The organism is Butyricicoccus sp. OF27-2pH9A (assembly GCF_027693185.1).
Lineage (GTDB): Bacteria > Bacillota > Clostridia > Oscillospirales > Butyricicoccaceae > Agathobaculum > Agathobaculum butyriciproducens.
This window is the reverse complement of record NZ_JAQEXK010000010.1, coordinates 57672-106928: the sequence shown is the minus strand read 5'-3', so window position 1 is coordinate 106928 and position 49257 is coordinate 57672. Positions and strand designations below refer to the sequence as shown.

General features: G+C 49.3%; 38 protein-coding genes, 1 tRNA gene and 4 pseudogenes (1 of these 43 cut by a window edge). 22 read left to right on the top strand and 21 right to left on the bottom strand.

All coding sequences use genetic code 11. The annotated features are described in order from the left end of the window. Positions 1-428: 428 nt before the first annotated feature. Both PG722_RS09170 and PG722_RS09165 read left to right on the top strand, forming a co-directional pair. Positions 429-3044, top strand: coding sequence for an S-layer homology domain-containing protein (locus tag PG722_RS09170; protein WP_270580342.1), 2616 nt, complete (start codon positions 429-431; stop codon positions 3042-3044). Positions 3045-3224: 180 nt separating this feature from the next. Next, on the top strand, positions 3225-3935 hold the full coding sequence (locus PG722_RS09165) for a hypothetical protein (RefSeq protein WP_270580341.1): 711 nt from the start codon (positions 3225-3227) through the stop codon (positions 3933-3935). Positions 3936-4009: 74 nt separating this feature from the next. Here PG722_RS09165 and PG722_RS09160 read toward each other — a convergent pair whose 3' ends face one another. Continuing rightward, positions 4010-6622, bottom strand: a complete 2613-nt coding sequence (locus tag PG722_RS09160; RefSeq protein ID WP_270580340.1) for an S-layer homology domain-containing protein — start codon at positions 6620-6622, stop codon at positions 4010-4012. Positions 6623-7226: 604 nt separating this feature from the next. On the opposite strand from PG722_RS09160, the gene PG722_RS09155 reads away from it, so the two are divergent. Further along, entirely contained in the window at positions 7227-8279 is a 1053-nt protein-coding gene (locus PG722_RS09155) for an IS110 family transposase (protein ID WP_270580339.1), read from the top strand. A gap of 46 nt (positions 8280-8325) precedes the next feature. On the opposite strand, the gene PG722_RS09150 is transcribed toward PG722_RS09155, so the two are convergent. From PG722_RS09150 to PG722_RS09140, 3 genes are all read right to left on the bottom strand, one after another. Beyond that, positions 8326-9564 carry an IS256 family transposase gene (locus PG722_RS09150; RefSeq protein ID WP_270580344.1) on the bottom strand — a complete coding sequence of 413 codons (1239 nt, stop codon included), beginning with the start codon at positions 9562-9564 and terminating at the stop codon, positions 8326-8328. 404 nt (positions 9565-9968) lie between these two features. Next, complete coding sequence (locus PG722_RS09145; protein ID WP_270580338.1) at positions 9969-12542, bottom strand: DNA gyrase C-terminal beta-propeller domain-containing protein; 2574 nt, start codon at positions 12540-12542, stop codon at positions 9969-9971. Positions 12543-12707: 165 nt separating this feature from the next. Continuing rightward, complete coding sequence (locus PG722_RS09140) at positions 12708-13877, bottom strand: hypothetical protein (protein WP_270580337.1); 1170 nt, start codon at positions 13875-13877, stop codon at positions 12708-12710. 756 nt (positions 13878-14633) lie between these two features. On the opposite strand from PG722_RS09140, the gene PG722_RS09135 reads away from it, so the two are divergent. Beyond that, positions 14634-14840 (top strand): helix-turn-helix domain-containing protein, encoded by a 207-nt coding sequence (locus PG722_RS09135; RefSeq protein ID WP_270576714.1) that lies wholly within the window; start codon positions 14634-14636, stop codon positions 14838-14840. Between the two features lie 126 nt (positions 14841-14966). Here PG722_RS09135 and PG722_RS09130 read toward each other — a convergent pair whose 3' ends face one another. Both PG722_RS09130 and PG722_RS09125 read right to left on the bottom strand, forming a co-directional pair. After that, positions 14967-15335 carry a hypothetical protein gene (locus PG722_RS09130; protein ID WP_147357790.1) on the bottom strand — a complete coding sequence of 123 codons (369 nt, stop codon included), beginning with the start codon at positions 15333-15335 and terminating at the stop codon, positions 14967-14969. 37 nt (positions 15336-15372) lie between these two features. Next, a complete protein-coding gene (locus tag PG722_RS09125) occupies positions 15373-16353 on the bottom strand; it encodes an RES family NAD+ phosphorylase (RefSeq protein ID WP_270576717.1) in 981 nt (326 codons plus the stop codon). Here PG722_RS09125 and PG722_RS14205 point away from each other — a divergent pair. The 9 genes and pseudogenes from PG722_RS14205 to mobQ form a co-directional block, all read left to right on the top strand. Next, a pseudogene (locus PG722_RS14205) lies at positions 16316-17038 on the top strand (DNA topoisomerase); the annotation flags it as partial. The gene PG722_RS09125 and the pseudogene PG722_RS14205 sit on opposite strands and share 38 nt — an antisense overlap. Positions 17039-17063: 25 nt before the next feature. Beyond that, on the top strand, positions 17064-17681 hold the full coding sequence (locus PG722_RS14200; protein ID WP_442867840.1) for a DNA topoisomerase: 618 nt from the start codon (positions 17064-17066) through the stop codon (positions 17679-17681). Positions 17682-17895: 214 nt separating this feature from the next. Then, entirely contained in the window at positions 17896-19770 is a 1875-nt protein-coding gene (locus PG722_RS09115; RefSeq protein ID WP_270580336.1) for a recombinase family protein, read from the top strand. Next, positions 19767-20093, top strand: coding sequence for a TnpV protein (locus PG722_RS09110; RefSeq protein WP_058118390.1), 327 nt, complete (start codon positions 19767-19769; stop codon positions 20091-20093). Before PG722_RS09115 ends, PG722_RS09110 begins: the two co-directional genes overlap by 4 nt. Positions 20094-20263: 170 nt before the next feature. After that, the gene (locus PG722_RS09105; protein ID WP_270580335.1) at positions 20264-20578 is read left to right on the top strand and encodes a hypothetical protein; all 315 of its coding nucleotides are present in this window, start codon (positions 20264-20266) and stop codon (positions 20576-20578) included. Between the two features lie 84 nt (positions 20579-20662). Beyond that, positions 20663-21223, top strand: a complete 561-nt coding sequence (locus tag PG722_RS09100; RefSeq protein ID WP_270580334.1) for an RNA polymerase sigma factor — start codon at positions 20663-20665, stop codon at positions 21221-21223. Beyond that, on the top strand, positions 21220-22050 hold the full coding sequence (locus PG722_RS09095; protein WP_270580333.1) for a hypothetical protein: 831 nt from the start codon (positions 21220-21222) through the stop codon (positions 22048-22050). Before PG722_RS09100 ends, PG722_RS09095 begins: the two co-directional genes overlap by 4 nt. A gap of 152 nt (positions 22051-22202) precedes the next feature. Further along, the gene (locus PG722_RS09090) at positions 22203-22508 is read left to right on the top strand and encodes a DUF3847 domain-containing protein (RefSeq protein ID WP_270580332.1); all 306 of its coding nucleotides are present in this window, start codon (positions 22203-22205) and stop codon (positions 22506-22508) included. A gap of 234 nt (positions 22509-22742) precedes the next feature. Next, positions 22743-24257: a MobQ family relaxase gene (mobQ, locus tag PG722_RS09085; RefSeq protein ID WP_270580331.1), complete on the top strand. Its 1515-nt coding sequence runs from the start codon at positions 22743-22745 to the stop codon at positions 24255-24257. A gap of 77 nt (positions 24258-24334) precedes the next feature. On the opposite strand, the gene PG722_RS09080 is transcribed toward mobQ, so the two are convergent. Then, entirely contained in the window at positions 24335-24754 is a 420-nt protein-coding gene (locus PG722_RS09080; RefSeq protein WP_099571277.1) for a nuclear transport factor 2 family protein, read from the bottom strand. A gap of 89 nt (positions 24755-24843) precedes the next feature. Here PG722_RS09080 and PG722_RS09075 point away from each other — a divergent pair, with 89 nt between their 5' ends. From PG722_RS09075 to PG722_RS09050, 6 genes and pseudogenes are all read left to right on the top strand, one after another. Continuing rightward, the gene (locus PG722_RS09075; protein ID WP_270580330.1) at positions 24844-26721 is read left to right on the top strand and encodes an AAA family ATPase; all 1878 of its coding nucleotides are present in this window, start codon (positions 24844-24846) and stop codon (positions 26719-26721) included. Between the two features lie 122 nt (positions 26722-26843). Then, positions 26844-27044, top strand: a complete 201-nt coding sequence (locus tag PG722_RS09070) for a transposon-encoded TnpW family protein (RefSeq protein ID WP_022473970.1) — start codon at positions 26844-26846, stop codon at positions 27042-27044. 10 nt (positions 27045-27054) lie between these two features. Then, positions 27055-27723 (top strand): annotated as a pseudogene (locus PG722_RS09065) (DNA topoisomerase); the annotation flags it as partial. A gap of 84 nt (positions 27724-27807) precedes the next feature. Beyond that, positions 27808-28146 (top strand): hypothetical protein, encoded by a 339-nt coding sequence (locus tag PG722_RS09060; RefSeq protein WP_119189546.1) that lies wholly within the window; start codon positions 27808-27810, stop codon positions 28144-28146. Between the two features lie 9 nt (positions 28147-28155). Beyond that, the gene (locus PG722_RS09055) at positions 28156-28860 is read left to right on the top strand and encodes a hypothetical protein (RefSeq protein WP_270580329.1); all 705 of its coding nucleotides are present in this window, start codon (positions 28156-28158) and stop codon (positions 28858-28860) included. Further along, positions 28764-30597 (top strand): annotated as a pseudogene (locus tag PG722_RS09050) (antirestriction protein ArdA). The gene PG722_RS09055 and the pseudogene PG722_RS09050 overlap by 97 nt, the downstream one beginning before the upstream one ends. Before the next feature lie 349 nt (positions 30598-30946). Here PG722_RS09050 and PG722_RS09045 read toward each other — a convergent pair. The 12 genes and pseudogenes from PG722_RS09045 to PG722_RS08980 form a co-directional block, all read right to left on the bottom strand. Then, complete coding sequence (locus PG722_RS09045; RefSeq protein WP_119189547.1) at positions 30947-31876, bottom strand: hypothetical protein; 930 nt, start codon at positions 31874-31876, stop codon at positions 30947-30949. Beyond that, positions 31873-33915 (bottom strand): ORC-CDC6 family AAA ATPase, encoded by a 2043-nt coding sequence (locus PG722_RS09040; RefSeq protein WP_270580328.1) that lies wholly within the window; start codon positions 33913-33915, stop codon positions 31873-31875. Before PG722_RS09040 ends, PG722_RS09045 begins: the two co-directional genes overlap by 4 nt. Continuing rightward, positions 33875-34786, bottom strand: coding sequence for a phosphoribosyltransferase-like protein (locus PG722_RS09035; RefSeq protein WP_270576599.1), 912 nt, complete (start codon positions 34784-34786; stop codon positions 33875-33877). The genes PG722_RS09040 and PG722_RS09035 overlap by 41 nt, the downstream gene beginning before the upstream one ends. 1 nt (position 34787) lies before the next feature. Next, positions 34788-35693, bottom strand: coding sequence for a DNA-methyltransferase (locus tag PG722_RS09030; protein WP_119189549.1), 906 nt, complete (start codon positions 35691-35693; stop codon positions 34788-34790). 362 nt (positions 35694-36055) lie between these two features. After that, positions 36056-37185, bottom strand: a pseudogene (locus PG722_RS09020) (relaxase/mobilization nuclease domain-containing protein). 33 nt (positions 37186-37218) lie between these two features. Next, positions 37219-37362, bottom strand: a complete 144-nt coding sequence (locus tag PG722_RS09015) for a hypothetical protein (protein WP_270580327.1) — start codon at positions 37360-37362, stop codon at positions 37219-37221. After that, on the bottom strand, positions 37323-37652 hold the full coding sequence (locus PG722_RS09010; protein WP_270580326.1) for a plasmid mobilization protein: 330 nt from the start codon (positions 37650-37652) through the stop codon (positions 37323-37325). The genes PG722_RS09015 and PG722_RS09010 overlap by 40 nt, the downstream gene beginning before the upstream one ends. Positions 37653-38538: 886 nt before the next feature. After that, positions 38539-38614, bottom strand: a tRNA-Met gene (locus PG722_RS09000). Positions 38615-38713: 99 nt separating this feature from the next. Beyond that, complete coding sequence (locus PG722_RS08995) at positions 38714-40240, bottom strand: sensor histidine kinase (protein WP_270580325.1); 1527 nt, start codon at positions 40238-40240, stop codon at positions 38714-38716. Beyond that, positions 40237-40917: a response regulator transcription factor gene (locus PG722_RS08990; protein ID WP_110435724.1), complete on the bottom strand. Its 681-nt coding sequence runs from the start codon at positions 40915-40917 to the stop codon at positions 40237-40239. The genes PG722_RS08995 and PG722_RS08990 overlap by 4 nt, the downstream gene beginning before the upstream one ends. Positions 40918-41145: 228 nt before the next feature. Continuing rightward, positions 41146-44838 (bottom strand): M56 family metallopeptidase, encoded by a 3693-nt coding sequence (locus PG722_RS08985; protein ID WP_270580324.1) that lies wholly within the window; start codon positions 44836-44838, stop codon positions 41146-41148. A 12-nt stretch (positions 44839-44850) separates the two neighbouring features. Then, complete coding sequence (locus tag PG722_RS08980; RefSeq protein ID WP_119189553.1) at positions 44851-45222, bottom strand: BlaI/MecI/CopY family transcriptional regulator; 372 nt, start codon at positions 45220-45222, stop codon at positions 44851-44853. 1020 nt (positions 45223-46242) lie between these two features. On the opposite strand from PG722_RS08980, the gene PG722_RS08975 reads away from it, so the two are divergent. From PG722_RS08975 to PG722_RS08965, 3 genes are read left to right on the top strand one after another with little or no spacing between them, the layout of a single operon-like run. Continuing rightward, positions 46243-46680 carry a hypothetical protein gene (locus PG722_RS08975; protein WP_270580323.1) on the top strand — a complete coding sequence of 146 codons (438 nt, stop codon included), beginning with the start codon at positions 46243-46245 and terminating at the stop codon, positions 46678-46680. Between the two features lie 6 nt (positions 46681-46686). After that, a complete protein-coding gene (locus PG722_RS08970; RefSeq protein WP_119189554.1) occupies positions 46687-47160 on the top strand; it encodes a ribonuclease domain-containing protein in 474 nt (157 codons plus the stop codon). 34 nt (positions 47161-47194) lie between these two features. Next, complete coding sequence (locus PG722_RS08965) at positions 47195-47461, top strand: barstar family protein (RefSeq protein ID WP_270580322.1); 267 nt, start codon at positions 47195-47197, stop codon at positions 47459-47461. 322 nt (positions 47462-47783) lie between these two features. Here PG722_RS08965 and PG722_RS08960 read toward each other — a convergent pair whose 3' ends face one another. Both PG722_RS08960 and PG722_RS08955 read right to left on the bottom strand, forming a co-directional pair. Further along, complete coding sequence (locus tag PG722_RS08960) at positions 47784-48632, bottom strand: MetQ/NlpA family ABC transporter substrate-binding protein (protein ID WP_270580321.1); 849 nt, start codon at positions 48630-48632, stop codon at positions 47784-47786. A gap of 69 nt (positions 48633-48701) precedes the next feature. Next, positions 48702-49257 carry the 3' portion of a methionine ABC transporter permease gene (locus PG722_RS08955; protein WP_270580320.1) on the bottom strand. Its footprint extends 98 nt past the window's final position, so 556 of the gene's 654 nt are visible here — the last part of the coding sequence; its start codon lies beyond the right edge, outside the window; its stop codon occupies positions 48702-48704.

Sequence of the window (49257 nt, the reverse complement as noted above, 5' to 3'; positions counted from 1 at the left end):
AGCAAACGCCAGTACCAGTGCAAGAACCTTTTTGAAGTTGCAAGGAAAATCTCAAAATACGCACTTGGATTAGAAATTTATAGGATATCAGATGTTTTATGAACTTTTTTAATATTTTGTATGCTTTAAGAGAAGATACAATAAATGGATATTTGCACTCTAAACACAGACAGACGGATGATATAATTCGTAAAATTTATAATCTGATTTTTGTTCAATCTGCTAAAATTAAATTTAGAAACAGATGTCCTAAAAGCACTCGTAGCATCCATATAATGGTACTTGAAAGAAAATATATAAAGCCTAAAATAGTTCAACAAATCCACGAATATATTCCAAATCCACGAGCTATACCATAGTTTCGAGATTTTTGCGCGAATCTCAAAAAGGTTCTTGCACTGGTACTGGCGTTTGCTTGCGCATTCACCATGTTTGCTGGTGCAGCGTTCACGGATCAGGCCGACATTAAGGTCGATTCTGAAGTCGTGGACACTCTGGTATCGCTGGGCGTAATCGAAGGTTTCGAAAACGGCTCCTTCCAGCCGAACGGTACTGTAACCCGTGCTCAGATGGCAAAGATGATTTACGTTCTGCGCACCGGTAACTCTGACGCTTCTGCGTACAACAACGACAAGACCACTTTCACCGACATCAATGGTCACTGGGCTGCTGGCTACATCAAGTACTGCCAGTCTCTGAACATTATTGCTGGTAAGAGCAACACCAAGTTCTGCCCGAACGACAAGGTAACTACTCAGGAAGCTGCTAAGATGCTGCTGGTAACCCTGGGTTATGATGCTAAGAAGGCTGGCCTTGTAGGTGCTGGCTGGGCTTCCAAGACCAATGCACTGGCTGACGAGAACGGCCTGCTGGAGGACGTTAACACTTCCTTCACTGGTGCTTGCCCGCGTCAGTATGCTGCACAGCTGATCTACAACACCATTTTCGCTCCGACCGTTGTTCTGCGTGACGACGTTTACACTAACGAGAATTACGCTGGTCACGACAACAAGACTGTTGGCGAGAAGTACATGGGTCTGAAGACCACTGTTGGTACTCTGGACACCGTTTCCAAGGAGTCCGGCAAGGATACCTACAAGCTGACCATCGGTGAGACCGATAACACTGATGATGATAGCACCAAGCCGCTGGTAACTTCCTTTACCAAGGTTAAGAAGGACTACAACAACCTGCTCGATCAGGAAGTTAAGGTTCTGTACAAGGCTAAGGACGATGTTTACGGCGTATTCGCTACCGAGGATTCCGACGTTCTGACCGGCATTCTGGGCGACTTCGAGAAGTCCGATGCTAAGCTGAAGTTCAACGGTTCCAAATACTCTGTTGGTAAGACCAGCGATGACGATACCAACCTTGTTAAGGTTGATGGCTCTAAGACTAGCGATACCAACGCTAACAATATTGTTGCATACGTTGATGCTGCTAAGGGCCTGTCCAAGGTTTACTCTGCTTCTACCCGCAGCAAGGACAACAAGATTGTTCAGCTGAATGTGAAGACTGTAACCATCGCACAGGTTACTTATGTTGGCAAGGATTACATCAACGCAACCAAGAAGGCTGGTCCGAACTTTGACAAGATCGACACCGATTCTTCTAACTATCCGTCCGACCTGAAGAAGGACGATTACATTGCAATCTACAACGCAGACAACTTCTCCGATGACAAGCAGGTTGTTGAGAAGCTGGATGTTGTTGAAGGCAAGGTAACCTCTACCAAGAATGCAATCACTGCTGACGATTACAGCATTATGGTTGACGGCAACTGGTACGAGATGGCTATGGCTGCAACCATGAAGGCTGCTCCGAGCCAGACTCAGGTTGACTATGTAGGCAACGAAAAGGTTGAACTGAAGGACGAGGTAGCAGTAGTTGTAAAGAACGGCTATGTTGTTTATGTTGATGACAACGACGCTGGTTCTAAGGACGTTGCTCTGCTGGTTAAGGCTGTTCAGAAGACCTCTGCTAACGATGATGACATCGAAGGCCGCCTGATCTTTGCTGACGGCTCTGACAAGACCGTTACCATCAAGGACACCAAGATGTTCGCTAATGTTGGTGGCGAGACTCTGCCGTACAACACTCCGGTTCTGGTTTCCTACAAGAAGTCCGGCGAGAAGTACGAGCTGACTAAGGTTTCCGGCGTAATCAGCGGTTACGATGATTACAAGACTGATGCTAAGCGTGTAAAGAGCGACAAGCTCCAGAAGCAGAGTGGCTCTAATTGGGTTGCTGCTGACATCACTTACATCAACAACGATGCAACGGTATTTGTTCGTTACACCAGTGGTAGCGATACCAAGTACTCTGTTATCACCGGTTCTGCTCTGAAGAACTGGAGCGACAGCAAGGTATTTACCTCCGCGCAGGTTCTGTCCAAGAAGTCCAATGGTATGCAGTATGCTAAGACTATGTACGTTGACCTTGGCTCTTCCAGCATGAGCGGTGGCAAGGACATGACTTACGGCTATGTTCTGGAAAGCTCTCGTTCTGTAACTGAGAATGATACCGATTACACCACCACCAAGGTTTGGAACGGTACTGAGGAGATCACCCTGAAGGTTGAGGACGGCGACGCTCTGGCTGAGGGCGATGTTGTAGAGTACTCTGCTAACTCCGATGGCACCCATGACATCAACAAGACCTACAAGCTGGATTACGCTGGCACTGCAGGCGATAATGACACCTACGCTCTGACCCGCGGTGTTGTAACTGGTTTCGATTACAATGCTACCGACATTGAGGGCACTCTGGTTGGCTTTACCGCTGCTAAGAGCACCACTGCTGGTTACACTGATGATTATGTTGCAACTCAGACTGCATTCACTCTGAACATCAGCAACGATGATCACGATTCCGTAGTTCTGTTCGTAGACACGGACAATGCTCGCGGCACTGCTAACGGCGAGTTCCAGAAGGCTGCTGAAAACAATGCTGCTCAGAAGCTGGCTAACGTTGCTTACTACGCAGACGCTAACAGCAATGTTAAGATCATCATCGTTGACACCCAGAACATTTACGCTAAGTAAGTTTCTGACTGTCGCGGTTATGTGACTGCAAAATCGAAAACCCCCGAGGATCTCCTCGGGGGTTTTCCCTTTCTTCGAAAAAATTCGCAAAAATCCAAAAGTTTTTCTTGCAATTTCGGAAAAATCGGCTATTCTATACCTCAAACAAACGGCGAGACGCCGGACAGGAGGTATTTCACTATGGGATTTGAATCGTATCGGCAGGGCGCGTTCACGAAACGGTTGGCGGATCTGCCCGACCAGCCGAACATGCAGGCGGCGGAGCTGAAAACGTACTTCGACTCGTCGCCGGAGGAGCTGCGGCAGGCGCTGAACCGGCTGTGCGACGCGCTGGGCGAGTTCTCAGCGGCGGCCAAACTGGGCTACACCGCGAGTGCGGGCGTGCCGGCGCAGACCGTTCAGGACGCGATCGAAAACGTGCAGAAGCAGGTGCGCGACGCGTCCGTGGGCAAGCTGCCGAGCGGCTGCGTGGACGGCGACAAGCTGGCGCAGGACGTGCGCAACCGCCTGACCGCGATTGAGCACGCCGCCGAGTCCGAAACCAACGCGCGCACCGAGGCGGACAGCGCCATGCAAACCGACATGAACACCGTCAAAACCACGCTTACGGTTAAAACTGCGTGCAATTTCGGCACATATACCGGCGATGGAACCGAAAAACGTACCATCACGCTTGGGTATCATCCCAAGGCCGTGCTCGTGTTCCGCGACGGCTGCTACACCGGCTACAGCAGCGCCATTTACGGCGGTCTGGCGGCGGAGAACGTGCCGCTTATGTACGGCGATAGCATCGGCCTTGGCGTCACCGACGACGGCTTTCAGGAGCTCAATAGCCGCAACTGTGCCCTCAATTTGAGCGGGTATAAGTATTCGTTTGCGGTTTTTGCGTGAAAATGGGAAAAGGAAAACCCCCGAGGAATTTTCCTCGGGGGTTTTGATTTTGCTGTGAAAGTAATTTTGAGAAATTACTTAGAAAGCAGGTGACCTACGTTGCTTGCACCGTAAGTTACGTTCAGTTCGCTATTGTCAGCGTCGAATACGATAGCAACAACATCGCCATCAGTATTCAGAACAACGTATGCGTTCGGAACGTAGTAAGTGGTACCAGCGTCAACGAACTCGTTAGCCTTGGTTACGGTGTCCTTAGAGCCTTCCATACCCTCGGTCTTATCGTCGTTAACTGCGATGAATACGCAATCGTCATCCAGATCAGCAGACTTCTTAGCATTGGTCTTATCGCGGTAAGCAACAGTGCCATTGTCGAAGCCGGTAATAGCAGCGACATTGATGTTAGCTACATCGTTCAGAGATGCAACAGTATCCTTGTATGCACCAACAACCTTTACGTTGTCAATGTACTTGCCATCTACGGAGTACTCAATTACAGAACCAGCAGAAATGTTGCGGCTGGAAACGTCCTCTACCAGAGTTACGTTCTCAGAACCGGTCCATACATCGTATGCAGCCTTCTTCTCGCCGTCAACGTCGGTCTGGTAAGAATCAGAGGTCAGGTAAGCATACAGCTTGTCGTTGGATGCACCCGGGACCTTGGAACCAGCGCCGGCGTTAACCAGAGTAGCAAACTTAACATAAGCGATACCGTTGGAATCCTTAGTCAGCATCTGAGTGCCAGAAGTGAATGCCGGAGTAGCAACGTCGCTCCAGTTCTTAACCTGCTTGCCCGTCAGAGTCTTAGTTTCGCCCTGAACCTGTACGAATACAACTGCATCGTCAGCAATAGCATACTTAGCAATTTTCTGCTTGAAGTACAAGCTATTATTGGTGTTCTTGCTGTCGGTGTCCGCAACCAGAGAGGTCTGCCAATCCAGACCAACCTTGTTAGAGGTACCTACTGCCTTTACGTCGTAGGTGCCGTCAGACAGCTTGGAGTAGGTGTACATAGCAGAAGCGGTCAGAGCAGTCTTAGCTGCATGATCATCATCGCCATCATCCGTAATCTTCTTGCCGTCAATCTTGGAAACCTTTACTTCCTCGTCCTTGCCGTCCTGGAAGAACATACGAACCTTCAGGGTGCCGGTAGACTCGCCCAGAGTCTTATCCAGCTTGTTTACGTCTGCACTCTGATCGATTGCAGAAATGTAAGCAATGTTGGAAGCGGAAGCTGCGGTCTCGTCAGCGTCAACAACTACGTTGCCAACGATTACGAAATCATAAGTGTTGCCGGTGGTAACAGAGATAACATTGCCCTCTGCCTTAGCCAGCTTATACCAGTTGTTGTTGGTCTTAACCTCGTTGGAACGGGTAGAATCAGCCTTAGCGGAAACTACGTCCAGCTTGGAGATCAGATCGTTGTCGGAAGCGCGGTTAGCGTCGTCAACTACGGTTACGAAGTCATCCTTCTTGATGCCGTCGTAAACGTCAGCGTCCTCAAACTTAATGGTAGCGTTTGCTTCGCTAGCGGTCAGGTAGTCCAGAGTTACAGAAGTCTTGGAAACAGCGGTAACCTTAGCAACCTTAGCCGGGGTAACTACAGCAGCGTCAACCTTGCCGTTGCCGTCGTTGTCAATCAGCTTGATGGTGGTAGCTGCGGTGGTCGGGGTGATGGTGCCCTTTGCAGCAGCGGTAGCCAGCTGAGTAAAGGTCTGCGTTGCAGAGGTAGCCTGTGCAGTGTAAACCTTGTTAGTGGTCAGCGGGGTAGTGCCGTCAACCTTATAGGAAGTACCATTCAGCTTGATCTTGTCGGAGCCGTCCAGCTCGAAATCGCCCAGCAGGCCGGTAGCGATTACCTTGGAATCCTCATCAGCGTATACACCGTAAACGGTATCGTCGTTGGTGTTTACCTTGCGCAGAACCTTGACATTCTGACCGAGCAGCTCGGAAACGTCAACCGGAACCTTGTTGTAGGTGGTGTTAGCACCAGAAGTCTGCTTGGAAGTGGTGATGGTGTAGTAATCCTTGCCATCAACCAGGCTGCAGGAAAGCAGCATATTAGCGGATTCCTTAACAAGATCCATGTACTTCTCGCCAACGGTGTCGTTCTTGCCGTTACCGGTGAAGCTCAGGTTGGTGTACTCGCCATCACGCAGAACAACAGTGTTAGCGAAGATGGTGTTGTAGATCAGCTGTGCAGCGTACTGACGCGGGCAAGCTGCGGTAAAGGAAGTGTTAACGTCCTTCAGCAGACCGTTCTCGTCAGCCAGTGCGTTGGTCTTGGATGCCCAAGACGGACCAGTCAGACCAGCCTTCTCAGCGTTGTAGCCGAGGGTTACCAGCAGCATCTTTGCAGCTTCCTGTGCGGTTACAGAAGCATTCGGAGCAAAGATGGTGGAAGACTTACCAGCGATAATGCCCAGGGACTGGCAGTACTTGATGTAGCCAGCAGCCCAGTGGCCGTTGATATCGGTGAAGGAAGTCTTGTCGTTGTTGTAAGCCGAAGCATCGGACTTACCGGTACGCAGAACGTAGATCATCTTCGCCATCTGCGCACGAGTTACAGTGCCGTTCGGCTGGAAAGAGCCGTCTTCGAAACCGTCAACGACGCCCAGCGCAACCAGCATGTCCACAGCATCAGTAGCCTTAATGTCGGCCTGATCCGTGAACGCTGCACCAGCAAACATGGTGAATGCGCAAGCAAACGCCAGTACCAGTGCAAGAACCTTTTTGAGATTCGCGCAAAAATCTCAAAACTATGGTATAACTCGTGAATTTGGAATATATTCGTGGATTTGTTGAACTATTTTAGGCTTTATATATTCCCTCCCGAGTACCATTATATGGATACCGCGAGTGTGTGAAAAAAACTCTGTAAATAAGATTCTTCTATGATAATTAAGGGCGATGAGCTTATGGATTAGGCTTGTTGCTCTTGTCTTATATATAATAGCTACATGCAGACATGTCAAGAACAGGCGGTTTCCTGCCTGTCTTCTTGACCGGTCTTCCAATTATTCAGGTAAACGTCCTGTTACAATATATTTGCCTCGGAAAAGTGGCAGCCAGCTACGAGCCGAGACATCTCGTTGCTTAAGCTGTTAGAATAGGAAGGTAATGGTCTGACCCTTTCTTCCAAGGGCTTCGTGCCCGTTGTTAAGTCAGCCATCCTCCTGTTCGCAGCGTTCGATTTGTGCAGGTAGAACCGCGTGTTCGTGTCACCAAACAGATAGAATCGGCAACAGGTAAAGATGGCTCTGTCCATTGCAAATTTTTTCAGGAGTGATGAACATGAACGCAGCAGGCATTGACGTTTCCAGCAGCAAGAGTACCGTGGCCGTACTTTGTCCTTTTGGCGAGGTGGTAAAACTGCCATTCGATGTGCGCCACAGCGCCGAGGAACTGGCCTCTCTGGCAGAACAGCTTAAATCCATTGAGGGCGAAACACGAGTAGTTATGGAGCACACCGGACGTTACTATGAGAGCATCGCCAAGGTTCTCCATGAAGCCGGACTTTACGTTTCGGCAGTCAATCCTTTGCTCATCAAGGAGTACGGCAACAACTCTCTCCGCAAGGTCAAGACAGACAAGGTGGATGCGATGAAGATCGCCAAATACGCTCTTGACAATTGGAGTGAATTGCGTGATTATACTCCTATGGATACGATTCGATACGATTTGAAAACTATGAACCGTCAGTTTCAGCTGGCAATCAAGCAGAAAACCGCTACCGCAAACAACCTTATCGCACTTCAGGAACAGTCTTTTCCCGGTATCCGCAAGCTGTTTGACAGTCCTGTACGCAGTGACGGCACCCAGAAGTGGGTGGATTTTACACATGATTTCTGGCATACCGATTGCGTTCGCAGCGGCAGTCTGAACGCTTTTACCGAGCGTTACCGCAAGTGGTGCAAGCGAAACCGTTACCAGTTCAGCACAGAGAAAGCTGCCGAGGTATACGCTCTGGCAAAGTCCGCCGTTGTGCTGGTGCAGAAAACATCTGTCACGAAAACGCTCGTTCAAGAAGCTGCAAACCAGTTCACAGCAATCTCTCGCAGTGCTGAAACGTATCGCAGCGAGATGAACAAGCTGGCATCTCAGCTGCCCGAATACTCTATCGTCATGGAAATGTACGGTGTGGGTGAATCCCTCGGGGCTCAGCTCATGGCGGAGATCGGGGATGTGCGCCGCTTTGAGCGCAAACAGTCGCTGGTTGCCTTTGCAGGCATTGACCCTGCGCCGAGCGAATGGCTCTATCCCGAATTCTGTGTAAACTCCGCATTGGATGTAAAACAGAGTAAAATATTCACAAGGCGGCATTGTAATTCGAGACCGCCTTTGTAACAAGATAACGCCGATTATGGCGAAAGCATGTAGTTGCGCCAATCGCTCAGTCTGGCATCCGATCCTCAAAATAGACTGCCTGCTGAGCATGGATCATACTCCAGTCCTGACGGCGGCCGGTCCACTTTTGGGTAATATCCATCATTGCCAGATACAGCATTTTGAACAGACTCTCATCAGTCGGAAACACGGATTTCGCTTTTGTTACCTTGCGAAGCTGGCGGTTAAAACCTTCAATTGCATTGGTCGTATAAATCAGTCTGCGAAGCTCCTGCGGAAATTTGAAATAAGTGCTGAGATTTGCCCAGTTTGCCCACCAGGACTGCGAAATAGTGGGATATTTCTTATCCCAGTGCTCCGAAAAGGTATTCAGCGCCATCAATGCCGCATCCTCATCAACCGCAGCGTAAACCGCCTTCAGATCAGCCATAAGCGCTTTCAAATCCTTGTAAGATACATATTTGCTAGAATTTCTAATCTGATGAATAATACAGTTTTGAATCTCAGTCTTAGGAAAAACTGCCTCAATTGCCGTAGAAAAGCCACACAGATTGTCCGTACAGGCGATAAAAATATCTTCAATCCCACGGTTGCGCAGACTGTTCAGTACAGTTGCCCAGTATTTTGCGCTCTCGTTTTCACCAACCCACATGCCGAGAACATCTTTGTGCCCGTCCAGATCAATGCCAATCGCGATATAGACAGCCTTCTTCACGATGTGTCCCTCGCTGCGCACATGATAGTGGATCGCATCCAGAAATACTACCGCGTAGACCGCCTCCAGCGGCCGCTGCTGCCATTCCTTTGCGACAGGCAGAATCTTATCCGTAATGCGGCTTACCGTCGTATCAGAGACATCTACGCCGTAAATATTCTGGATATGTGCTTCGATATCGCCGGTTGTCATGCCCTTGGCATACATCGACAGAATCTTCTCCTCGATATCCTGACTGATACTGGTTTGATTCTTTTTCAGCAGCTGCGGCTCAAATTCACCCTTGCGATCCCGCGGAACTGCTACTTCTACATCGCCGAAACTGGTGCGAAGTGTCTTACTGCTGTGGCCATTGCGGCTGTTTTCGGTATTTTTGTTGCAATAATCGTACCTGCTGTACCCCAATTCATCATCCAGTTCAGTTTCCAGACCGTCTTCCATGAATTCGGCAATTGTTTCTTTGAACGGATTTTGGATGTCATCCATGCTGGTGATGTTGCTCATATCCAGCAGCTCTCGGATTTTTGATCTTCGTGCATTCTCTTCCGGTGTTCGTTTCTTTACTGGCATTTTGCTTTCCTCCACGGTTATATCTCTATTTTACACCTTCGCAGAGGTTTACACAAAATTTGGGATGGCGTCTGAAAAGCGCATGGAATTTCACCTAAAATGACTTAAGTTACACTTGGAAATTTCTTTTCTGCATAAATCGCAGCGATTCTGCCACCTCACCGGAGCACCTTGCCACTAAAAACTCAGCCAACGCAAGCACTGGCTGAGCATATATCAATTTCCCCAATACTTGGTCGCGCCCCACATTCGTGCGATGTTTTTCACAACATACAAAACGCAATAATAGTCCGTGAATTTCAGTCTTCGCCGCTATCTTTCTGCTCAGAGGTCCTCTAACTACATTCATACAAGCCTAAAGGCGCAGCTTTTGAGATATCTGCTCAAAAGCTGCGCCTTCCCCATTATTTAACTTTCGCACATACCGCTCTTATAATCTGACCACGCTTCATGCCCTCAATGCCTTTTGCACCGCGTCCCTTCTCTCTCAGCACACTAACGTCACGACACTGCGCATATCCGGAGTCTGACAGCAGTAACACTGCCTGATCTGTATACAACACCTCCGCCAAGCGATCCGAACCTTCCACATACACCAGGCAAACGCCTTCTCCGACATGTCCTTGCGCTCTGAGCTGCGCCTTTTCTTCACTGTCCGCACGCAGCACAAGCAGCTTCCTCTGTTGAGAAACAGCTGTTAAACTACGCTTTGGCTGATAAACCAAACAGCAGCATAATCTATCGTCTGTACCTGTTTTCATACGCATACCTTTGGTCAGTCCACCGCCAATGTCTACGCGCTTGTACAAATCCGAAACATGCGTACGTAGTGCCTGTCCCTTTTCGCTAATCAGCAGAATATCATCAGTAGCCTTACAGAAGCAAGCTGCTGCCAGAGGTGCCCCGCCTATACGTACGACCTGCCGCTGGCCCTGCCATGCACACAGTTTGTCTGCTGGTAAGCGTACTATATCGCCATTTTTCGCTCCACAAATCAGCGAATCTGCATCCTTTTCACATGGAATCATGATACCGCCCGCTGCCAACGCTCTGCGACATTCTTCCCACGCATCTGCCTGTAAAAATTCTTCTGCACTGACCTCGGCTAGCAAATACCATGCCGTTCCCTCTCTACTAACTACAATTTTATCTGCAGATTGGGAAAACGGCCATATCGTTTCAATTCTGTCTATTGTCTTATCCGCAAAAATCTTCTCATCACGGCGTGCCCTCTTTGTCCCGTTATAAACGAATTCCTTTTTCGGCACTTCTTTTAAGACACCGCCTGGCAAAACTGCAATCAATGTATCTTCGCAAACCGCCATCTTCACTTCTTCCGAAGAATCTGCAATCGGATCTCCATCCCCATTGGTGATTTGAGGCTTCCAATTGATCTGCAGATCGTCAATGGTCATCAATTCGCTCAGAGGATCATCACACTGCGCGATCATAACTGGCTTATCCGCCAGCTTTCCAGCTCTTACATTCTCTTCGGCCTCTGTCACAACCTGAGTCACTGCATTCACCATACTAAGCCCGCTCGGTTTTTGATACGGCAATGCGGTTGTCTTTCTTGCATCCTTCTTCATTAACCGGATATCGCCCTCAAGCTGAATCTGCATTGTGTCATATGGTTCCAGCGTGTCAATATAAAGATCAAACTCCTCGTCCTCTTGTGCGACCAAACGAGTCGATCCTCCGCATACTGCCGATTGACCCTTTTCAAGCGTAGTCTGCTCCATATCTGTCGCACCGCAAATGTATCGGTATAACGGGCGCTGCATTAAAATATGCAGCAGTTCACGCTGACCGTCTGCATTGGCATAGTCAAATGCTTTTACATTAGGATCTTCGATTTTGTGACCCATCAGCACAGAAATTGCAGCCCGAGAAGCATCAGTCGCAATCAGCTCCGTTGCAGCTTGATGCCGTAAAATGTAGGCTACTACTGTATTCTCGTACTCCACCCCTGCCTCTTTATCAATGGCCATCATTGCCTCGGCTTCAAAGAAAAAACCTTCTTCGACACCCACATCAATGCAAATATCCTTAAAAACGCGGTTCATTTCCTTTGCTGTACACCGTGTCAGCAGATTCGTACCTTGGCAAGCAAGCGGCATTTTGTCTATATCCAAGTCCGTATAGCCGTTTTCCTCCATGTACTCCTGCACCATACGCTTACGCTCTTCCAGCAGATCATAAAACTGCGGCAAAAGCGGCAAAAGTCTGTAACCGCTTGCGGTTTTACTGCCAGCTTTAACGGTTCTTGAGCTTTGCTCTTCTACTTCCCGTCGCTCTATGGAGTACAAATCATCTGCCATCTTACGGACATTTCCAAAGGACAAACCCGCAGCTTCTGATGTACGGCAGCCCAGCAAAAGCATGACCAGCAAAGCAATGCACTCTCCCTGCGTCGATGCCCGCTTGATCAACTCGTTATAAATTTTAATTTCTGCTTCAATCGTCAGCGATTTGGGCCGCCACTTGCAAAGTTCAGCTGCTTCGCGTACTGCCAACAACTGCTCCACAGTCAGCTGATTCAGGTCTGCCGGAATCACAAACGGCGCCAAGTCTCTGAACCGCATCGAGGAAAGTCCCGCTCGACATGCCTGCTCCACAAAGCTCACGAAAATACTCCGCGCTCTTTGATCCTGTGCATCACTGCCTTCAAAAATGTCAATTTTAGACGACCAAATCTGCTCCGCCGTTTCTTCTGTCAGCGAAGCATACTCAATGTTATTATAAATCTCAGCAATGTAATGGTAGAAAACACTATCATATGCCCTGCATGTGCTGTCAGCCCATTTGCGCGCATTCTGTATAGCCAAAATTACCCGCTCGTAAGCACCCCAAACGGTTAGTTTGCCATTTTTCGTTTTTTCGTTATATATTTTGCCCTTGCGTCTGCTGCGGCATGGCTTAGTTCGCTTTGTATTATAACTACCGGTTTCTTTTCGCTGAGTTGTGAAAAATGCCATTTATTTCACTCCCTATTCCGCTGCTTTATATTTATATAATAACATTTTAGCAAATAAATGTCATTATTGGTTAACTCAAATTTCATTATGCAACATAAGGACCTATTGCAAGATACAATAGGTCCTTATCTACAGGCATTAAAAAAGAGCCTTTCGGCTCACACATTACCATTTTTCAATTTTAATGCCATGTTCAGTTTGAATTTTGACACTTGCCCCACGTTTCACCCGCAGATGCAGGTGCATGGCCACTTTCCATCTATCCCCCTTTCCCGCTAACAAATTATGGAATCTTGTAAGCTGTGCACATAGCGTTATCAGCGCAACCCTAGAATTGTAGTCCGCATACCACTCTTCGTACGTCTGACCTGCCTTACACCCCAATATCTTCTGTACTTGACCATCTGGCATACCGCATACAGCCCGGCAGTAATACTCAAAACTTGTACGAATTACGTCAGTTCGTGATATTTTCGCATATTCCGGTACTACTTTTTGCAGCAGCTCTTTTTCAAAAGCGCGCAGTTTCAACACATCCCATCGACGTCGATTTTCGTCTACAATCAGCGGAGCATCCACCTTTGCACCCGCTTCCAACCGCGACTTCAAAAGCACACTTAGTGCTGCTTGTGCTAAAGGGGTACACGGTATGCGCCGCAGCTTTCCGCTTTCACGCTCATATGGCTTCCACTCCGCAACTTTACCTCGCTTTTGTACGGATTTTGCACCAATTTCGATATATATCACATCTTTATATCGCATCAAATCGCCAATATTTAGTCCACACAGCTCTCCTGTCTTTACACCCGTGGTCAGATGAAGCAGCACGGCTGCATACCGTATATCTGTCTTCATCCCCTCTATACATAAGTCAGTTAGCAGTCGCATCTCCTCAAAGGTAAGGATGCGCTGACGCATATTTCGATCCGCTTTTTCTACCTCGCTGCGCACCGTTACAAGCAACTTTTTTACCATATTTTCTTTTAAAAGTCTTTGTTCAACGGCTTCATCATACAGCCGATTCAGAGCACGCTTTAGTATGTCACCTTTCTCTTGGTTCGCGGCCACGGCTTTTACTGCGCGGAAAGTTACAGCTTCCATCTTTTCCTGTAGCTCAGGCAATGGCGGAAGCATTTTTACTGCCTGCCGCACCAACTCTCGATGCGCTTCATCACTCTTTCCGTATACGCGCTCCATGCTTTCTTCCGGCAGCACCAGAAGCAACAGCGTCGGTGTCGCTTTCTGCAGTCGACCAGCTCGTAACCACTCAAGCACCTGTCCACGATTCTTCCATATAATGTTTTCTGCAGCTTTTATGACAGCCTCAGCCTTCATACTCTTTGCCGTAACCAGTTTACTTACGCCTTCCCCATGCAGTATACTCCCATCTGGCTGCCTCATACTGATATAGCATCTAGCCTGCCCTTTAGTCGTCATCCCCATTTCTGTCACACGGAAAGGTACTCCATGCACCTTCACATTAGGCGAATTTTTGCATTTTCTCCCCACTATTCTCACTCTTTTCGTGTATATACTCTCGAAAAATGGTATAAAAAATGACCAATAAGAAATTTACTTATTGGTCTTTCTCTTAACTTTTTTGATATACAAAAAGCTCCACTATCGCATCTTTTTGCGACAGCAGAGCCACTTTACCCACTTTTCGATAGTACTATTATACACCCGAAAGATTCTCTTGACAATCACCGTTTGATTCCAAGTTGTTCTACCTTTGTTCCACTTTGTTCTACTCCTGTTCTGCCTTTGCATATATCCAAAAACGAGCCTGAAAAACGATTAACTCCGAACCGCTTTGCAGCAAAACAATCCCGGAGCACAGACTCAACAAGCTGTGCTCCGGGAGTACGGCGTACCATTTCGTAAATTGTTCATATCATATCTTCCCGTGTTGTTTCTTCGCAAATTGTGCTGCCTGGAGGCAGGTCAATTTGCACAAAATCCCCTGAAATATGCTGCCTTACAACGGCTTTTCAAATGTCGTATTAGCAAGGTATTAGCAGGAACCCCTTGTGACAGAGGGCTTCCAGGGGCCATTTCAAAATGCTATTAGCACAGATGGAGGATAATCTTATGAGCACCAACACACCTAACGAAAAAGGAACGCCCCAAAGCAGAACATACACCGTGAATGACATCGCAGCCATTCTCGGTATCGGTCGCGCTACGGCCTATAGGCTCGCCAACTCCGGAGCGTTCAAGACGATCCGCATCGGTAACATGATCCGCATCTCCAGAAAGTCCTTTGAGGATTGGCTGAAGATGGAGGAAATCGAGTAAGAATAGCACTAGCACTAAAGAGGACCATGGTAGTTAAACCTATGGCCCTCTTTGCCTTTAAGGTGGGAGTTGTCCAAATCATAAATTGCAAGAATTTTATTTTCCAGCAAACTCGACTATAGCTAATCAAGAAAAATACAATTTATGCGTATTGGGAGCAGGAAGCTTTGTACGAACTCCGTCAAATGAATACTGTCCTAAATGCTGCCCATTTTTATCGAACACTTCAAATCCACCACTTTCAAAATCAAGCGACAAGTATGTTGGTGTTCTTGCGAATTTGCTATATATCGTTCTCAAACTCTTTTGCTTTTTTGAATTGAGCATACTCAAATGATTATTTTTACTGTATCCGTTACGAAAAGCTACCTCATCTCCAATTTTAGAGATGAGGGCTTTTCTGTCTTCAATATGCCGCCTTTTTAAAAAGTCGACATTCAGTAAGGAACAATAATGCTTATTAGGAAACAACTCATCAGAGGCTTGATTTATCATGATCGAGGCTATTTGACCACTACAATCTATCTCAGGATTAGAAATGGGGGTCACTCAAAGGTAATATACAAGAAGTATTTCCTAATAAGTCATTAACTTGATATATACTCGAATTACAAATGCGGTATTTTTTGCTCTGAGATACATCAAACAGCACATAATTTGTTCCGCTTGGATTCAATGAACTACGAAAACACAATCCATCAAAAATTGTCTGGTCGTTAGAGTCTTTTAAGTGTTTTATGTATTCGCTGATGTATTGTGTAGCTAAATAGTACGATTTTCCTCCATAGTTAGGTTGACCAAAATATCTGGATATTTCATCATAATCTACCCAATCAAAAGGATCCGACTTATCAGCTTCTAAAGAAGATGGTTTTATAAAGCTGTAAATTGTTACGTCCTCAAGTAATTCGACCTGAGCAACGCTAACAAATTGAGTTGGAATTGAACGAACTTCTAATACGGCTGTTTGAATATCATTTGCCGCATAGAGATAACTGATACCATCAGGGTTTATTCTCCCAGGGGACGCGGTTCCTTTAGGTGGAGCATCAGATCCTTTTTCGTCGTATCCCCAAAAAGATATTTTGGAGTACTTTTCTAAGAGTTGTTCGTGTCTTTCCTGCCAAGGGGGTAAAGCCTCCGGATGATTTTTAACATATAGGCAGAATTTTATCCATTCTTCGTCGCCACCGTTTACATCAAATGTAGGAACGACTGCCTGAGCTAAAGAAAACCACTCAGTAGTTATCTTTGAAAACAGCAAATTTTCATCTTCCTTGCTAATCAACCGGCAACGATATAATGTGCTTCCTTTTTTTAAAGTACATAAAGATACCTTGGATAGATTTTTAATTGCATCGCACAATTTGCTCTCCGGAAAAAATCTATTTGAAAGACGCAAATCAGATTCCAATTTATTAAGTAGTTTCCGTGTGTTTGTCTGTTCTTGAAGATATAGATAAAACAAAGCCATCATGTATTCATCATCAAGAATGTTTTTATCTGCGTCCATACAAGTACTCCCTTCGCCAGTCTATTTTAATTTTAGACAAAATGCAAAGAACAATCAAGGAGGTAACAGTTTGAAACTTGTGATCTGTGAAAAAACGAGTGTAGCAAAGAGTATCGCGTCGGCCCTGGGTGTCACATCCAGGGCCGATGGCTATTTTGAGGGCGGCGGCTGGCTCATTTCCTGGTGCATCGGGCATCTGGTAGAGCTGGCGGACGTGGCCGCCTACGATGACCGCTACAAGAAATGGCGGTATGAGGACCTTCCCATCCTGCCCGACCCCTTCCGCTATGTGGTGTCCGAGGAAAAGGCCGCCCAGTTCTACATTCTCCGTTCTCTGATCGAGCGCCCCGATGTGACGGAGCTGATCAACGCCTGCGACGCGGGACGTGAGGGTGAGCTGATTTTCCGACTGGTCTATGAGGCCGCCGGATGTTCCAAGCCTTTCTCTCGTCTCTGGATTTCTTCGATGGAGGACGCGGCGATCCGGGAGGGCTTTTCCGACCTGCGCCCCGGCAAGGACTATGACCCGCTGTATCAGTCAGCGCTTTGCCGCCAAAAGGCGGACTGGCTCATCGGCATCAACGCGAGCCGCCTGTTCTCCGTCCTCTACCATCGAACCTTGAATGTAGGGCGGGTGCAGACGCCCACCCTGGCAATGCTGGCTGACCGGGACAGCAAGATCGTTCTGTTCCGCAAGGAGAAATACCATCATGTGCGGCTGGCGTTGGAGGGAGCTGCGGCGGTTTCTGAAAAAAATTCCGGCTATGGAGGATGCCCAGGCCATCCGGGACGCCTGCGACGGACAGCAAGCCGTGTGTGTATCCCTGGTGCGGGAGAAAAAGACGGAGAAGCCGTCCAAGCTGTACGACCTGACCACCTTGCAGCGGGAGGCAAACCGGGTATTCGGCTACACGGCCAAGCAAACCCTGGACTACGCCCAGTCGCTCTATGAAAAGAAGCTGCTGACCTATCCCCGCACGGACAGCCGGTATCTGACGGGCGACATGACGGAAACCGCCTCCGTGGTCCTGCATCTGGCGGCGCGGGTGCCGCCCTTCGACGCCTGCCCGGAGTTTTTTCCCGATGTTCTGGCGCTGGTGAATGACAAGGAGGTATCTGACCACCACGCCCTGATTCCCACCCTGGAGCTAGAAAAGGCGGATGTTCCTGCGTTACCTGTGGGCGAGCGCAATATTCTTCTGCTGGCCTGCTGCAAGCTGCTGTGTGCGGCGGCGGAGCCTTTCGTGTATGAGGCGGTCACAGCCGCCTTTGATTGCAGCGGCCACACTTTCACGGCAAAAGGAAAGCAGGTGCTTTCCCAGGGCTAGCGTGCCATCCAGGAGGTGTTCCGTTCCTCCCTGAAGGAGAAGCCGGAGGATGAAGATGCCGAGGGTGTTCTTCCCGCCTTGACCGAGAGGCAGGTCTTTGAGCCGGTCGCCGCCTCCGTCACTGAGCACTTCACTTCGCCCCCCAAGCCCTACACCGAAGCTATATGCTGTGAAAGGGGGATAAGAAATCGCCCATAGAAAGGAGAGTTTTTCAATGAAAGCAAAGAAAACGGACAACGGCAAGATAACCGCACTATACGAGCGTCTTTCCCGCGACGACGACCTCACAGGCGACAGTAACAGTATAATCAATCAAAAGAAGCTGCTTGAAGATTATGCAAAGGAGCATGGATTTACGAATTGTGTCCACTTTACTGATGACGGCTGGTCTGGCGCAAACTTTGACCGCCCTAATTGGAAACGCATGATTGCAGCCATAGAAGCCGGAGAGGTTTCCCATGTGCTGGTAAAGGATTTGAGCCGCGTTGGTAGAGATTATCTGCAAGTGGGTTTTTATACCGAAGTTATGTTTAGAGAGCATGGCGTTCGCTTCGTTGCCATTGCAAACGGCGTTGACAGCGACAAGCGCGAAAGCAGCGAGTTTGCACCCTTTTTGAACATTATGAATGAGTGGTATGTTCGGGACTCAAGCCGCAAAATCAAAAGCGTTCTCCGGGCAAAGGGAATGTCTGGCATACACACTAATTCCATTGGTATTTATGGGTACAAGAAAGACCCTAACGACAAAAACCATTGGATTGTTGATGATGAAGCCGCTGAGGTTGTTCGCCGGATTTACCGCATGGCGATAGAGGGAAAAGGCCCGTATGAAATCGCTCGTATTCTTGCTTCGGAAAAAGTTGAAAGACCGTCCTACTACCTTGCACAGCGCGGTTTAGGCAAACATAAAACCAATTACAACCCCGACGAGCCATACACATGGCGCGGCGGCACAGTTGCAGATATTCTATCCAAGCCGGAATATATCGGGCATACGGTAAACTTTCGGACTTATAAGGAGAGCTACAAGGACAAACACTCCAAAATGACACCAAAAGAGGATTTAGTCATTTTTGAGAATACGCAGGAAGCAATTATTGACAAGGAAACATGGGAGCGCGTTCAGACCTTGCGAAAGACAATCCGTAGGACAGATACCATAGGCACAGCAAATCCCTTAACAGGCTTGATGTTCTGTGCTGATTGCGGGGCAAAGATGTATAACCACAGGGGCAAGGCTGGCAATGCGCGGGATTGGGCAGGGCGACCAACTGGAAAGAAACGTCCAGACCGCGACGAATACAACTGTTCCCGTTATGATTTAGGCAATCAACACTTTGATGATTATTGCACCACACACCTTATCCGTACTGCCGTTGTTAATGAATTACTGCTTGAAGCGATAAAGGAAGTTTGCGACTATGCACAGAACAACGAAGCCGAGTTTATGGCGCAAGTCTGTTCCGCTTCCGAGGACAGACAGGCAAAAGCGGCTAAAGCTATCCGACAGAGGAAACAGCGCAGCGAAAAGCGCACCGACGAATTGAGCCGCTTAATTCGCAAGCTCTATGAGGACAATGTAAATGGGCGGCTTTCAGACAAGCTCTTTGAACAAATGTTGCATGATTTTGAAGCCGAGTTAGAGGGCTTGACCGATAGTATCACACAAGACCAGCAGGAGCTTGACCGCATAAGCAGGGAAACCGTCAATGCCGAGAAGTTTCTTGCCCTTGTCAAAAAATATACGGATTTTTCCGAACTCACCCCCGCAATGATAAATGAGTTTGTTGAAAAAATTCTTGTTCATCAAGCCGAGGGCAAAGGCGCAAGCCGTACACAGGAAGTCGAGATTTTCTTTAACTTTATCGGCAAGGTAGAAATCCCGCGCAAAGAAATTGAACTAACAGAGGAAGAAAAGGCAGCATTAGCGGAACAGGAACGACGCAGGGCGAAGAAAGCCGAGTATAACCGCCGCTATATGGAGAAGAAGCGCAGACAATGGAAAGAGCAACAGGAACGGGAGAAAGAACAGCAGGAAGCTCTTGAATTACCCGCTGCTTCCACCGAGAAAGGAGAACGCATAGCATGAGAATACTCATTGACAATGGCAACACCCCCGCCGCCCCGCGCCCGTATATCGGGCATTACGGGCGGTTGCGGAAAGCCTACCTTGAACAGTACCGCCCCGACCTCTACACCGCCCTTGTCGCAAATGAGAAGCTGCATGAGCATTGCGCCGAGATTGACGAAGCCGCCCGGAGCCGGATTGACCTTATCATGCCGCAGCTTGCAAAGAGCGCAGGAGCTACCGAAGCACTCAAAGCTACCGACCCCATGAAATGGGTGGGACTGATGAACGCTTGCAGGGCGCAAGCGGAGGAAATCGCCAAGTTTGAGCTAATCTATGTTTGACGGTCAAGAGCCGGAAAAAACAGAAATCCTGCGATAACAGCCGCCCCGACGATACACTCCCTGTCCGGGCGGTTTCTATTTGAAAATCCTCATTTTCCCCAAGTCAAGAGCCGGGAAAAACACCCGAAAAATGCCCCTATTGCGTAACAGGGGAGCAGAAAGGAGAGTTTATGAGAACAGGGCTTACGAAGCAGGAAAAGACCACCGATATTTGGTTTGACGAGAAAAACCCGCTAATCCATATCCGCACCCACAACACCGACTTAAAGAAGCGGCTTGCCGCCTACGCCGGACAGTACCCCGACCAGTGCCGCCAGACCGACACAGACCCGGACACGGGCTGCATGGAGTTTGATATTGCAAAGGGGCGTTTCTCTTTCCGTCTGACCGCCCCATACAGCGAGGAACGGAGGAACGCCGCCAGCAAAGCGGCAAAGAAACATTCCGGCAACTTGACACACCCTATTCAAAAAGATGTGCTATAATTTTTTTGAAAAAGTTTCGGATTAGATGTAGTATTTGCCGCTGAAACCGTAGTACATAGGTGAAGCCCGAAAGGAGGCGGTGAGATGATAGACGACGAAAAAATCATAGAAATGTTTTTTGGACGTTCAGAACAAGGCATACGAGAGCTGGATATAAAATACGGAAAGGTCTGCCACAATCTTTCCTACCATATCGTAGGCAGCAGACAAGACGCGGAGGAATGTATAAACGACGCTTATTTAGGCGCATGGAACGCCATTCCCCCGGCACGACCTAACCCGCTGCTATCTTATCTTGTGAAAATCGTTCGGAACATTTCACTCAAAATCTATTGGAGAAAGGAAGCAGCCAAACGGAGCAGCCATTACACGATTGCTTTGGAAGAAATTGAAGCCTGTATAGCAGCCCCGAATACAGTAGAAGCAGAAATCGAAGCCAAAGAGTTAGCCCGTATCATTGAAGCATTTTTAGACACGCTGACTACCGAAAACCGCGTTATTTTCATGCGCCGCTATTGGTTTTCCGACAGCTATAAGGACATAGCCGAGTTTATGGGGCTTTCAGAAAAAAACATTTCTGTCCGGCTGACCCGTATCCGCGAGAAGATGAAGCAATATTTGATTGAAAGAGAGGTATTCGTATGAATGCAAAGAAGTTTTCCGACGCTATGAGCGAGCTTGACACAAAATATGTCGATGAAGCTCTCAACTACAAGAAGAAAGCCAAAAAGCCCATTTGGGTAAAGTGGGGGGCTATTGCAGCTTGCTTGTGCTTGATGATACCATTGACCGCATTTGCCGTTGATATAATTCAATATAATGCAGCGGTTGATTATCTCAATTCTCTCGGCATTGCTGTTGAAGATTTGAGCGACTATTCTCATAAAGAAATAAAAGAAGCTGCAAAAACGATTGACGCAGGAGAAAGTAACCCGTTGACTGAAGAAATCCTTAGTCTAATACCAGAAAACAAAAAACCGCTCGATACACCGACGCAGGTAACATCTGAGCAAATTAAAGAACTAACACCGACCATGACAAGAGAAGATGTTCTTTCTCTTTTAGGTGACACACAAGATGTTGGCTCAGGCATTTATATATATCTTTACGAAGTAGACCAACAATACCTGCTGCGTATTCCTTTTGCAAGCGATGAAGCACAATTAGGTGTAACAGGAGAAGATTTGCTAAAGGCATTGGTTCCCATTTCTGGAGATATTGCTCCTATGGTCTATGTAAATGATACGCTTTATCAAATCGTTGACTCTCAACCCAACTTCGCAGATGAAAAAAGTTCTTTCAATTTGTTAGGAAAAATCGAAAACACAGTTAGTTCTTCGGAAGAACCAAAAGAAAATTTCCAAGCAAATGATGATATTGTAGGGGCTGCGGTTTATCAGTACGGCGATAACATTGTCGTTGAGTTTGAGGGAAAATACTGGTTATATGAACACTATCATAACACAGACTGATATGCCCCACGCCCAAACAAGCCATACTTCTGATGAAAAAGTATCCGAACAAAACCTTCTTGCAAAGTAAATAAGTTTTCTATTTTACAAGGGCAGCCGAGAAAATCGACTGTCCTTTTTCTATGCTTATGAGCAGAAAGGAGCGCCCAACCATGACAAAGCCAAGAGAGAAAACCCGCGAGGAGTTGCAAGCCGAGATTGAGGACGGAAAGAAGAAAATCCGGCAGTTTGAGAACCGAGAAAAGATGTTGCGTCAGAAGCTATCCAAAGAGGAACGCAGGACACGCAGCCACCGCCTTATCGTCCGGGGCGCAGTCTTTGAAAGCATTGTGCCGGAAGCAAAGAACATGACCGACGAGGAAGCCACAGCACTTCTTAAACTTGCATTGACGAGTGAGCCGGTACGGGAATATCTGAAAAAACGAGCCGAGAACGGGAACGCTGAACAAATCCCTTAGACACTAAGGGCGCACTTATACACCTTAACGGGCGTGTGCGCTCTGCCGAGGGCTTTATCTTAAACACAGGGATTTTACCCCGCGCTACGATTGGCGGCTTTGCCGCAGACAGGGGACGCTACACTTCCCCTGCGACAGCTTACGCTGTCTACCCTTTTGTGTACTTGCGGAAACCGAACACCTTGCTACGCAAGCTATTCATTTTCCACAAGTTTTATATCCGCTATACTGGAGGTGATACCCATAGCTATTTACCATTGTAACATCAGCATAGTCAGCCGGGGCAAAGGCAAATCAGCAGTTGCCGCAGCCGCCTACCGAAGCGGCGAAAAGCTGACAAACGAATGGGACGGAATGACCCATGACTACACCCGCAAAGGCGGTGTTGTCCATACAGAGATCATGCTGCCGCCCCACGCGCCACCCTCATTCTCTGACCGTTCAACCTTGTGGAACAGCGTGGAGCTTTACGAGAAAGCCGGGAACGCCCAGCTTGCGCGTGAGATTGACGCAGCGCTCCCCATAGAATTATCCAGAGAGGAACAGATCCGGCTTGTCCGGGAATACTGTTCCTCTCAATTTGTTTCCAGAGGAATGTGCGTTGATTATGCCATTCACGACACCGACAAAGGCAATCCCCATTGTCATATCATGCTGACCATGCGACCACTTGACGAGCGCGGCGCATGGGCGGCGAAGTCCCCAAAGGAATATGACCTTGACGAAAACGGCGAGCGTATCCGCTTGCCAAGCGGCAGATACAAGACGCACAAAATTGACCTTACAGGCTGGAACGACAAGGACAACACCCTCTTGTGGCGCAAGGCATGGGCTGACTATACCAACGACTTTTTGGAGAGGAACGGAAGCCCGGAGCGTATCGACCACCGCAGCAACGCCGAGCGCGGCATTGACGAGATACCCACCGTCCACATGGGCGTGGCGGCTTGCCAGATGGAGAAGAAAGGTATCGCCACCGAGAAAGGCGAACTGAACCGCAGTATTCAAAAGGCAAACCGCCTTATCCGGGAAATCCGGGCGCAGATTGGGAAGCTCAAAGAGTGGATTGCCGACCTGTTCAAAGCGCGGGAAACCGCCCCGAAGCAGCCGCCGCAATCTCCCAACCTTGCAAATCTGCTGATGAAGTATTTGAGCGTTCAGAGAGAAAAGAGCCGGAAGTATTCGCAGCGTTGGCAACAACAGCACACAGCCGATGAACTGAAAACCATAGCGGCGGCGGTCAACTATCTTTCCGAGCATGGCATCTCTAATCTTGACGAGCTGGACGCTTCTCTTTCCTCTGTCAGTGATAAAGCCTATTCAATCCGGGAGGGAATGAAAACCGCCGAGGAACGCATGAAGAAGCTGCAAAAGCTAATTGAATACGGGAAGAACTACACAGAGTACAAGCCCATTCACGATGAACTGAAAAAGCTGCAAAACGGCTGGACAAACAAGCGCGACAAGTACGAGGAAGCCCACCACGCCGAGCTGACCCTATGGAACGCGGCAAGCCGCTATCTCCATGCAAATCTGCCGAAAGGAACAAAGACCTTGCCTATTGCGGAATGGGAACAGGAATATGCTGACCTCAAAACACAGAGGGACAGCGATTATACCAAACTGAAAGATACCCGCACCGAGGTTGCCGAGCTTCAAAAAATCCGCAGGTGCGTGGATATTGCACTCCGCGCCGACCAACCGGAACAGACGCAGAGCCGCACCAAGCGGCAGGAACAGGAGCGATAAAGAAAAGGACGGGCAAGCTGTTTTACTTGTCCGTCCTAAATGTTTTCCGATAAAATGGACGCTATTGATTCCTAATATTAAAACCAACTTGCTCTTTCGTCCCTAAATTCGGGCAGGTCACTATGCTCATAAGGATTATAATTATTCAAATTGCAACCAAACTCTTTCAATGATTTTATTTTATTATCCTTTGTCCATTCAACCAGGGAAATTCCATCAAATTCCTCTATGCTCCCATTGTTCATTTCATTTTTGAAATACCACTCCACAATCGTCTGATTTCCTTTGTGGAAAAATTGTTTGATTTCCCAAGCAACGACTTTGCCACGAGTATTCCATTCCTGAAACCAGTGTTTTACGATTTGACGGTTATTATATTTTGGACTCCAACTTTCAGTATAAATTACATCTTCTGCAAAAATATTATCAATACCTAAATCCTGTTTTGTAAGCCACATTTCAAACCATAAGTGAATAATTCTTTCTCTTTCATTCACAATCCAGCACCTCACTAACTTCCGATTTTTCGGTTTCATTCTACATCAAAACTATGAACAATTCAACCACAGAAAGAGAGGTATCAGCCATGTATTACACCCAAGAACAGATAGACCGCGCCAACCAAGCCGACCTTGTTTCTTTCCTGCAATCACAGGGAGAGCAGCTTACCCGCGCCGGACAGGAATACCGATGGAAACGGCACGACAGCCTGACCGTCCGGGGAAACAAATGGTATCGCCACAGCCAGAGCAAGGGCGGCGCACCCATTGATTTTGTCATGGAGTTTTTCGGCAAGAGCTTCACCGAAGCCGTTGAACTGCTGACAGGCGAAAAAGGAGCCGCCCCGCCGCCGGACAGACCAAGCCCCGCGCCCCTATCCGACTTCCGACTGCCACCCCGCAGCACCGACAACCGCATAGCGAGGAACTACCTCACAGCAGCCCGCCGCATTGATGAAGATGTGACGGGCTTTTTCTTTTCCACCGGGGATATTTACGAGGAAGCCGCCCACCATAACGCCGTATTCGTCGGCAGAGATGAAAGCGGCATACCGCGATACGCCCATCAGCGCGGTACAGCCGGGAGTTTTCGGCTTGATGTGAAAGGCAGCGACAAAGCCTTTAACTTCTGCTACCGTGGCGAGGGCGAAAGGTTGTTTGTCTTTGAAGCCCCGATAGACCTCTTATCTTTCCTCTGCCTGTTCAAAAAGGGCTGGCAGAAGCAGAGCTATTTATCGTTGGGCGGCGTAGGCGAGAAAGCCCTCTTACGCTTCCTCTCTGACCGTCCAGACATTCAGACCGTCTATCTCTGCCTTGATAGCGACCAAGCCGGAAACGACGCTTGCAGCCGCCTTGTGGAGCTTATGCCGGAGGGCTTGACCGTCCACCGCCTTATCCCTCTTTTCAAAGACTGGAATGAGGTACAGACGCGCAGGGGAGAAATCACAGACGGGAAGTATCTCCGCGAAGCGGTCTATGGACTGAAAGAGCCAACCCAGGAAGAAACGGTTGAGATTATCCGCATGAGCGAGGTTGACACACAGACCGTTGAATGGCTATGGGAGCCGTATATTCCCTTTGGGAAAGTAACCATTGTGCAAGGCAATCCCGGCGAGGGAAAGACCACCTTTGCGCTGCGCCTTGCCGCCGCCTGCACCACCGGGCGGGAGCTTCCGAACATGAAGCCCCTGCCGCCGTTCCAAGTAATTTACCAGACCGCCGAGGACGGGCTGGGCGATACCGTCAAGCCCCGCCTGATAGAAGCCGAAGCAGACCTTGACCGCGTTCTTGTGATTGATGAAGCAAAACGGGAGCTTACTTTGTCCGACGAGCGCATAGAGAGAGCTATCCGGCAGACCGGGGCGCGGCTGATTATCCTTGACCCCATACAGGCGTACATGGGCGAAAAGACCGACATGAACCGGGCAAACGAAGTGCGCCCCATGTTCCGCCGCCTTGCCGAAGTTGCCGAGCGTACCGGGTGCGCCGTTATCCTTATCGGACATCTCAACAAAGCTGCCGGAGGGCAGAGCGCATACCGGGGCTTAGGTTCTATCGACTTCCGCGCCGCAGCAAGGAGCGTCCTGCTGATCGGGCGCGTGAAGCGAGAACCGAATGTGCGCGTTATCGTCCATGACAAATCTTCCCTTGCGCCGGAGGGAAAGCCCGTAGCCTTTTGCCTTGACCCGGAAACGGGCTTTTCGTGGATAGGCGAATACGACATCACCGCCGACGAGCTGCTGTCCGGCGCGGGCGGCAACAACGCCACCAAGACCGAGCAAGCCGAAAAGCTGATACTTGACCTGCTTGCAGACGGGAAAGAGCTTGCCAGCGAGGACATAGAGAAAGCCGCCGCAGAGGCCGGGATTTCTGCCCGTACCGTCCGGGCGGCAAAGAAAAACCTTGACGGGCGAATTATCTCAAAGCGTATCGGCGCAGCATGGTATCACGCCCTTAAAAAGTGAAATGGCAAAATCCAAGTGGCAAAACCCAGATACCTTGCCACTTTGCCACTTCGCCACTTCAACCCCAAAACAGCCGCCCCATGTATGACCGCATGGGGCTTTTCTCATGGAAAGGAGAGCCTATGAACAACGACACCAGCAACCGCAGCACCCCCGCAACCGCTTCCCCTCTGACCGTAAAGGAAGCCGCGCCACCTGTAATGATAAAGAAAATCGGAAAGACCACCTACCGCGTCAAAATCCATTTCAGTGAAACGAGCAAAGAAACCATGAGCGACAAAATCAAGCGTCTGATTTTGAATGACAGCGAAAAAAGTTCTTAAACACCCTTGACAAAACGTATCAGAGGATACCCTTCTGTCAGCCATGGAGAACGCGGGCAAGGAAGATATGCCGGACGAGGCAGAGCGCAAGGGTCTGGGCACCCCAGCGACCAGGGCGGCCATCATCGAAAAGCTGGTGTCTGGCGGATTCGTGGAGCGCAAGGGCAAGAACCTGATCCCCACAAAGGCGGGTGTCAACCTGGTCACGGTACTGCCGGAACTGCTGACCTCTCCCAAGCTCACAGCGGATTGGGAGCAGCGGTTAAACGAGGTGGCAAAGGGCCATGCGTCGCCGGAGGACTTCATGGACGGGATCGAGGCAATGGCGGTGGAGTTGGTGCGGAAATACTCCCACATTTCCGAGGATGGGCAAAAGTTGTTCCAGCCGGAGAAGGAAACGGTGGGCCTCTGCCCACGCTGCGGCAAGCCGGTTTATGTGGGCAAGAAGAACTGCGCCTGTTCGGACCGGGCCTGCCAGTTTGTCATGTGGAAGAATAACCGTTTCTGAATCAGCCGCCGCAAGGAAATGCCCCGGAAAATGGCGGCCGATCTTCTGAAAAAGGGCCGTACTTCCGTCAAAGGGATGTGGTCGGAGAAGAAAGGTTCCACCTATGATGCGGTGGTGATCCTGGACGATACCGGCGGCAAGTATGTCAATTATAAAATTGCGCTTAAATAGGTCTTGACAAACAGCTCCTCCAGTTGTATCATATTAATATCAAATTAATAACAATTTGATAAATTTGTAAGGGGGAGTTTTGTCATGTCATCTGATGAGCTCATTAATGCATTCAATCAGGAACCAGCGATTTTACAGGAGGATTTGGTTTCCCTGAAACTTGGCGTAAAAAAAAGAAATGGAGAACGTTTTGCAAAGGCAACGACATCTGATGGACGAACATTTATAAAAACCTTGTCAAAAAGCGGGGTGGAAAAAAGTTCGGTTGTCAAGATTCCCGCTTATGAAACGAAAGATGAACGGGATTCCATCATTTGTGAGTTGTCTGCCGATTTTGTTCAAGACGACATAGCAGATATGCTCGATATTTCACAGGGGACAGTTTCAAACGCACTTAAAAAGAGGAAAAATAAGAAAAAATAAATATAAATTTTGAAGCAGGAAACCTTTCCGGGTTCCCTGCTTTTCTTTTACCCATTTTCAGAAAGGATGATGTCTTTGAGCAAAACCGAGCCCAATTTCATGGAGCATTTGAAACCGCTGCTACCCGCAGGCGGTGACGCAAGCGAGCTGGAGACAGCGACCCAGGCGCTTGCCGGACTTTCCCCCGAGGACCGTAACCTCTTGGCCGCTGTGCAGGAGTCTCCCTTCCGCCTGACCACCCTGGAGCAGTTCCGGGAGTTTCCCGCTAACACGGAGTATTTCATCCTGGAACCCAACATCCGCAAGATGGAGGATGTGGTCTGGCGCTATCTGGCGCAGCATTTGGACGGCCTTCTGCCCCCGGATCTGCTGGACGCTATTGATCTCGTTCCCTTCGGCAATCATGCCATGCAGGAGGAACAGGGCTGCTTTACGAGCCGAGGCTATCTCACTCTCTCCGGCGACGAGTGGGAACATGAGCGCCCCAGAGAGAGGCAGACGGAAAAAAGCCCTCCATCAAAGAACGGCTGGAACAGAGCCGGAAGGAATGTGCCAACCAGAGCAAGGCGCAGCCCCATCGGGAAAAGCCTGCGCCGGAGCGATAAGGAGGTGTCGCTATGCCCCATTATGACTATGACAAAGATTATCCCTTTGCCGCCTTCATCACCAACTTGGGTAAGTACAACGAGGGCGCCCTTGTGGGCGAATGGGTGAAGTTTCCCACCACGGCGGAGGAACTGAAAAAGGTCTTTGAGCGCATCGGGATCGGTGCGAAAGACGACTTCGGGCAGAACTATGAGGAATGGTTCATCATAGACTACGACTGCTATGTGGACGGCCTCTATGACCTGCTGGGCGAGTATGCCAACCTGGATGAACTGAACTACCTGGCCTCCAAACTGGATGATATGAGCCAGGATGAATATAAGCGGTTCCAGGCTGCTATGAAAATCGGCGACCACACGGGCAGCATCCAGGAGCTTATCAATCTGACGGAAAACCTGGACTGTTACAACGTTTATCCCAACATCCACGACCACGACGATCTGGGACGGTATTACATTGAGGAACTGGACGCCATACAGGTGCCGGAGCATCTGCGCAACTACATCGACTATGAAGCCTACGGGCGGGACATCGCCCTGGAGGAAAGCGGCCAGTTCACCGACCTGGGCTATGTACGGGATACCGGGAGAGCATCCCGTGGGAGTATCGAGTCACCGTTACACAAGAGGAACAAGAATTTCTGGACGAAAGTGCAAAGTCGGATATGGCAACCGACCTTGCCTATGATATGGACGAGTTTTTCCGGCAGCACGACCCGCAGTATGCCGCTGAGCACCCGGAGGAACATGCGGCGAAGGAAGAAATCTACGAGAATCTGATGGCCGGGCGCATCTCCGCCCTAGACGAGAAGCTGGCTGCCCTGGGCAGACCCAGGAGGACTATCTTCCTTCGGAGATTGAGAAGCTCAAGGGCGCCACCGGCTATGAAGAATTTCTGGATGTGGACCCCCAGGTAATCCGGGAAGCCATCGAAAACCCGGATCAGTCCCATGTGGACGAGATGCTGGTCTTTGCGGAACAGGCAAACCGGGAGTATAAAGCGGAGTTGTACGGGCAGCAAGCGGCGTCCACCCCGGACGACCGGGAGACCGGTGAGACGGTGCGGACCCCCAGGGGCACCTTCCATGTGACGGATATGAGCCGGGAACAGATGGAGGCGGCTGGATACGGTTTTCACCATGAGTCCGAGGATGGGAAGTATCTCATCATGGCCAACGGCAGCCGTGCCTTTGCCATCCCCAGTGGAGCCGCCCCCGAACATACCACGCCGGAGAAGTTGACTGTTCTGGTGGTGGAGCCTATGAAGGAACCCTATGTGAAGGAGATCGACCCCGGCCTCCATGCGCTGCAAGCGGAGGTGGGCGGTGATATTGCCGCCTCCTATCCCTTTGACGATCCGATTGGGCTGGTGCTGAACGATGAAGGCAAGCTCATTGGTCTAGACCTGAACCGTTCCCTCCGGGACGAGCATGGGGAGATTTACGACATCGTGGCAGGCACCTTCCTGGTTGTGGGCCTGGGGCCGGAGAGTTTTTCGTCCCTGTCCCCAGACATGATCCAGAAGTACACCGAGCAATTCAAGCGGCCGGAGCTGTTCGCCAGCATCAACGGGCAGATCGTGTCCGTCCCCGTGGAGCCGGAAAACCCGCTGCGCACGGCAGAAATGACCCTGGAGGACGACTATGGGATAATCGACGGGATCATCAATAACGGCCGCCGTGGGGAGGAATTGGAGAAAGCCCAGGCCGAGGCGTGCAGGACCACGCCGGAGAAAAAGCCTTCCATCCGGGAGCGGCTGGAGGACGCGAAACGGGAGTGCGTGGAACGAAAAGGCCCGGAAAAGCCCGCCCCGCAGAAGAAGCCCCCGGAGCTGGGCGACTTATGAGCCGGAGCAAGAAATGGCGTCTGGAATGGTCGTTCTTCCTGGGCAAGAATGGCAGGCGCCAGTATAACAAGCTCTGCAAAGGCTGTGTCTATCCCTGCAAGCAGAGCTTCCGGGCAGTGGTGGTGTCCTGCCCGCACTATCTTTCCCGCCGTTCCCAAAAGTGCAGAAATTAGGGTTCAAAACGGGAAGAAAACCGCCTGTGGCGGCTTTTCCGTGTAGGGGCAGTATGATTTTCCCATGTAGGGCGGCAAGGCGTTTCTACATAGGAAAAACACCAGATTTTCACCTTTTGTCAAGCAAAATGGGAGCGCCGCCATTGGATCAAAGCGATCCAGTGGCGGCATCCTTTTTATATTGATTGTAGCGGAATACTATAAATATTAGTATTCAAAACTTTGTTAGTCCTGTGATCATTGTAATGTTCCGACGTAGGATAAACGATGCGCAGCGTTTTATGAGACATAGCATATAGGCAAACACCCAGAGCAACAGGCTTTGTGCTTAAAGGCGCTACACACAATGAGGACTTCCCATCGAATACACTATCTAGAAAATTGAAAGTTTCAAAAGGATTATTCGCAGGAACATATAGTAACTTACTTCTGTGCGTAGAAAGCAAGTCATAATTATTTATTACGCATATATCCTTATACTTTGGAAAAAAGGACGGAAGATTGTTTACCAATAAAAGCTCTTCATACTGTATATCTTCTGTTACTTTAGATGCAAGGACTCCCTCGAATCCCAAGAAGATAATCATACGAGAATGTGCTAAACCATCAGAAATGCCACCAAAGCCTAACAAATCGGTGGTTTTAAGATTCCCATAGTAGGAGCAGTAAGATGTAAAAGGTTCTTCAGGAAAATCATACTCAAAAGGGGTTGAATATGCAATATCAAGTTTTTCCTTCGGATTTGCCGTCTTAAGATACTTTAGCAACACAAACATTTCTGGAGTATGAATGCAGGAAATATCTACAATTAGCTTTTCACTACTTAGTTTATCTGAAATATTTATTAGCTGCGCCAAAAAATATGTTTGTAATTCATTTACTATAACCGGTATTATTTGTGCAGAAGGAAACATTTTCTCTAGGCCTGCGCTTGGCTTATCATTCTGATATTTCAGCAATACAATAGTGTGAATATCCGCCCCCTTTTTATTTAGTATCTTAGCCATTTCTAATGTTCGATCATCTGACCCATCTGCTAAAATAAAGGTATCATAAATCTGTGCGTCTATGTCTTCAGCTGATGAAATCGTATAATAAGTGCTCATTTGCCTTCCCCCCAGTCAAAAAAAGATAATTGATCTGCCGGAGGAATATTTTTAATATTCTTTGTGGGGCTAATTCTTTTCCTTTTTGTAGATGTACTAAGTTTGCTCTTTTGGAATTGCCCCTTAAGCATTTCCCCAATTTCTTCCGCTGAAAAATGTACATTGACTCCTCCTCTAGTACGGTAAGAAATGTTAAAAATTGGGGTAAATATTTTATTTATTGTATATATATCTCCCTCTTTTGAAATACCAGCTGATAGACGTTGAGTGTCTTTTTTCTTTTTTATTAGTGACCAACTTATAGCAATTTCTAGAGTTTTTCTATCCTCTGGAGATAAATCATCCGGATTATAAATAAATTGATTAGTTTCCGGATATCTTACCAGCTTATCTCTATGGAATTCAGAAAACACATTGCCCAAACATAATAGAAACTCTCTAATCGAATTGCCGTTTTGAATTATTGAACAAACAGAATTAAATTCACTTCGGGAATAGCTTCTTATCGCTCGGGATTGTGATTCTGGTGAAATTTTCATTATGGATAGAAATCGCTTTTTTTCATAGAATAAAGCGTCGCTAATTATTGCTTTACACAAATTTATGAATGTGCGTGCATTGCCCTCTGAAAGATGACAAAGAGTATTAAAACCATAATATAGCTTATCTTTTTTGTAAGCTGTACATATCAAGATTGTGATAGCATATCTATATTTATTGCTATAGTCATTTTTATATTTTTCAAGCAATTGGTGCTCACCTTTATTGAAAAAAGCCTGCATCGCATTCACGGTAAATTTTGCAACATCAAGCGGATTTTCATCTTGTTCGCACCTGGAAACCCACAAAGCATTTAATGTTTCTGCAATTCTGTTTTGCGGGTAAGAAATAATAGAAATAATTTGATCAAGTAATCCGTCATCTGCTTTTATTCTTGGATTAGAATTTAAAACATATCGCAAATGTAGGTTTTTGGCGTTTGCATTTTTTTGACATTCAGCATCCAAATCTTCTTTATCCCCCAAAATATCTATTATGCTGGTGGGAAACAAAGAAGAATCCATTGCTTCCAAGCGCTTTTTCGCTATACCAAGCAAGTACGATCGCAAGCTTTGCATGTCCTGTTCCTGGTCTAATACAATCAAGTGGTAATCATGTTGCTCACGTAAATACTCAACATCGTTAATGGTTTCTTTTGTTACAATGTTTTCACTTCTCCGTCCAATACGCATGGAAATGTCGGGACGGCAAAATTTAATCATAGTATTAAACTGTTTTTGCAATTCTTGCGGGAGATTTTCAAATTCGTCAATTAATAGCAAATAATTTAATTTTGATAATTCTGGAGCTGTTTGAGCAATCGCATGTATCAATTTACTGCTAATATCGTAAATACTCCAAACATGCTTTGGTTCAAACTTCGCTTGCGTAAAAAGCGATTCATTTTTAAACGTATTTATGTAGCGAATTTCAGCGTCAATATATTCCGAAAACGAGTGCATATCTGTAAAATTACAGTCCGCCCTTAATTCACACAAATTGGAAGTTTTAAGTATTTCATCTGGAAAATTATCGCTATAATCTTTACCTAATTTGAAAATTAGTTCAATCAAACTTTTAACAAAAAAAAGTTCCAGATAATGTTCGAAACAAGAGGTCCATTTTGATTCTACCGCGATACTAAATACGCTTTCAAACTCTTTCAGAAAAGAATCATCACACCGAAAATAAAACCCTACTCCTTCATCTTTAAGTAGTTGTTGTCTAATAGTTATATGATTTTGGAGCGCACGCTCACATTGTACAGGGAATGAAAAGTATTTTAAAATTGTAGTTTTACCTGATCCACGCGAACCTTGCAAAATTATAGGCATCTTTTGAGTAAAAAAACGTTTTTCATCAAAATCCTTCAATGCTCCGGTGGAAAAAGGTGTAAACCAATACTGCATGATTAATTCGGGGTCTAGAACATTAGCGTTATAATCATCGAAAGGATTTTTAAATAAAGAATCCGTATTCTCGTTTAGCTTGTTTGGCATTTTGATATTTCTCCTTTCGGCAAAAGATAGGATTCCATCCATTAGAAGAAGACCAGAAAATCGGCAGGCTATTATTTGGAATATTATAAGAGAATCCAAAGCAGTACTGTCCATCCATATGGCCCAAAGCCTTTTTAGGCTCAATTTTCTTTCCATAACCTTCAACCATTATTTTTGCAGTTTCTTTTAGTGCAGGGTATTTGAAGAAGCATAATGATTCTTCAGAAAAAGCTCGATTCCGCTCATCTATCACAGCACAAGGAATGACCTTGATATTGAGCTCTTGGAGTTTAGAAAGTGCTTCATTACTCGATAGAAGCGCCAAGTAGTAAATTTTTTTCTCCGCAAAATCCTCCTGATTTTGGTAAAAGAATCGTTGTGCAGTTCCTCCGCTCATCATAACATCATCTATACAAACAATAATGTCAGATTCCGTTGCAGCGATAGATGTCGGGAATATGAAGCAGTCTGTGCTAAGTCGGGCCTCCTGACGAAAATGGTATAGAATGAGGCCTCCGCTTTCACTTGGACGCCCAATGGAAGTGAATTTCAATGTATTTATACGAGCCTCAACTTCTTCAGAAGATTTCAATCCGTAATCTGTCATTAGAGTATGAATAAATTTTTTGAACAAGACAGAACACAAATGGTTTATTTCCGCATCGTTGTAATATGTAAAGTTACATAGCATCCATAAGGCTAGACGCCTTTCATCTTCTGTATCAAAAAAGGTTCCAGTAAAGTTGCCCAACCACAAATTAATATCTTCAATATCCAAATCTACTTTCCAAGATTTTTCAAAAACTTTCTTCAACACAGACATCATTGTTTCAAACGATGGGAAATCTCCAGGGAAATCGATGTGTTCCATATTATTTTCTCCCCAATCTATATTTTGATCCTTCGTAATAGTCCCGATCTATCTCGATTGAAATCCACTCTCTCCCCAACTTTTCTGCGGTTGCTCCTGTTGTATTGCTTCCCGCAAAACAATCAAGGACAATGTCTCCCGGTCGAGTCAGAAAATTAATAAAAAATTCTGGTATAGCGGGTGCCATTCTTGCTGGATGAATTGGCAATTTATGCTCTTTACATTTGGTAATATAAATATCATTTGAGGTTGTGTTTGCTGCAATAATAACGTTAGATGGGATCGCACCCCCATTATCAATTGAAAATGCAGTTTGGCTAATAGTGTGTTCTGATGGACGTGTTCCTGAATTGTATTTTCCGCTGGACAATAGTTTTTTCATCTGTCGACTATATGGCTCAGCAACATTTCTATTGTTAGCATAGGGATGTGGCGTTTTGGACATCCACCAGATTTGCGTGAACGAGTCCTTTACGCGGACTCGCTGTTTATTCACCCATTCAATTGGCCCTGGTAATCGAGCAGGATTATAATATATAAATTCTTGACATAAATACAAACCACATTGATTTTTAAACGCAAGTAATGTTTCTAAAGGGAGCGTCGAATAAGTTGGTTCACCGGAATTCCACGCATTTCCAATTTCAATAACAATTGAGCCATCTTGTGAAAGTAGTGGTGCTAATTGATTCCCAATGTTGCAAAGCCAATCCAAATATTCTTTCCCTACTTTATTTCCGTATTTTTTTGCACGTTTTAATGGAAAGGGAGGGGATGTAAGTATTAGTTGGATTTTGCCTTCAAAATTAGTCACAAGGTACTTTTGAATCACTTTTTCGCAATCTTCATTTATACAAATACCGCGTTCTGTTCGGTACTTTCTCCACTTTTGTGTAGGGGTAATCATTGCCCGTCCTCCGAAATATGTGTTTTAATGTATTTCCCAGTTTTAACCCTTGCATCATTGGGTTTCTGTGCGACAGCCGGAATTGCCCAAGACTTTCCAAAGTGTGTTACTCCTTCGATTCGGTTTTGGGCACAGAGAACCTGAATGCGCCTCTTTGAAATTCCCCATTTAGTTGAGGCATCAGCAATTGACATATATTCCACAGATGATTCCTCCGCACAAAATTTGTTGTGTTTCCACTTTAGACATGAAACGACAACTTTTTCTAATTTTATACCGCAAAGCGAATAATGTCAATGCATAAAAGAGCAGCAGAATGTAGTGAAGGCGATTACAGACTATGGTTTAGAACTATTGAGTTTCTAAAACAATTCGGGTTCAGATTTTTCTTTTTGTTTTTGCGCATTTAGGATAATACCAATATTCTTTTGAATTAGATTAAACTCCTTTTCTTCCCGCTGTATCTTCCGAAGTTCCGCTTGCAGGGCGGTCTTGCGAGCGGTGAGCTCATTTAGTTCCGCTTTCAGCTTTTCGGCTGAAGGCAGTTTTGTAAGTCCGGCCTTTTTGATCTCCCTGGCTGCCGTCTCGAACAAGATGATCTCGCTCTCAAAGCCGCGCAGGAATTTTTCCTTGTCCTTTGACGCTTTGTAGCGGTCATAGATGGGTTTCAGTTTTCGGTAGGTATCAATCTGCTTTCCTATGAGGGCAAGGTTGGTGATTCGCTGCTCCGTATCCCGCAGGCTCTCCCTGGTGCAGATGGAAGCGGCAGCAACGGCATCGCACCGTTCCACCAATTCCTCATAGCTGCCGATGCCGTGTTCGGTGAGAAAGTTCATAGTGGCGGCCGCACGTTTCAGATTCTCAATGGTCGCCCACCGCTGGTATCCTGCGCTCTGCTGGGCCTTGATATTGTTCTGAATGTCAATGAGCAGACTGACCTCCCGCTACGCTGCCGGGGTTGTCTGGAGGGCCTGGAGCCTCCGGCGATGCGAGAGACAACGGCTTCTTCCGTGTAATTGGCGCCCAGGGTTTTGAGCCGGGTAAATCGTTCCTGGTTCGGCGCCCTGGCGGAGATATACTTTCCCCGCTTGATCTCGTATCCTTCCCGCTGCAACCGGGCAAGCAAATCTTCCAGGCTGGAGGACACGGGGATCAACCGGTCGATGGCGGCTTTCAGTTTTGCCTTATAACTGGTGCCGTTCTGTGCGGCTTGATGCTCAATATAGCTCTTGCCCTTGTCACGGCCAGGGACGATGACGGACAGGCCGTGTTCTCGGCACAATCGGTCACTGGCTCGGCGTATCTCGTGATAGCTGCGTTTGTTGGAATGGTAGTGCTTGTGGTCGGTGAAGCTGACCGCATTGAAAATCAGATGGTTGTGAATATGCCCCTTGCCACCCAATATTTCTTTTGCCAGCTGCATCCCAATCTCATGTGCTTTCTCGGCGGAGACCTCTCCAGGCTCAAAGGTTTGGATCAAGTGGCGGCCCAGGTGTGTGCCCTTGTCGATGGAATGGCGGCGTGTCTATTCAAATTCAATGTCGGCGGCTTCGGCGGCGCAGCCGAAGGAGGATACCAGCAGCTTCCCGTCCGTCTTGTCAGGATTGCAGATATAATCAATAGCCGCTTTCAGCGTTGACTTAATAGGATGCGTCTTTGTAACTGCCATATCTGATCCAGCCTTTCCCGGATTTCCTCTATGTCGGCCCGATAGGTCGGGCCTCCGGCATTGATCCGCTTGGCGATCTGATTGATATTCCGGCCAATGGCGGACAGGAGCTTGTTCATCTCCTTAATGTCTCTGGTGTCCACATAGATGATATATCCGTCAATTGCCATCTTTCGCAGGTAGGCGCCGATCCGCTTTGTCTGGAGTTGGGCCATCTTCTGCTCGATTAGGTTGCGTTCTTCCACTGTTACTGGGCAGCGCAGGATGATGGAGCGTTTTCGATTTACCATAGGGCGGCACCGTCCTTTCTGCATAAGGGTTTGGGACTATCCCAACAAGCAGTTTTGTGTTTAGGGGCAAGGGGTTCCCTAAAGCAAAAATTCGCAAGTGTGGCCACACTTGCTGTGCTTGCTCTACGCTCTTTCCCCCGTAAATACAATGCTGGAAACATCTTTATCTGCCCGCAAAATCTCGGATTTTTCAAAAAGAAAAGGGCGGCAGAGCCGCCCTGGAGAAACGAAAACAGAGGGCGCTCACACACCCTCCGCTTCATCTGCTGATTTTTCAGTTTTCAACGCCCCGTCAAGCGCACCTTCGATGACGGTCAAATACTGCTCCGGACAGAGTTTCAGTTTGTGGCTGATACGCTGTCTCTGTATGCTTTCCTCCCGCATGACCTCTGGATTGAAGTACCGTTCTACGGGGAGTCCGCACACTTTGATAAGCTATATGATAACCGGTAAGCTGGGGATCGTACCTTCGTTCTCGGTATTTGCAAGATACCGGGAGTCGATGTTGACGATCTCCGCCACCAACCGACAGACGCTGCCTCACCGTGTCGGCATAAGGTTCAGAACAAGCGCCTCATAGATGACAGTCTGGTCTTTGACGTTACCTCACTGCTGCTGTTGAAATCGAAAGTTATGTAGGTGTTGATGCATCCCCCGCTTAATAGTATTGCTTTTATATCTCCTTGACGTTTTTCGCCTGCTGCTCGAAGTATACTCAGAATTTTGATTTCAGGTATCAAAAAAAGCACCTTCACGTCGAGCATTTTTTTGATACCACTACCCTTCCATACGACTTTCTGCTTTTGAGTTTCCTACCCGGAGGTTTTCTAATTCCCCTAAAAAGTATAAAAAACCGCTGATTTCTTACGAAATCAGCGGTTAAACGTGGTTGCGGGGACAGGACTTGAACCTGCGGCCTCCGGGTTATGAGCCCGACGAGCTACCAACTGCTCTACCCCGCGATATAGATTTTATCGCACCTCTCTTTCAGAGTGCTTATATACTATACCATAGGATAACACAGTTGTCAAGCATAATTTTCAATTTTCTATTCGACAAATTCAGTCTTTTATCTTGCTGTCCTCCGCGGGCAGCAGATCCGGCAGCTCAAACCAGAAGCAGATACCGCCTTCGACGTTCTCTGCGCCGCAGGCGCCGTGCAGGGTATCCGCGATGGCACGGACAAGCGACAGACCGATGCCGGTGCCGCCGGCCTCTCGGGTGCGGGCGCGGTCAGTGCGGTAGAATTTCTCCCAGATCTTCGGCAGCTCCTCCTCCGGCAGACCATCGCCTTCATTGAACACGGACAGGCGCACGCTGTTGCCGGTTTTTGCGGCCGAAATCTCAATGCGCTTTCCCTCAGGCGTGTAGCGGATAGCGTTGGACAGGTAATTCATCAGCACCTGATCGAGCAGATCGCCGTCCGTGCGGACCGTAATATGCGCGTTCTCATATTCCACGGTCAAACCTCGATTTTCACACAAAACAGCGGTTTTGCGCACCGCTTCCGCACAAAGTGCATGCAGATCAATATCCTCGTCGAACGTCTGCTCTGCACCCAGCTCCAACCGCGACAGACTGAGCAGCTGCATGACCAGCTTGTTCATGTGGTCGGCCTCATCGGCGATGGTGTCGCAGTAGAACTTGCGGTCCTCAGGGTCATCGGCCACGCCGGCCGTCAGGCCCTCGGCATAGCCCTGAATGAGCGCGATCGGCGTTTTCAGCTCATGCGACACGTTCACGATGAACTCCTGCCGCATATTGTCGATACGCTCCTTCTCCTCGATCTCCTGTGCCAGCTGATCGTTGGACTCCTTCAGCTCACCGATCGACTGCTCCAAATACGCAGACAGGCGGTTGAGCGACTGTCCCAGCTGGTCAATCTCATCGCCGTCCCCCTTGCCGGTGTACTGCATAGAGAAATCCAGCTCACTCATCCGGTCAGCCAGTCGCGCCATTTGAATAAGCGGGCGCGTAAACTGACGCGAGATAACATAGCCGCACCCCAGACAAATCAGCAGCGCACAGCCGCCGGCAATCAGCAGAAACATCAGATTCAGCGAAGAATTCTGTTCGATATACGCATAGGGCATATATGCGATCAGATATTCACCGTGTTCCGCATTCAGCACGCCGATCAGACACAAATACTGGTCATTATCGCGCAGACTGATCGTCATAAAGCGGTATTCGTTTTTACCCAAATCTACCCAGTCACGATTCTGGATCACGGACGCCAGCACCGCAAAGCTGCGGAACTTCTGCTCCATGTGCCCAAAATCAAACCCTACGTCACCCTCCTGCATGGCAGACGAGGTAATCACATCGCCGTTATCGGTCACCACTGCCAGACGAATGGCACTGCGGCTCTCATAGCTGTCCAGCAGCGCGGCAACATCCGAGGAATCACTCGCGTAGCTGGTACAGATGCTGCCGTAGGCATCACGCAGCTCGCTCCGGCGTGTCATCATATAGTAATCCTGATAGAAAAACACGTTGAGCAGCACAAGAATACCGATAAACACCAGCGCGATAATGCTGATCGCAGCAAAAAACGTAAACCGGATTGACCGATGCTTCAGCTTCATACCTCAAAGCGGTAACCGTAGCCGCGCACGGTTTCGATCATGGTGCCGCACTCACCGAGCTTGGCGCGCAGCTTTTTAACGTGCGTATCCACGGTACGCAGGTCGCCGAAGTAATCGTAACCCCAGACTGCATTGAGGATGCTCTCACGCGACAGCGCAATCGCACGATTGTTCTTGAAGTAGATAAGCAGCTCGTACTCCTTGGGGGTCAGGTCGATCGGCTTGTTCTCCACCATGACCTCACGGCGCAGCTCATTGACCGACAGCTTGCCAAGCTGTTCGAGCGGTGCACCGGCACGGCCTTCTCTTTTGAGCAGTGTGCGCACGCGGGCCGCCAACACGATCGGCGAGAACGGCTTGGTGACGTAATCGTCCGCACCGCCTTCCAGACCGCGCACTTGATCTGCGTCCTCGGCACGGGCGGTGAGCAGCATAACCGGCAGGTGGGTTTCGCCGTGCTCCTGCTCGCGCAGCTCCCGCAGGACTTCAAAGCCGTCCATCCCCGGCATCATCACGTCCAGAATGGCCATATCCAGTCCCGGACGTCGGTTCTCCAGAATATTCAGCGCTTCCTTGCCATCGGCGGCCTCGACGATGGTATGACCGTCCCGCTTGAGAAAGTCGCTGACCAGACGACGGATACGCGCCTCATCGTCTGCGATTAAAATAGTAGACAATATAATTCCACCTTACATTCTTATAATACCGCAAGTATACCGCCGGTGTTTGTTCGTTGTGTGAACAAAATCATGGGTTTTCAATTTTTGTTGAACGGGAGATTGCTGCTTGAGAAGCGAACAGGTCTTGCCTCCCCTACTGCTGCACATATCGGCTACTCAACGCAAAGGGCGGCGTAACAGCGCCGCCCAGAGGTTTTATTGGTTATTATGCTCAGCACCGCCGGATTAGGCTGTATACAACTCGTAGCTATACGGAATCCACAGTGCGGGCAGGCTGCTGTCGGCTGTTGCCTTGTGCATGGTCAGCTTGACGTATTTGCCGTTCTCTTTACCGGTATTCGGGTCGGTAAACCGGTATGTCAGCGATGCAAATTCGTTATTATCGCCGTAAAGCTTCACAGAATCACCGTCAAATATGCCGTACATATCACCTAAACCAAGGAAAAATGCGGCTCCCTGTTCCGGTATCTGATCTTTCTGCAATACTCTTTGCAGATTTGCCAATTCATCATCGGTATAGACCGGCAAATCAAGCGTACCGTACAGCAAATCAAACTGCTCTGCGGTCAAGCCCTTTGCAGAATCGGCCAGATGCTCCACTGTTGTCGGTTCGGTATTGGTAATATCCTTGAAAGTCACCCTATCAGCGGCATAGACCTTATACTGTGCTTCGGTTGTCCAGTCGATACGGCTGACATAGACCTCACAGGAATTATTATCCGTATTAACGGCAACCTGATACGGCTGGTCATGCTGTGCGCCCATATGCAGTACCGCATAATGTGCACCGAGACTTGTCAGCAGCTGTGCACGGCGAACGGTACCGTCCTTATCCGTCAGGTCGTCGAGTGCAAAATCATCCGCGGTGATATTCTGCGCGGCAGTGAACATTTCCTTGTACTTGGCAGCAATCTCCTGATTGGACGGGTCATACTGCACATCGGATACATATTCGAGCAGGTACGTCAAGCCGTCCTTCTGCGCAAGCTCCTTAGCCGGAACCGGATAATTCTCCGTCCAGTTATCGCCGTATGTACTATGCAGAACAGCAGTCGCATCCGCGCGTAATGTCATAATTACACCGTCCTCGGTCGGGTCGCGGCTGTCATCGCCCATGGCGTTCTTCATGCCGAACAGGATACTGTCGTCTTCCGGATTGCGCTTGGCGTAGCCGTTATCAACGAAGGACTGCGGCAGCTTGAGACTGTAATTCAGCGAATCGTTGTAGTAATCCGTTGAAGTAATATCGCTGTCCTCGTTCTCGTCCGCACTGTCGCTCCCGCTTGTATACACCGCAGTCGCCTTATGCTGAATATGGCTTGCGTCTGTGTATTCCAGCATGATAGCGTGGTAATACGGATAGCTGATGGTGCTCGAGAGCATTTCACCAAGGCTCGTCGGCACGGTATAGACCCAGCCATCGCCGGATTTCTGCAGTTTGGTCTGCTCGTCGATCACACCAAACTGCGAGCCGTCCTCCCAGTTCACCAACCGATTGGTGATCTGCACACCGCCGACCGGCTCGGTTTCAAACGTAAGGGTAATTTTGTCACCGACAGCCAGATTCGGCATTTTTCCGCGTGCCATCGCAGAACGCGCATCCGCGCCGATACCCAGTTCCCGGTCTCCGCTCTTGGCGGTGACAGAATCCACCATGCCGATCGGTTTCCAGTAACCAGAATCATCCTGCACCATCTGGATTTTAACCGGTGTACTGCCGTCCGCAAAGTTCAGCTGCACGATTTTGCTCTGATAGCCGTCCGTAGAGGTGACCTGCCAGTCGAGTTCCGTGCTGCTGATCCACGGGGTTTCCCAGTCGCTCATGTCCTGCTCCAGATTGCTGCCGAAATAGTAAAATGCGTCCTTAGCGGCTTCTTCCGCGTTCAGGCGATCCTTGCCGCTGAAATTGCCGACCTCATCAGGCAAATCCGGCCACGACAGACCGGTCGCATAGTACGTCCGGAACAATTCGCTCTGCGTCATGCTGTCCGTACTGAGTTCGCGGATATCGCCGATCACCGAGCTGTTTTTGTTCTCGCGGATGGTCTGCACGATGTAAGCCGAGCGCGCATCATTCACGCCGCTGCCCGACAGACGGAATACAACGTGGCAGCTATTTTCGTCGTCGGTGGGTACAAGCACGAAATCCGTTGCAGACGGCGAGGACGGACCGTATTTCCACGTCCACTGCTCGCCGCCGGTCATAGCCATCTGCTGCGCGATAAGGTCTTTCTGACCGTCCGGCGTCAAAATCGGGAAGATATACTGTGCGCTCTTGTGCAGAACTGCGCGTGCGTACTGCTGCGCGAGATCCGCCGCCGTGCGGGAGCGAACGCCGCTGCCGTCCGTCCAGTCCTGCGGCAGCCAGCCCTGACCGAACTGGTTTATCATGGTGACAACAACCTTGCTGTTATCCTTAAACGTGAAAGTTACCTTGCGGATGTCGTTGTAGGGTGCTACTTCCTCATCGCTGCCCTCAACCTGACTTGCCGCCGGGGAAATACCGAGCAGCACTTCTGCTGCATTTACCGGGTCGCTGATATTGTAGCCGTTTGTGATTTTCCACTGGTTACTGTCCGAGAGAAAATCCGGCAAGCCGAGATCATTCTCATACAACAGCTTAAATTCATCCAGAGAAGTCACGTGGCCGTTTTCCGGCACAATCTCGCTGTTCGATACGGCCCACTCTCCATCCTGTTTAGCAAAGGTCAGTTTTTGTACCACACGTCCGGGAATGGTTTCGCCCGGATTATCGCTAAACTCTCTATCCGTGATCAAATAGGTGTCTTTCCCGTCCAGTTTGACCGTATAACCGAGATTTCCCGCCTCATTTGCCTGTTTTTGTGCCAGCTGTATACGCAGCTCTTTCGTTAAACCCTTATCGTTATCACCGACCGCGATCGTGCAGCCGAGCGAGCCGACCAGAAGCGCGATCATCACAACGAGCGCGACACCGCGTTTTTTGACCGACTTGTCAAACAATCCCTCAAACCGACGCATGAGCGTCTTTTTGTCATCACCGAAGCAGGACACCAGAGCCTTTCTCTTTTGCGCCTGCGCGATAGCTGACCGCAGGATGGTCTCGCCGTAGGCTCGCCGGTACGCGCCATCGTGTCCGCGAACAACCGCGTCGTCGCACGCCGCCTCAATGTCCTCCTGCGCAAATCGCGCGATCAGATGCACCAGTGGATTGAACCAGTGCAGACAGCGTGCCGCCAGAAGCAGCAGCTTGAGCCACAGATCGCCGTGCTTGTAATGCGTCAGCTCGTGGCGGAAAATGAACGCCGCGTCCGTCCGGGAAATGCGCTCATCCGGCAGATACAGCGTCGGATGGATAAATCCTGCCAGCATCGGGCAGTCCGCCGCCGCAGATACCTGCAGTGGGATTTCCCGGTCAATAACCAGGTCGGCGCACTGCTCCTGCAAAATCGTGTGTAGATCCGCGCGTTCGACCGAACGGGACGTACCTTTCAGACTGCGTATCAGCCGGTAATAGCCAATCCCCTGCCAGAGTACGCAGGCAATCACGCCTGCCAGCCACAGCGTCAGCAGAATGTCGGTAATATCCACGGTCTTGACCGTGCCGGTATCTGCCGCGCTGAGCGTTTCCGCCTGCGTACCCGTCACCCATCGGGCTGGCGTTTGCGTAACAGGAAGTCCGGCCTGCCGGAACGCCGTCTGGTCGCTCTGCACCACATAGCTGGTGCGCGGCATGACCTGCACCGGCGCCTGCGGCAGTGTCAGCTGCACCGGAATGAGCAGCCGCAGCGCGAGAATCGCCCACACCGCACATACCATACGGGCCGGATAACGCTTTTTCATCAGCCGCCGCAGAATGAGCGGCACGAGCGCCGCCAGCGATACGGTCAGGCCGATCTGCATCAGGTTGTTGAGCAGTTTTTCCGAGAATTGCAGCATAAGATCCCCTCCTTAGTGCGTCTGCCTGTCGAGGAACGCGCGCAGCTCGTCGATGTCCTGCTCGGTCAGCGCGCCCGCATCCGACAGACTCGCGACCAGATTTTTCACCGAGCCGCCGCACAGCCGGCGCAGAAAACCGACGCTCTCGCGCTGACGGTAGTCCTCCTCGCTGACGAGTGGCGTGTACAGGTTTTGCCGTCCCTCCTTCGTGCAGGAAAGAAATCCCTTGTCGCACAGGCGGGACAGGAACGTGAGCACGCTGGTCATTTTCCAATCCTTATCCGCGTGCTGCTGCACCTCGGCCGCCGTGACCTGTGTGCCCAGAGACCAGATTATCTGCATGACCTCCAGCTCCGCATCAGGCAATCGCTTGTCGTTTCGCATAGTCTAACCCTCCTTTTATTCTACAAATGTCAAACACCTTTTATTGCTTATATTCTACAATAGTAGAAGATGGTTGTCAATCCTTATTGCACAAATTCCCGCAAAGTACGCTGACATATACAAATTGTTTACATTTTGTAATTTTTATTGCGTTGACAGTGCTGTTTTTTTAGGATATGCTTTAATTAGATGAGTTTGATTTATCAATTCGGCACGGATTTTTCTGCACCGGCTGACCGGGGTATGCGAACTGCGTAAGCGTGTTCGCCCCTAACGGGCGGGAGGTTTTTCGCTGAGGTTCAGCGAGGGAGTTGCGCTCTGCGGAGCGCGGGAGTTTGCCGCGCCCGCGGCGGGGGTAAAAAGGAAGGACAACCTGCGGTTTTCCTTCCTCTTTGGACTCCTACCTTTCCCTTGCTTCCTAATCTGGCGCAGATTGCCTATATGTGACCGCTTCGAAAATAGGGGAACGGCAGTCGGGTTACCTCAGCGTTTGTTTCGCAACATATTCGCAGTTCACAGATAGATTACTGCTACACATACGGGCTACTCTACGCTAGGTGCGGCATAACAGTGCCGCACGATTCGCCAGCGCGTTGTTATAGACAGGGCCTGCGAGGATAAATGTTGCTAAATAGATAGATTCGTAGGTGCCGTCCATAATCTCCAGACTAACGAGTTGTGCGGCACTGCTATGCCGCACCCAGCGGAGGTGAAACCACATATGTAGCAGAACGGTATCCGGCACTGCGTATAGGTTTCGACATGGGAGCACACTGTGCTCCCCTACGGTAGAAAAAATCCTCTGCCGTTCCCCTATCTCGCAGCGGTCACATGTCGGTAATCTGCACCAGACCCTCCCGAAAGGAAGTGGGAGTTAAGAGGGTAGAAACCTTGGTGTCTACCCTCTTGCCCCGCCGCGGGACGCAGCGAACTCCCGTGCTCTGCTTGATTTCAGGCAAAAAACCTACCGTTCACAATCAAAAACCTGTTTTATATAAAACCCAAAGGAGTTAATTTCCCATGCGAAAAACCATTTCGCTCGTGTTGGCCATCTGCGGCACGCTGCTGCTTCTGCTGCTGTTCGCCACCGGACGTTTGATCTATACCCACGTTTACAGCCAGGACTTTTCCGACATCGCGGAAACCGGACCGCAATCCACCATCACCCTCACGGAGAATGACGTGGAGGTACCGCAGACCGACGACAACCAGAAAACCACCATCATACAGCTGCTCAGCGAGCAGACCTACACCGCCTACCCGCACTTTATCAAGCCCAGCCAGAACAAGCTGACTGCCAACCGCCTGACCGTAACCTTCCAGAACGGCAACTCGATCGGCGTGAATACGGACGGCTATGTGTTCGTCAACGGCAAGCTGCGCGCCATCAAGAGCGGTGACGGACGCAATCTGTACCACGATCTGTTCGTGCTGTTCTATCCTACGGCGAAGGAGTAACAGAATATGAAAAAATTAACCGCTTTATGGCTGTCTCTGCTGCTGGCGTTCGGCACACTGACCGGCTGTGCCGGTCAAATCGGCATTATTGGCGGGGCGGACGGACCGACCGCCATCATCACCTCGGACAGCGCTTCCGCTGTTTCCGTCACCGAAGATGGGCAGTACGACAGCAAGGACGAGGTTTCCGCCTATCTGACCGAATATGGGCACCTGCCCTCCAACTACATCACGAAAAAGCAGGCACAGGCACTCGGCTGGCAGGGCGGCTCGCTCGAGCCGTATGCACCCGGCTGCTCGATCGGCGGCGACCGGTTCGGCAACTACGAAGGCACCCTGCCGGACGGCAACTATCACGAGTGTGACCTCAACACCCGCGGAGCCGACAAGCGCGGCGCGGAACGGCTGGTCTACGCGGACGACGGCCGAATCTACTACACCGCCGATCATTACGAAAGTTTTGAGGAAATCACAGAATAGCTTTTACAATAATTCAATTTCGGGGGAAATGAGAATGAAAGAACTGCTTTTGGACGCGGAAACGCTGTACACGCGCGAGCAGCTGCACGATGTGCTGGCCAAGGTGTGCGGCTTTCCTTCCGACTACGGCCGCAATCTGGACGCGCTGTACGACCTGCTGACCGCCTATCCGGCGGCGCGGCTTACGCTGCGGCACCCGGAGATGCTGGTCGTACATCTCGGCAATTACGGCGAGCTGGTGCTCCGCGTGCTGGCGGACGCGGCCGCCGAAAATCCGGCGTTTACGCTCAATGTACAGTAACAGATAAAACAAAAACCGAGGCATCCGCCTCGGTTTTCTTTTTATTCCGGCTTGCTTGCAAGCCGCACCCGCATGGCAGGATTTCGTCCAGAAATCCGAGCCATTGGCTCCGCCGCAGCGGACAGCGCGTAAGCGCGCATATAATAGAAAAAGGCGGTCTATGCCGCCTCTTTTCATAAAATCCCGCGACATGTGCGTGGGATTTTATACAAGTAAGGGATTCTGTGTGCCCGCAAAGCGGGCGCGCAGAATCCCGCCCCAGACATGTCCGAGCTATTGCTCGGCATGTCCTCCTCGATCACGAGCGTGGTCGTGATCGAAGTTAGAATACGGTTACGACTGCACCCTTATAGGTCTCGTCAACGTACTTCTTAACGTCGCCGCTCTGCAGCGCCTTCTTGAGCGCCTGAATCTTGTCGCTGTTCTCCTCACCGGAACGGCAAGCAACTACGTTTACATAGACCTTAGCGTAGTCCGGGTTCTCGGTGATGAGGGAGTCCTCAGAGGCGTTCAGGTCTGCCTGCAGTGCATAGTTGCCATTGATAACAGCAAGGTCAACGTCTGCCAGAGAACGCGGCAGCTGCTCTGCAGCGATCTCCTGGATGTCCAGGTTCTTCGGGTTCTCGGTGATATCCAGCTTGGTAGCGTCGGAGGTCGGGTCAATGCCGTCCTTCAGCTTGATCAGACCGGCATCCTGCAGCAGAAGCAGTGCGCGAGTCTCGTTGGAGCCGTCGTTCGGGATGGCAATGGAAGCGCCGTCCTTCAGCTCCTCGATGGAAGCAGTCTTACCGGCGTAAATGCCGAACGGCTCGTAGTGCATATCGAATGCAGCAGCCAGATCCGTGCCGTTCTCCTTGTTGAAGTTGTTCAGGTACGGGGTGTGCTGGAAGTAGTTTGCATCCAGATCACCGTCAACCAGTGCGGTGTTCGGCTGCACATAGTCGGTGAACTCAACAACATTCAGGGTATAGCCCTCAGCCTTGAGTGCGTCCTTTGCCGCATTCAGGATTTCAGCGTGCGGAGTCGGGGTTGCGCCAACGGTGATCGTCTTGTCGTCGCCTGCTGCGCTGCTGTTGTCAGCTGCAGAGCCGTCGGTCTTGCTGCCGCCGCAAGCGGTCAGTGCGGTCAGGCACAGGGCGCCTGCCAGAATTGCTGCGATTGTCTTCTTCATTGGAATTCGCTCCTTTTCTGATATATATCATTTTTAATGATAACAAATAAAATTGAGAATGAAAAACGATTATCTGTTTCTCTTATCCAGATGGTGTGCAAGGCGCATGCCGACCTCCTGGAAAATTTGAACAACGATGACGATAATGATAACCGCTACCAGCATGATCGGGAAATTATAGCGGTTATAGCCGTAGTTTACGGCTACGGTACCCAGACCGCCGCCGCCGATAAAGCCTGCCATCGCGGAATATCCGAGGATGGTAACGACCGAGATCGCGCCGCCGACCATCAGGGACGGCTTTGCCTCCGGCACGAGCACCTTCCACACGATCTGCCACGGGCTTGCACCCATGGACTGTGCGGCTTCGATCACACCAAACGGCACCTCCTTGATGGAGGATTCGACCATGCGGGCTACATACGGTGCTGCCGCAAAGGTCAGCGGAACGATCATCGCAGTGGTGCCGATGGCCTTGCCGACAATCGCGCGCGTAATCGGCGTAATCATAACGGCAAGAATCAGGAACGGGACAGAGCGCAGGATATTGACAACCACGCCCAGAACCGTGTTGACGACCGGCATCGGACGGATGCCGCCCTTATCGGTAACAACCAGCGTCAGA

Bases quoted from the DNA above. Each gene is read 5' to 3' on its own strand.
- PG722_RS09130 (WP_147357790.1), bottom strand. From the start codon at position 15,335: ATGATAAATCAAGCCTCTGATGAGTTGTTTCCTAATAAGCATTATTGT.
- PG722_RS08980 (WP_119189553.1), bottom strand. From the start codon at position 45,222: ATGCGAAACGACAAGCGATTGCCTGATGCGGAGCTGGAGGTCATGCAG.
- PG722_RS08985 (WP_270580324.1), bottom strand. From the start codon at position 44,838: ATGCTGCAATTCTCGGAAAAACTGCTCAACAACCTGATGCAGATCGGC.
- PG722_RS09165 (WP_270580341.1), top strand. From the start codon at position 3,225: ATGGGATTTGAATCGTATCGGCAGGGCGCGTTCACGAAACGGTTGGCG.
- PG722_RS09010 (WP_270580326.1), bottom strand. From the start codon at position 37,652: ATGGTAAATCGAAAACGCTCCATCATCCTGCGCTGCCCAGTAACAGTG.
- PG722_RS09110 (WP_058118390.1), top strand. From the start codon at position 19,767: ATGAGAATACTCATTGACAATGGCAACACCCCCGCCGCCCCGCGCCCG.
- PG722_RS09155 (WP_270580339.1), top strand. From the start codon at position 7,227: ATGAACGCAGCAGGCATTGACGTTTCCAGCAGCAAGAGTACCGTGGCC.
- PG722_RS09125 (WP_270576717.1), bottom strand. From the start codon at position 16,353: ATGGACGCAGATAAAAACATTCTTGATGATGAATACATGATGGCTTTG.
- PG722_RS09170 (WP_270580342.1), top strand. From the start codon at position 429: ATGTTTGCTGGTGCAGCGTTCACGGATCAGGCCGACATTAAGGTCGAT.
- PG722_RS09015 (WP_270580327.1), bottom strand. From the start codon at position 37,362: ATGGCAGTTACAAAGACGCATCCTATTAAGTCAACGCTGAAAGCGGCT.
- PG722_RS08960 (WP_270580321.1), bottom strand. From the start codon at position 48,632: ATGAAGAAGACAATCGCAGCAATTCTGGCAGGCGCCCTGTGCCTGACC.
- PG722_RS09100 (WP_270580334.1), top strand. From the start codon at position 20,663: ATGATAGACGACGAAAAAATCATAGAAATGTTTTTTGGACGTTCAGAA.
- PG722_RS09095 (WP_270580333.1), top strand. From the start codon at position 21,220: ATGAATGCAAAGAAGTTTTCCGACGCTATGAGCGAGCTTGACACAAAA.
- PG722_RS09090 (WP_270580332.1), top strand. From the start codon at position 22,203: ATGACAAAGCCAAGAGAGAAAACCCGCGAGGAGTTGCAAGCCGAGATT.
- PG722_RS08995 (WP_270580325.1), bottom strand. From the start codon at position 40,240: ATGAAGCTGAAGCATCGGTCAATCCGGTTTACGTTTTTTGCTGCGATC.
- PG722_RS09115 (WP_270580336.1), top strand. From the start codon at position 17,896: ATGAAAGCAAAGAAAACGGACAACGGCAAGATAACCGCACTATACGAG.
- PG722_RS09135 (WP_270576714.1), top strand. From the start codon at position 14,634: ATGAGCACCAACACACCTAACGAAAAAGGAACGCCCCAAAGCAGAACA.
- PG722_RS09030 (WP_119189549.1), bottom strand. From the start codon at position 35,693: ATGATTACCCCTACACAAAAGTGGAGAAAGTACCGAACAGAACGCGGT.
- PG722_RS09160 (WP_270580340.1), bottom strand. From the start codon at position 6,622: ATGTTTGCTGGTGCAGCGTTCACGGATCAGGCCGACATTAAGGCTACT.
- PG722_RS09105 (WP_270580335.1), top strand. From the start codon at position 20,264: ATGAGAACAGGGCTTACGAAGCAGGAAAAGACCACCGATATTTGGTTT.
- PG722_RS08970 (WP_119189554.1), top strand. From the start codon at position 46,687: ATGAAAAAATTAACCGCTTTATGGCTGTCTCTGCTGCTGGCGTTCGGC.
- PG722_RS08975 (WP_270580323.1), top strand. From the start codon at position 46,243: ATGCGAAAAACCATTTCGCTCGTGTTGGCCATCTGCGGCACGCTGCTG.
- PG722_RS14200 (WP_442867840.1), top strand. From the start codon at position 17,064: ATGTGCGGCTGGCGTTGGAGGGAGCTGCGGCGGTTTCTGAAAAAAATT.
- PG722_RS09145 (WP_270580338.1), bottom strand. From the start codon at position 12,542: ATGGCATTTTTCACAACTCAGCGAAAAGAAACCGGTAGTTATAATACA.
- PG722_RS09075 (WP_270580330.1), top strand. From the start codon at position 24,844: ATGTATTACACCCAAGAACAGATAGACCGCGCCAACCAAGCCGACCTT.
- PG722_RS09040 (WP_270580328.1), bottom strand. From the start codon at position 33,915: ATGCCAAACAAGCTAAACGAGAATACGGATTCTTTATTTAAAAATCCT.
- PG722_RS09060 (WP_119189546.1), top strand. From the start codon at position 27,808: ATGTCATCTGATGAGCTCATTAATGCATTCAATCAGGAACCAGCGATT.
- PG722_RS09070 (WP_022473970.1), top strand. From the start codon at position 26,844: ATGAACAACGACACCAGCAACCGCAGCACCCCCGCAACCGCTTCCCCT.
- PG722_RS09140 (WP_270580337.1), bottom strand. From the start codon at position 13,877: ATGAAGGCTGAGGCTGTCATAAAAGCTGCAGAAAACATTATATGGAAG.
- PG722_RS08965 (WP_270580322.1), top strand. From the start codon at position 47,195: ATGAAAGAACTGCTTTTGGACGCGGAAACGCTGTACACGCGCGAGCAG.
- PG722_RS09150 (WP_270580344.1), bottom strand. From the start codon at position 9,564: ATGCCAGTAAAGAAACGAACACCGGAAGAGAATGCACGAAGATCAAAA.
- PG722_RS09045 (WP_119189547.1), bottom strand. From the start codon at position 31,876: ATGAGCACTTATTATACGATTTCATCAGCTGAAGACATAGACGCACAG.
- PG722_RS09035 (WP_270576599.1), bottom strand. From the start codon at position 34,786: ATGGAACACATCGATTTCCCTGGAGATTTCCCATCGTTTGAAACAATG.